Annotated in this window: 40 protein-coding genes, 2 tRNA genes and 1 riboswitch (2 of these 43 only partly in view); of the genes, 26 read left to right on the top strand and 16 right to left on the bottom strand. The window is 35.9% G+C overall.

The window, feature by feature from the left end; all coding sequences use genetic code 11:
• Positions 1–338: the 3' end of a GLPGLI family protein gene (locus J2X31_RS01715; RefSeq protein WP_310023889.1), read on the top strand. The gene continues 556 nt to the left of window position 1, outside the view; 338 of the gene's 894 nt are visible here — the last part of the coding sequence; its start codon lies beyond the left edge, outside the window; it ends in the stop codon at positions 336–338.
• Positions 339–495: 157 nt separating this feature from the next.
• On the opposite strand, the gene J2X31_RS01710 is transcribed toward J2X31_RS01715, so the two are convergent.
• Positions 496–1,176, bottom strand: coding sequence for a response regulator transcription factor (locus J2X31_RS01710; RefSeq protein WP_310023888.1), 681 nt, complete (start codon positions 1,174–1,176; stop codon positions 496–498).
• Positions 1,166–2,788, bottom strand: a complete 1,623-nt coding sequence (locus J2X31_RS01705; protein WP_310023887.1) for a sensor histidine kinase — start codon at positions 2,786–2,788, stop codon at positions 1,166–1,168. Before J2X31_RS01705 ends, J2X31_RS01710 begins: the two co-directional genes overlap by 11 nt.
• A 379-nt stretch (positions 2,789–3,167) precedes the next feature.
• On the opposite strand from J2X31_RS01705, the gene J2X31_RS01700 reads away from it, so the two are divergent.
• Both J2X31_RS01700 and J2X31_RS01695 read left to right on the top strand, forming a co-directional pair.
• Positions 3,168–4,013, top strand: a complete 846-nt coding sequence (locus J2X31_RS01700; protein WP_310023885.1) for a GLPGLI family protein — start codon at positions 3,168–3,170, stop codon at positions 4,011–4,013.
• Between the two features lie 32 nt (positions 4,014–4,045).
• Positions 4,046–6,733: a TonB-dependent receptor gene (locus tag J2X31_RS01695; protein ID WP_310023883.1), complete on the top strand. Its 2,688-nt coding sequence runs from the start codon at positions 4,046–4,048 to the stop codon at positions 6,731–6,733.
• Positions 6,734–6,963: 230 nt separating this feature from the next.
• Here the strand turns inward: J2X31_RS01695 and metK are convergent, their stop codons facing one another.
• On the bottom strand, positions 6,964–8,214 hold the full coding sequence (gene metK / locus J2X31_RS01690; RefSeq protein WP_310023882.1) for a methionine adenosyltransferase: 1,251 nt from the start codon (positions 8,212–8,214) through the stop codon (positions 6,964–6,966).
• A gap of 849 nt (positions 8,215–9,063) precedes the next feature.
• Between metK and J2X31_RS01685 the strand changes: the two genes are divergently transcribed.
• The 4 genes from J2X31_RS01685 (at position 9,064) to metF (ending at position 14,845) form a co-directional block, all read left to right on the top strand.
• On the top strand, positions 9,064–9,522 hold the full coding sequence (locus J2X31_RS01685; RefSeq protein WP_310023881.1) for a hypothetical protein: 459 nt from the start codon (positions 9,064–9,066) through the stop codon (positions 9,520–9,522).
• A gap of 96 nt (positions 9,523–9,618) precedes the next feature.
• A riboswitch (SAM riboswitch) is annotated at positions 9,619–9,727 on the top strand.
• A gap of 289 nt (positions 9,728–10,016) precedes the next feature.
• Complete coding sequence (locus J2X31_RS01680; RefSeq protein ID WP_310023880.1) at positions 10,017–11,003, top strand: homocysteine S-methyltransferase family protein; 987 nt, start codon at positions 10,017–10,019, stop codon at positions 11,001–11,003.
• 105 nt (positions 11,004–11,108) lie between these two features.
• A complete protein-coding gene (gene metH, locus J2X31_RS01675) occupies positions 11,109–13,814 on the top strand; it encodes a methionine synthase (RefSeq protein WP_310023878.1) in 2,706 nt (901 codons plus the stop codon).
• A 74-nt stretch (positions 13,815–13,888) separates the two neighbouring features.
• Positions 13,889–14,845, top strand: coding sequence for a methylenetetrahydrofolate reductase [NAD(P)H] (gene metF, locus J2X31_RS01670; RefSeq protein ID WP_310023877.1), 957 nt, complete (start codon positions 13,889–13,891; stop codon positions 14,843–14,845).
• 252 nt (positions 14,846–15,097) lie between these two features.
• Here metF and gldA read toward each other — a convergent pair whose 3' ends face one another.
• Positions 15,098–15,994: a gliding motility-associated ABC transporter ATP-binding subunit GldA gene (gldA, locus tag J2X31_RS01665; RefSeq protein WP_310023875.1), complete on the bottom strand. Its 897-nt coding sequence runs from the start codon at positions 15,992–15,994 to the stop codon at positions 15,098–15,100.
• Positions 15,995–16,488: 494 nt separating this feature from the next.
• Here gldA and J2X31_RS01660 point away from each other — a divergent pair, with 494 nt between their 5' ends.
• From J2X31_RS01660 to aroA, 10 genes are all read left to right on the top strand, one after another.
• Positions 16,489–17,319 carry a prephenate dehydratase gene (locus tag J2X31_RS01660; protein ID WP_310023874.1) on the top strand — a complete coding sequence of 277 codons (831 nt, stop codon included), beginning with the start codon at positions 16,489–16,491 and terminating at the stop codon, positions 17,317–17,319.
• Positions 17,320–17,391: 72 nt separating this feature from the next.
• The gene (locus J2X31_RS01655) at positions 17,392–18,549 is read left to right on the top strand and encodes a pyridoxal phosphate-dependent aminotransferase (RefSeq protein WP_310023873.1); all 1,158 of its coding nucleotides are present in this window, start codon (positions 17,392–17,394) and stop codon (positions 18,547–18,549) included.
• Positions 18,550–18,779: 230 nt separating this feature from the next.
• Positions 18,780–19,862, top strand: coding sequence for a chorismate mutase (locus J2X31_RS01650; protein WP_310023872.1), 1,083 nt, complete (start codon positions 18,780–18,782; stop codon positions 19,860–19,862).
• A 141-nt stretch (positions 19,863–20,003) separates the two neighbouring features.
• Positions 20,004–23,507 (top strand): DUF2135 domain-containing protein, encoded by a 3,504-nt coding sequence (locus J2X31_RS01645; RefSeq protein ID WP_310023871.1) that lies wholly within the window; start codon positions 20,004–20,006, stop codon positions 23,505–23,507.
• A gap of 155 nt (positions 23,508–23,662) precedes the next feature.
• Positions 23,663–24,643: a ribosome small subunit-dependent GTPase A gene (rsgA, locus tag J2X31_RS01640; protein WP_310023870.1), complete on the top strand. Its 981-nt coding sequence runs from the start codon at positions 23,663–23,665 to the stop codon at positions 24,641–24,643.
• 63 nt (positions 24,644–24,706) lie between these two features.
• Positions 24,707–25,159: a D-aminoacyl-tRNA deacylase gene (gene dtd, locus J2X31_RS01635; protein ID WP_310023869.1), complete on the top strand. Its 453-nt coding sequence runs from the start codon at positions 24,707–24,709 to the stop codon at positions 25,157–25,159.
• 50 nt (positions 25,160–25,209) lie between these two features.
• A complete protein-coding gene (locus tag J2X31_RS01630; RefSeq protein ID WP_310023868.1) occupies positions 25,210–27,117 on the top strand; it encodes a DUF3858 domain-containing protein in 1,908 nt (635 codons plus the stop codon).
• Positions 27,118–27,122: 5 nt separating this feature from the next.
• Positions 27,123–29,135 (top strand): transglutaminase family protein, encoded by a 2,013-nt coding sequence (locus J2X31_RS01625; RefSeq protein WP_310023866.1) that lies wholly within the window; start codon positions 27,123–27,125, stop codon positions 29,133–29,135.
• Between the two features lie 2 nt (positions 29,136–29,137).
• Positions 29,138–29,464: a nucleotide pyrophosphohydrolase gene (locus J2X31_RS01620; RefSeq protein WP_310023865.1), complete on the top strand. Its 327-nt coding sequence runs from the start codon at positions 29,138–29,140 to the stop codon at positions 29,462–29,464.
• Between the two features lie 54 nt (positions 29,465–29,518).
• Complete coding sequence (gene aroA, locus J2X31_RS01615; RefSeq protein WP_310023863.1) at positions 29,519–30,778, top strand: 3-phosphoshikimate 1-carboxyvinyltransferase; 1,260 nt, start codon at positions 29,519–29,521, stop codon at positions 30,776–30,778.
• Here aroA and J2X31_RS01610 read toward each other — a convergent pair whose 3' ends face one another.
• Positions 30,779–31,519, bottom strand: coding sequence for a LytR/AlgR family response regulator transcription factor (locus J2X31_RS01610; RefSeq protein ID WP_310023861.1), 741 nt, complete (start codon positions 31,517–31,519; stop codon positions 30,779–30,781).
• A complete protein-coding gene (locus tag J2X31_RS01605) occupies positions 31,516–34,401 on the bottom strand; it encodes a sensor histidine kinase (protein ID WP_310023860.1) in 2,886 nt (961 codons plus the stop codon). The genes J2X31_RS01610 and J2X31_RS01605 overlap by 4 nt, the downstream gene beginning before the upstream one ends.
• 209 nt (positions 34,402–34,610) lie before the next feature.
• Here J2X31_RS01605 and J2X31_RS01600 point away from each other — a divergent pair, with 209 nt between their 5' ends.
• Positions 34,611–36,992, top strand: coding sequence for a LamG-like jellyroll fold domain-containing protein (locus J2X31_RS01600; RefSeq protein ID WP_310023858.1), 2,382 nt, complete (start codon positions 34,611–34,613; stop codon positions 36,990–36,992).
• 217 nt (positions 36,993–37,209) lie between these two features.
• Positions 37,210–38,259: a tRNA preQ1(34) S-adenosylmethionine ribosyltransferase-isomerase QueA gene (queA, locus tag J2X31_RS01595; RefSeq protein ID WP_310023854.1), complete on the top strand. Its 1,050-nt coding sequence runs from the start codon at positions 37,210–37,212 to the stop codon at positions 38,257–38,259.
• A gap of 84 nt (positions 38,260–38,343) precedes the next feature.
• Here the strand turns inward: queA and J2X31_RS01590 are convergent, their stop codons facing one another.
• Entirely contained in the window at positions 38,344–39,867 is a 1,524-nt protein-coding gene (locus J2X31_RS01590) for a GH3 auxin-responsive promoter family protein (RefSeq protein ID WP_310023851.1), read from the bottom strand.
• A gap of 152 nt (positions 39,868–40,019) precedes the next feature.
• Between J2X31_RS01590 and J2X31_RS01585 the strand changes: the two genes are divergently transcribed.
• On the top strand, positions 40,020–40,814 hold the full coding sequence (locus J2X31_RS01585) for a DUF2797 domain-containing protein (RefSeq protein WP_310024202.1): 795 nt from the start codon (positions 40,020–40,022) through the stop codon (positions 40,812–40,814).
• Positions 40,815–40,869: 55 nt separating this feature from the next.
• Here the strand turns inward: J2X31_RS01585 and J2X31_RS01580 are convergent, their stop codons facing one another.
• Both J2X31_RS01580 and sppA read right to left on the bottom strand, forming a co-directional pair.
• A complete protein-coding gene (locus J2X31_RS01580) occupies positions 40,870–43,443 on the bottom strand; it encodes an AsmA-like C-terminal region-containing protein (RefSeq protein WP_310023849.1) in 2,574 nt (857 codons plus the stop codon).
• Between the two features lie 93 nt (positions 43,444–43,536).
• Positions 43,537–45,297, bottom strand: a complete 1,761-nt coding sequence (gene sppA / locus J2X31_RS01575) for a signal peptide peptidase SppA (RefSeq protein WP_310023847.1) — start codon at positions 45,295–45,297, stop codon at positions 43,537–43,539.
• A 115-nt stretch (positions 45,298–45,412) separates the two neighbouring features.
• Here sppA and folK point away from each other — a divergent pair, with 115 nt between their 5' ends.
• Positions 45,413–46,549, top strand: coding sequence for a 2-amino-4-hydroxy-6-hydroxymethyldihydropteridine diphosphokinase (gene folK / locus J2X31_RS01570; RefSeq protein WP_310023844.1), 1,137 nt, complete (start codon positions 45,413–45,415; stop codon positions 46,547–46,549).
• A 14-nt stretch (positions 46,550–46,563) separates the two neighbouring features.
• On the opposite strand, the gene J2X31_RS01565 is transcribed toward folK, so the two are convergent.
• Together J2X31_RS01565 and J2X31_RS01560 are read right to left on the bottom strand one after the other, a co-directional pair.
• Entirely contained in the window at positions 46,564–47,100 is a 537-nt protein-coding gene (locus J2X31_RS01565; RefSeq protein WP_310023841.1) for an RNA methyltransferase, read from the bottom strand.
• 70 nt (positions 47,101–47,170) lie between these two features.
• Positions 47,171–47,665: a DUF1573 domain-containing protein gene (locus J2X31_RS01560; RefSeq protein ID WP_310023839.1), complete on the bottom strand. Its 495-nt coding sequence runs from the start codon at positions 47,663–47,665 to the stop codon at positions 47,171–47,173.
• 160 nt (positions 47,666–47,825) lie between these two features.
• Here J2X31_RS01560 and mutS point away from each other — a divergent pair, with 160 nt between their 5' ends.
• The 4 genes from mutS to J2X31_RS01540 all read left to right on the top strand — a co-directional run bounded on the left by mutS (position 47,826) and on the right by J2X31_RS01540 (position 51,276).
• Positions 47,826–50,432 (top strand): DNA mismatch repair protein MutS, encoded by a 2,607-nt coding sequence (mutS, locus tag J2X31_RS01555; RefSeq protein ID WP_310023837.1) that lies wholly within the window; start codon positions 47,826–47,828, stop codon positions 50,430–50,432.
• 153 nt (positions 50,433–50,585) lie between these two features.
• Positions 50,586–50,658 (top strand) — tRNA-Gly (locus J2X31_RS01550).
• A 79-nt stretch (positions 50,659–50,737) separates the two neighbouring features.
• Positions 50,738–50,823 (top strand) — tRNA-Leu (locus tag J2X31_RS01545).
• A gap of 102 nt (positions 50,824–50,925) precedes the next feature.
• The gene (locus J2X31_RS01540; protein ID WP_310023835.1) at positions 50,926–51,276 is read left to right on the top strand and encodes a DUF1508 domain-containing protein; all 351 of its coding nucleotides are present in this window, start codon (positions 50,926–50,928) and stop codon (positions 51,274–51,276) included.
• Positions 51,277–51,338: 62 nt separating this feature from the next.
• Here J2X31_RS01540 and J2X31_RS01535 read toward each other — a convergent pair whose 3' ends face one another.
• From J2X31_RS01535 to J2X31_RS01515, 5 genes are all read right to left on the bottom strand, one after another.
• Positions 51,339–51,533, bottom strand: coding sequence for a hypothetical protein (locus J2X31_RS01535; RefSeq protein ID WP_310023832.1), 195 nt, complete (start codon positions 51,531–51,533; stop codon positions 51,339–51,341).
• A gap of 217 nt (positions 51,534–51,750) precedes the next feature.
• Positions 51,751–53,892, bottom strand: a complete 2,142-nt coding sequence (locus tag J2X31_RS01530; protein ID WP_310023830.1) for a S46 family peptidase — start codon at positions 53,890–53,892, stop codon at positions 51,751–51,753.
• A gap of 263 nt (positions 53,893–54,155) precedes the next feature.
• Positions 54,156–54,608 (bottom strand): GNAT family N-acetyltransferase, encoded by a 453-nt coding sequence (locus J2X31_RS01525; protein ID WP_310023827.1) that lies wholly within the window; start codon positions 54,606–54,608, stop codon positions 54,156–54,158.
• A 304-nt stretch (positions 54,609–54,912) separates the two neighbouring features.
• Positions 54,913–55,365: an IS200/IS605 family transposase gene (gene tnpA / locus J2X31_RS01520; RefSeq protein ID WP_310023825.1), complete on the bottom strand. Its 453-nt coding sequence runs from the start codon at positions 55,363–55,365 to the stop codon at positions 54,913–54,915.
• A 115-nt stretch (positions 55,366–55,480) separates the two neighbouring features.
• Positions 55,481–56,716 carry a 3-deoxy-D-manno-octulosonic acid transferase gene (locus J2X31_RS01515; RefSeq protein ID WP_310023823.1) on the bottom strand — a complete coding sequence of 412 codons (1,236 nt, stop codon included), beginning with the start codon at positions 56,714–56,716 and terminating at the stop codon, positions 55,481–55,483.
• Between the two features lie 134 nt (positions 56,717–56,850).
• On the opposite strand from J2X31_RS01515, the gene J2X31_RS01510 reads away from it, so the two are divergent.
• A protein-coding gene (locus J2X31_RS01510; RefSeq protein ID WP_310023822.1) for a DegT/DnrJ/EryC1/StrS family aminotransferase crosses the window boundary here: on the top strand, positions 56,851–57,671 show its 5' portion. 313 nt of this gene lie beyond the right edge of the window; the window shows 821 of its 1,134 coding nt (coding positions 1–821); it begins with the start codon at positions 56,851–56,853; its stop codon lies beyond the right edge, outside the window.

The raw sequence follows: 57,671 nt of genomic DNA, 5'->3' as shown, positions 1-57,671 counted from the left end.
AAGAAACCGAAAAGAAAACCAACTTTATGGATGATTTTGAGCTTCCAAAGGAAATTTTAATTACGGCTTGGTATGCACCAGAAATCCCAATCAATCAAGGACCAGAGAATTATTGGGGTTTACCGGGATTAATCTTGGAAGTTAGCGATGGCAAAACTGTTATTCTTTGTTCTAAAGTGGTCATGAATACAAAGGAAAAAGCAACAATCAAGGCTCCGAAAACGGGAAAAACTGTCACTCAAAAAGAATACGATGAGATTGTGATGAAAAAAATGGAAGAATTGAGAGAAATGGGAAATGGTCCGGGAGGATTCAGAGGAATGAGAATGGGGAGGTAGGTTATTTTACACGAATTACCAATACTAAATAGAAACACACAGAGTTGTCGTCCCGACGAAGGAGGGAACACATAAAAACTCTGCAAAAATTGATTCAGATTATGAGAATGAGACCTCTCCTTCGTCGAGGTGACAAGTTTGAGTATGAAAAAATGAATCAATAAATCAATTTATAGCCTTGGCTTCGAACATTTAGAATATGGATGTTTGGGTCGAGGCTTAATTTTTTCCGCAATTTGGTAATGAAAACATCCATACTTCTGCCGTTGAAAAAATCGTCATCGCCCCAAATTTTCTTTAAAACCACCGAGCGGTCTAGGATTTCATTTTTATTTTCATTTAAAAAATAAAGCAGTTCGGCTTCGCGATGTGTCAGCGAAATGATAGTGTCCGAAAGTTGCAGGGTTTGTTTGGTAAGATTGAAAATATAGGAACCAATGGCAATATCTTCTTCTGTTTTTTCAGAGATAATCCTTCCCAAGAGCGAATGAATCCTGACAATCAATTCCTCCATACTGAATGGTTTTTTGAGATAATCGTTTCCGCCTAAATTAAAACCATCCACGACATCCTGGGTTTGCGATTTTGCCGTTAGGAAAATAATTGGAATTTTTTTGTCGAGCTTTCGGATGTCTTTTGCTACCGAAAAACCGTCTTTTTTAGGCATCATTACATCCAAAACCAATAAGTCGGGTTTTTGTTTGGTAAACATTTCAAAAGCTTCTTCGCCATCTTTGCAATGGATGACTTCAAAGCTTCGGGTTTCCAAACTTTCCTTGATGATCAAGGCCAAGGCTGGCTCATCTTCGGCTAATATTATTTTGAATTTATTTGGCATCTGGGAAACTGATTTTAAAGATGGTAGTTTTAGTATTGGGAACTAATTCCAACGTTCCGCCGTGTTTTTCGATGATTTTTTTAGAATAGAACAAGCCGATTCCGAAACCTTTTACATCGTGGATATTTCCTTTTGGAATGCGGTAGAATTTATCGAAAATCTTTTCGCGTTGTGCTTTTTCAATCCCAATTCCGTTGTCTTCGATTGTGATTGTGGTTTGCTTTCCTTTTTGAGATAAGGTCACGTTTATATGCTTTCCGCCATATTTTAGGGCATTGTCAATCAGGTTGGAAATTGCATTTTCAAAGTGAAACAAATCGACTTTGCAATCCAAATAGTCCATGTTAGAATTGAAAATAATTTCTTTCTCGGAAGCAACCATCTGATGTTTTTCGATGTTGGATTTGATTAGTTCTACAACATTGATGGTTTCCTTGTTCAGCATCAATTCGTTCGTGTCAATTGAGGCGGTTTCGAGCAATTTTTCGACCATAATTTCCAATTTTTTCAATTGTTGACCCGAAATGTTGAGGTAGCGGTTGGTTTTTTCCTTGTCGTCCAGGTCATTAAAATTCCGGATTCCTTCAATTGCAGATGAAATTGTGGTGATTGGGGTTTTGAATTCGTGGGTGATGTTGCTGATCAAATCGTTCTTGATTTCATCGATTTTTTTCTGTTTGTTGATGGTTTTCAGCAAATACAAGAGACAAAAAATAATTGAAAGTGAAAGTGCCAATGAAAGCAGGATTTCGGTGAAACTTCTTTTCAAAATCAAAACCGTTGGATCCGAAAAAGAGATTTGCAGTTTTTGTTCTGGAGGTAAAAAGTTTGTTCCAGAAAAGGCAGACAAAGACAATTTTGAAATCGAATCTTTTTTAAAAGTTTCAAAAATAGTATCTGCTTTAAAATGTTGCAAACTATAATCAACAGTTATGTTTCTTCTGGCAAGTTCTTTATCCACGGCTTTACTGAGTTTCTCGAATGCGATGGAATCTTGAAAAGTGGAAACGATAATCTTGTTGACCAAATTCTTTAATTTCGAAATACTGTCGGTTCCTCTTTTACCTCTAATTACCCTGACAGAGGATATTTTATTGGCATCGCCATGAATTTCTATTTTAGATTGTGGTTTTGTGGAGTCATTTGTGGGTTTCCATTTTTGCCTCTGTTCAATCGAGTCTCTTAATTTTTTAGGCATATCCGAATCATTAAGCCCTGTAGTAGAAGTTGTAAAATTTACAGAAACGGAATAAGCCGTGTCGGCCTTTTGCAACGAATTACCGTTTTCCAAAGCTGATGCCAAACCATCCGTATTGTTTTTCTGCTGTATTTTTTTTTTGGATTTTTTGAAAACGCTATCCATCGCTAAATGTTTCATAAAGTCATCAAACGGAACATCTTCATTTTCTGCAACAATTGCCATGAAATCATTTTTAGAATCTTCTACATAATAATATTCGATGCTGTTGTCAAACGCAGTCTGTACTTCTTTAATGAGCTGTACTCTGTTTTCTCTATAGTTCTTGATGTTCCAAAAAATTTGCAAACCAATGGTTGCCAGTATGGTTATGGTTATGAAGAGTAATATGTATTTGTATCTTGAGGATTTCATTTTTCAAAAGTAAGAACTAAAAGTATAAAAAATACAGCGTTAACAATCGTTAACGTTGGTTAACTGAAAGTAAGGATTATAGTTCATTTATTTGCATTGTAGTTTTGAAGCAATCTTTTTTTGAATTAGTTATTTGAATTGTAGATTTTAGATTTGGCGAAAAGATTATTTTTTTGCCTACTGTTTCAAACGGCGAAGCTAGCCCCGATAGTAGTGTAAAGCTTTTTTCAAAAACGGCTATTTTTTCTTGCAAAAAAGAGCGACCAACGGAAGCTCCTTTTTTGCTTAGAAAAAAAGCCGGTATTGGAAAAACTTGCAACGATAGCGGGAACAGCTCCTAAAAAATAAATTAAAAATCGAGAATTAAAAATTAAAAATTATGAACAGATTAATTATTAGAATGACCTTATTTGTATTGTTGTTGTCAACAAAAATGCTTGCTCAGGATTTTCACGGAATGGCGGTTTATGAATCGAAAACCAATATGAAGGATTTTAAGATTGATATGAAAGACGGCAACGAAGAAATGAACAAGATGCTAATGGAGAGTATGAAAAAGCAGTTTGAGAAAAAGTTTTTCTTGGATTTTAATAAATACGAATCGGTTTATTACGAAGAACAAAAACTGGAAGCTCCAACGGCAGGAACAAAAAGTATTGCAATTAAGTTTGAAAGTAGTAGTGGCGTTAGCGAAAAAACGTATAAAAATGTAAAAGAAAAGATGCAAATTGCAGAGCAAGATTTCTTTGGAAAAGAATTTTTGGTAACCGATTCGTTAAAGGTTTGGAAATGGGAATTGCAGAGCGAAACCAAGAAAATAGGGAATTATACGTGCTACAAAGCGACTCATTTGGATCCTGTAACCGCTGAAGATTTGAAGCAATACGAAGATTTAAAGAAACAGCAGGAAACGGCAAAAACGACTTTTTTTGTCATGGACGAGCCAAAAGATAGAATCACGACGGTTTGGTACACACCAGAAATTCCGGTAAGTAATGGTCCGGGAGAGTTTTGGGGATTGCCAGGTTTAATTTTAGAAGCGAATTTTGACAATACGACTATTTTATGTTCAAAAGTGGTACTGAATCCGAAAGATAAAACGGAAATTAGAAAGCCAAAAAAAGGAAAGAAGGTAACAAAAAAGGAATATGAGAGTCTTATTGAAAAACAAATGGAGCAGATGAAGGATAAAGACGGTAATATTAGAATTGAGATTACGAAATAGACCTTTATAATTAGTATTTTACAATAAAAACAATGCAAAAACAAATCATTATTGCCCTTTTCTTATTAGTAGGAATTGCAACGAAAGCCCAAACGATAAAATTTGAAGGATATGTTTCCGACCCGAAAGGTGTTGGACTCGAAATGGCCAACGTCATGGCGGTTAATCAAGCAACAAAAGGGATGGATGCTTATTCGATTACGAATGATAAGGGAAAATTTCAATTGGCTTTGAAGCCGAATTCGAGCTACACCATCAAGATCAGTTACATCGGATATTCGGCTTTGGAAGAAACGGTGGTAACCACTACTGAAAACATCAACAAGATTTTTACGCTTCAGGAAGGAGTGGAGTTGGAAGGTGTAGAGATTGTGCATGAAATGCCGGTTTCCATAAAAGGCGATACGATTATTTATAATGCCGATTCTTTTACAACTGGAACTGAAAGAAAACTTGAGGATGTTTTGAAAAAAATGCCAGGCATAGAAGTGAATGCCGATGGTGAAATTGAAGTGGAAGGAAAAAAAGTCCAGAAACTGATGGTGGAAGGCAAGGACTTTTTTGATGGAGATACCAAATTAGGAGTGAAAAATATTCCTGCAGATGCGATTGACAAAGTTCAGGTTTTGAGGAATTACAATGAAAATTCCATATTGAAAGGAGTTGAAAATAATCAGGATAATATTGCCATGAACATCAAACTGAAGGATGGCAAGAAAAATTTCTGGTTTGGAGACATGACAGCCGGAATTGGTGTCGGACATAAGGAAGAACGGTATTTGGTGAACCCAAAATTGTTTTATTACAACCCGAAATACAGCATCAACCTGATTACGAATTTCAATAATATTGGCGAATTACCGCTGACGATTCAGGATTATTTTAAATTCACGGGTGGTTTCAGGAGCATGATGGCCAAAGGAGGTTCATCGTTTAATGTTTCGTCGAACGATTTGGGAATTGCTATGTTGCGGAACAACCGTGCCAAGGAAATTGAAACGAGTTTCGGTGCAACAAACTTTTCGTATAATGTAACCAAAGCTTGGACTTTAAGCGGTTTTGGAATTTTATCTTCTTCGATAACAGACTTGGAAACGAACTCACAAACCACGATTTTAGATACCGGAGCCGAACAAAAAAGTGAAGAAATCGCCCATCAAAAAAGTAATTTGGGATTGTTTAAATTGAGTTCGAGCTACAAGCCAAACACTGCATTTCAGTTTGATTATGATGTGTTTGGAAAACTATCAAAGCAGGATGAAAACAACGATTTGTTGAGGGAATCTATCGTGCAAGAATTTTCGGATACAGAAAGTATTTTTACGAAGAAAGACCAAAGTCCGACTTCTTTTAATCAGAATTTGAGCTTTTTCTATACACCTTCAGACAAGCATGTTTTTGCCTTGGAAATGCAACATCTGTATCAGGACGAAGATCCGTTTTACAATGCAAATTTAGAGAGTCGGCCTTTTGACTTGGTGGGTTATGTTTCTGGACAGGATAGAAACAATTACAACCAGAATCGTTTTGTGAAGACCAATAAATTTGATGCCAAATTGGACTATTATTATATGGTTACACCAAAAAGTAACATCAATATTACATTAGGAAACACGAATTCGCATCAGAGTTTTGATTCCAGTATTTTTCAGATTTTGGATAATGGAGCCCAGAATAATTTGGATGCTCCAGAAAACACCAATAATGTAAAATATGATTTTAATGATGCATTTGTAGGACTTCATTATAAGATATTGACGGGCAAATTTACCTTCACGCCAGGTTTTAGCATTCATTCTTATTCTATGAACAACAGGCAATTGGGAACCGAGTATAAACAAGATTTCTTTAGAATTCTTCCTGATTTTTATGCCTTGTATCAGATAAAAAAATCAGAATCGTTGACCTATAATTTCTCTTTCACTAATAGTTTTACAGACATCAATCAGTTGGTTCAAGGGAATATTCTGCAAGGTTATAGTAGTTTGTTCAATGGTGATCCGTCCCTTCAAAATGCAACTGCCCAACAGCATTCTTTGCGTTATTTCAAATATAATATGTTTAACTTTGAGAACATCAGTGCTTCTGTAAACTACAACAGGACTATGGATCCGATAAAAACAGATGCAACTTTCAATGGTGTCAATCAAATCGCAACACCATTTAATTCTGGTTTTGCCGACGAAAGCATTTCTGGGTTTGGACTTTATGGGCGTTCTTTTCTACGCAATTACAAAGCTTCTTTAAGCACAAGATTGGCCTGGTCTAAATTCAATAATAAACAAAATGGGAATGAAATTGTGTCGGAAAGCTTCACTCAAAGCTATACCCTTTCGGCTTCTACCAATTATAAAAAGCTACCCAATTTAGAGTTAGGATACTCGTTGACGGTCAATGATTATACAGGTGGAGCTTTTTACAACGAAAAACCTTTTGCGAAGTTGGATTATTATTTCCTAGATAGTTTTTCTTTCGTCACAGAATATGAATACAATCATTATTACAATGACGATAGGACTTCAGATAATAAATTCGATTTCCTTTCTGCAAGCTTGATTTACCAGAAAAAGGACAGCAAATGGGAATATAAAGTTTCAGGAACGAATCTCTTGAATACGACTTCAATCAACGATGATAGTTTCTCGCAATTGTTTACCAGAACGTCTCAATATAGAGTACAGCCGAGGTATATTATTTTCAGTTTGAAATATAATTTGTAATAAGAAGCTATTCCAGCTTTTCATTACAAGTCTTCAACAAAAATGCCATTTTTCTAAACAACAAAAAGAGCTTCCGTTGGTCGCTTTTTTGTTGCAAGAAAAATTGGCATTTTTTGTTTTCAGAGCTTTCCATTGCAATCTGGGCTAAAAAAAACCTGACTAATTAAAGTCAGGTTTTTCTTTGCATCCCGAAGCTTAGGAATTCGAGTATTTCTTTGTGAACTTGGCGGTTAGATTCCGAAAGCACTTTTCACTTGATCAATAAAATCTAATTTCTCCCAAGTAAACAATTCCACTTCAACTGTTTTTGTAAGTCCACCTGGAGCAGAAAAAGTTTTAGTAACCGTTTCTGGAGTTCTTCCCATGTGTCCATAAGCAGCCGTTTCGCTGTATATTGGATTTCTCAATTTCAAACGTTGTTCTATAAAATAAGGTCTCATATCAAAAATAGCTTCCACTTTTTTGCTGATTTCTCCATCGGTTAAATTTACCTTTGAAGTTCCATAAGTCACAACGTTGATCGAAGTTGGTTTTGCAACACCAATTGCATACGAAACCTGAACCAAAACCTCGTCACACAATCCTGCAGCAACTAAATTTTTAGCGATGTGACGTGTAGCATAAGCAGCACTTCTGTCAACCTTACTTGGATCTTTTCCAGAAAAAGCACCACCACCGTGAGCTCCTTTTCCACCGTAAGTATCAACGATGATTTTTCTTCCTGTCAAACCTGTATCTCCGTGTGGTCCACCGATTACAAATTTCCCAGTAGGGTTGATGTGATAGGTAATTTGGTCGTTGAATAAATGAGCATATTGAGGGTATTTTGCCTTCACTCTAGGAATCAAGATAGAAACCAAATCCGATTTTATTTTAGCCAACATTGTTGCTTCTTCGTCAAAATCATCGTGTTGGGTAGAAATTACAATAGCGTCAATTCTTTGCGGTTTATTATCGTCAGAATATTCTAAAGTTACTTGAGATTTTGCATCAGGACGTAGATAGGTTATTTCAGAATTTTCTCTTCTCAAATTAGCTAATTCCTTCAATAAAGCGTGCGATAAATCTAAAGCCAAAGGCATATAGTTTTCCGTTTCATTCGTTGCATAACCAAACATCATTCCTTGATCTCCAGCACCTTGCTCTTCTTTACTTGCACGATCGACACCTTGATTAATATCGGCAGATTGCTCGTGAATAGCAGAAAGAATTCCACAAGAATTAGCTTCAAACATATATTCGCTTTTTGTGTAGCCAATTTTTCGAATTACTTCTCTTGCAATATGTTGAACGTCAAGATAAGTGTTCGATTTTACTTCACCAGCAAGAATTACTTGTCCGGTTGTAACCAAAGTTTCACAAGCCACTTTCGATTCGGCATCAAAAGCCAAAAAATTATCAATTAATGCATCTGAGATTTGATCTGCAATTTTATCAGGATGTCCTTCGCTAACAGATTCTGACGTAAATAAATAAGCCATAAAATAAATTTAAATTAAGCAGAAGAAAAATAATTGCAAGGAAAAACTAAAGGAGAGTGGTTCTGCTTTAGCATTTTTTTTATTCCAGAGATTTTAGCTGGAATAAGAGGTTGCAATCAGTTCAAATTTTTCCTCTTGATTTCGTTTGCAAATGTATGAAACCATTTTGAATTGCAAATTAATCTTAACCTTTTTTTGAAAACTTGTGATTTTACAAGCTAGTTTTCAAAAATCTAAATACGTAGTATTTAAATAGATGTACCAAACCTTTAAATGTTAAAGTTTTAATTTACGTTTGGTCAATTCAAAAATAGTTCAGAAGTTTGCTTCATCAAAAAATAAAAAAAAATGAATTTAACTATTTGCATTTGTCGTCATATGATGTGGAAAATTTCCGCAGAGGACAGTATTGCATAATTTTAAATTTTTTAAAATATACCAATCAAACCTCTGCAAATCGCAGGGGTTTTTTTATTACCAATTTCAAGAATAAAAAATAATTAATAGTAATAAGAAATAAAAAAATGAATTCAATCACCCATACAATGTTCCGTTGTTGTTCAATTTGGATGCACCGCATTCATCATCATTGCTATTGCCAAAAGTGAAAGATCTGATCTTTGTTATAGTTCAACTATAAGCCCTTTTGGTAAGCCATCCAAAAGGGCTTTTTTTATAACCGTAATCAAAGCTATTCAAAAATAAAAGTTGTTTTTTGTTTGTTTGTTAGAAACTGTCTTTGGCTTTTGACATTGGTCAGAGGCAGTTTTTTTAAACAAAACCCAAAACCCAAAACCCAAAACCCAATACCCAAAAACCAAAACCCAAAACCTTTAAACCCATTCCTCTATGTCAGCTATCAAAATAAACCTCATACTCTTCGGAATAGGAAAAGTAGGAAGTGCCTTAATCAATCAAGTTATCGAGCAACAAAAAACGTTACTCGAAGAAAAAAACATCGAACTCGTTTTTGCCATCATCACCAATTCAACCCTTGCTTTTTTCGAAAGAGAAGACCAAAAAAACAGATGGGATGCCGATTTCACAAAATCACCGGCACCTTTCAGCATCCAGAACATAATCGATTATGCAAAGCAAGAAGAACTCGAAAATCTCATCGCCATCGATGCAACTGCAAGTCCCGAAATCATAAAGTCATACAATTTGCTTCTCGAAAACAATTTCGACATTCTTTCCGTTAACAGCAACATTCCCAGTCCGGAACCCGAAGCTACTCCAGAGAATTTGCTCAATCTCATACTTCAAATCGCAGAAAATTATTCCGCACAGAAACGCCAAATCGCCTAAAACTTGAACCTACAACGTTGTAGGTTTATTTTTTTTTAAACCAGTTGCAAATCACAAATCTATTGCATTACTTTGCACTGTTCATAAACATATTGATTGTTATCACGAAAGGCGGAGGGATTAGACCCAGTGAAGCCTTAGCAACCCTACTCTCGTAGAAGGTGCTACATTCTATCTCGTTATCCATAACGAGAACAGATAACTCGGAGAAATTCTCTCAACCTTTCCTTGATAACATAAATAGTATAAATCCTAATTGTCATTTCGACTTTTAGGAGAAATCTGAAGCAAATCGCTTGCGAATTGGAGCAATCCATATTCCTGCTGGATGCAATATCTTTTGTTCTGAACCCCAGAACAAAAGGATATTTGCAACCATCAGGGCTATTTAGGAAACCATTTTTGCAAAATAATCTTTTTTCACAAAAAAGACAAAATTATCAGATTAGATAAGTATAAACTTAGAGCCTTAGTGCCTTTGTGGCAAAAAAACTATGTCAAAAATAAACCAAGCAATAAAAGAAAGAATCCTTGTCCTCGATGGAGCAATGGGAACAATGTTGCAACGCTACAATTTCTCCGAAGAAGATTTCCGAGGCGAACGTTTCAAGGATTTTCCACATCCCTTAAAAGGAAACAACGATTTACTTTCCATCACACAACCCGAAGCCGTAAAAGAAGTACACCGAAAATACTTCCAAGCCGGAGCCGATATTGTAGAAACCAATACATTTTCCGGAACCACAATCGGAATGGCCGATTATCATCTCGAAGATTTGGTTTATGAACTCAACTACGAATCCGCCAAAATAGCCCGCCAAGTCGCCGATGAATTCACCGACAAGCCCCGTTTCGTTGCAGGTTCAATCGGACCAACGAACAGGACCGCTTCAATGTCGCCAGATGTAAACGATCCAGGATATCGTGCCGTAACTTTTGATGATTTGCGAATAGCCTACAAACAGCAAGTAGAAGCATTGATTGATGGCGGAAGCGATGTCTTATTGGTAGAAACCATCTTTGACACCTTAAATGCAAAAGCCGCACTTTTCGCCATAGAAGAAGTTAAGGAAGAACGAAACCTTGATATTCCAGTCATGGTTTCAGGAACAATCACCGATGCTTCAGGCCGAACGCTTTCAGGTCAAACTGTAGAAGCTTTCTTGATTTCCATCCAACATATAGATTTATTAAGTATTGGTTTCAATTGTGCTCTTGGAGCCGATCAATTAAAGCCTTATTTGAAAAGATTGGCACACAATACACAACTCAATATTTCGGCACATCCAAATGCAGGATTGCCAAACGCTTTCGGTCAATACGATCAAACACCAGAAGAAATGCAAGCATTAATCAAGGAATATTTGCAGGATAATCTAATCAATATAATAGGAGGCTGTTGCGGAACAACCCCAGAGCATATAAAGTTAATTGCTGAAGTTGCTTCTCAATTCAAGCCAAGAAAGTTTGAACTTGCATAGAAGTTTTCCTGCAAGGTTTTCAAAACCTTGTAGGTATTTAGAATAATCGTATAAATCAATAAACCTACAAGGTTTTGAAAACCTTGCAGGATTAGAAAAATATAAATGTCAAGAACAAACAAAATAAATTTACAACTTTCAGGTCTCGAACCGCTTTTCATTACCGAAGAATCTATTTTCGTGAATGTAGGCGAACGTACCAATGTAACAGGTTCGCGTAAATTTCTCCGATTAATAAAAGAAGAAAAATACAACGAAGCACTTTCCGTTGCAAGAGAACAAGTAGAAGGTGGGGCACAAATCATCGACGTCAATATGGACGAAGGGATGTTGGATGGCGTTTATGCCATGACCAAATTCCTAAACCTGATTGCAGCCGAACCCGATATTGCTCGAGTTCCCGTAATGATTGACAGTTCCAAATGGGAAATCATCGAAGCCGGACTGAAAGTCGTGCAAGGTAAAGCCGTTGTAAATTCCATTTCCCTTAAAGAAGGAAAAGAAACCTTCATCCATCATGCCAAATTAATCAAACGATACGGTGCCGCGGTTATCGTAATGGCTTTTGACGAAGACGGTCAAGCCGATACCTACGAAAGACGAATCGAAATCTGCAAAAGGAGTTATGATATACTCGTAAACGAAGTTCATTTTCCGGCTCAAGATATTATTTTTGATCCGAATATCTTTCCTGTTGCAACTGGAATGGACGAACATAAATTAAACGCACTTGATTTTTTCAGGGCCACAAAATGGATACGAGAAAATCTTCCGTATGCCAATATTTCGGGTGGAGTGAGTAATGTTTCGTTTTCGTTTCGTGGTAACGATACCGTTCGTGAAGCGATGCATTCGGCTTTCCTTTATCACGCTATTTTAAACGGAATGACAATGGGAATTGTAAATCCGGAAATGCTTGAGATTTACGACGAAATTGACAAGACATTATTGGAGCATGTTGAAGATGTTCTTTTAAATAGGAGGGATGATGCAACCGAACGACTTTTGGATTTAGCCGAAACCTTCAAAGGCGATTATAAAGTAAACGAAAAAGCAATTGCAGAATGGCGGAATGGTTCGGTTCAGGACCGATTGACGCATTCATTGGTAAAAGGAATCGACGAGTTTATAGAAATCGACGTTGAAGAAGCCCGAGTTAATTCCGCGAAAGCGATAGAAGTGATCGAGGTCAATCTCATGGCAGGGATGAATGTTGTGGGAGATTTATTCGGAAGTGGAAAAATGTTTTTGCCTCAAGTTGTGAAATCGGCTCGGGTTATGAAAAAAGCAGTTGCCTATCTTTTACCATTCATAGAAGCCCAAAAAGATGGAAAATCATCATCGGCTGGAAAAGTCCTGATGGCAACCGTAAAAGGCGACGTTCACGATATCGGAAAAAATATTGTAGCCGTAGTTTTAGGTTGTAATAATTTTGAAATTATCGATTTAGGAGTTATGGTTCCGCCCGAAAAAATCATTCAGGCCGCTGTTGAACATAATGTTGATATTATCGGGTTGAGCGGATTGATCACGCCTTCGCTTGACGAAATGGTGTATCTGGCTAAGGAATTGGATAAATTAAACATCAAAATCCCAATCATGATTGGTGGAGCAACGACTTCACGAGCTCATACTGCCGTGAAAATTGCTCCAGAATACAAGGAAACTGTAGTTCACGTAAACGATGCCTCGCGTGCCGTAACGGTTGCAAGCAATTTGTTGCAAGCCGAAACCAAGGAAGGCTATGTGAAAGCCATCCGTGAGGAATACGACAAGTTGCGTGACGGCTATTTGAACAGAAGCCGTGATAAAAATTTCCATTCGATAGAAGAAGCCCGAAAGAATAAATTAAAGTTGGATTGGGATAATTTTACGCCAGTGAAACCGAATTTCATTGGAACTAAAACCGTTGAAGTGGAGCTTTCTGAACTGGTAAATTTCATCGATTGGACACCGTTTTTCCAATCGTGGGAATTGTACGGAAAGTATCCAGCCATCCTAACCGATGAAGTTGTGGGCGAACAAGCAACGAGTTTATTTGCAGATGCTCAAGAAATGTTAACGCAAATGATTTCCGAAAAATGGCTTACTGCTAAAGGGATTCTAGGAATTTTTCCAGCTAATACTATCAATGATGATGATATATTCATCTGTACAGACGTTGCATGCAAAATTGATACAGACGTTGCATGCAACGTCTCTACGGTTTTTCTAACCCTCCGCCAACAATCCCAAAAAACAGCCGGTGCTCCAAACATCGCATTAGCCGATTTTATCGCTCCAAAAGATTCCGGAAAACAAGATTACATAGGATGTTTTTGTGTAACAACAGGTTTTGGTGTCGATGAAAAAGCTTCGGAATTCGAAAAACAATTGGACGATTACAATTCGATTTTAGTGAAAGCTCTTGGAGACAGATTTGCGGAAGCATTTGCCGAATACTTGCATTTGAAAGTGCGAAAGGAAATCTGGGGTTATGCCTCTGATGAAAATCTGAACAATCAGGAATTAATCAAGGAAGAATACAAAGGAATCCGTCCAGCACCAGGCTATCCGGCTTGTCCCGATCATTTGGAGAAACCAACCATCTGGAAATTATTAAACGTAGAACAAGAAATAGGAGTGACACTGACCGAAAGTATGGCAATGTGGCCAGCTTCGTCGGTTTCGGGATATTATTTTGCCAATCCCGAAAGCAAGTATTTCGGACTCGGAAAAATAAAGGAAGATCAAGTGATCGATTATGCCAAACGTAGAGGAGTTTCTACCGAAATGGCAACAAAATGGCTTTCGCCGAATATAGCAGATTAAAAAAGTTGCCAGTTGTCAGTTTTCTGTAAAGCAGTAAACCGATAACCGATAACAGAAAACCGACAACAAAAGAAATGAAAGTAACAGAACACATAGAAAATGCCAACGGAAAACCCTTGTTTTCCTTTGAAATTCTTCCGCCGTTAAAGGGCCAAAACATCCAATCTATTTTTGATAGCATCGACCCTTTGATGGAATTCAATCCGCCGTTTATTGATGTGACCTATCATCGGGAGGAATATGAATTCAAGGAACTTCCTAGCGGTTTGTTGCAAAAGAAAATCGTCAAGAAACGTCCAGGAACGGTCGGGATTTGTGCTGGAATTCAGAACAAATATGACGTAGATGCCATTCCGCATATCCTTTGTGGCGGTTTTACGAAGGAAGATACTGAGAACCTTTTGATTGATTTGGATTTTCTGGGTATTGATAACGTGGTGGCACTTCGAGGTGATGCTTTAAAAAATGAAATCTATTTCAAACCCGAAAAAGAAGGCAATCAATATGCATCTGAATTGGTGACGCAAATCAGCAATTTAAACAAGGGAATCTATCTGGATGAAGAGTTGCAAAATTCCTCCTGCACTAATTTTTGCATCGGGGTTGCAGGATATCCAGAAAAGCACATGGAGGCTCCAAGTATGGACAGCGATATCCACTTCCTCAAACAAAAAATAAGAAATGGGGCAACCTACATCATCACCCAAATGTTTTTTGACAACAAGAAATTCTTTGATTTTGTGGCAAAATGTCGAAAAGAAGGAATTACCGTTCCAATTATTCCGGGATTAAAACCCATTGCAACCAAAAAACAACTAAATTTGATACCGCATAGATTCAAGGTCGATTTGCCCGATGATTTGATTATGGAAGTCGTTCGTGCCAGTGATGCCGAAGCCGTGAGACAAATCGGAATCGAGTGGTGCATCAACCAAAGCAAGGAATTAATGCAGGCCGGAATCCCCGTTTTACATTATTACTCAATGGGAAAAGCAGAAAACATCAAAGCAATTGCCAAGGCAGTCTTTTAAAAATAAGTATTTTAATTACCCCTAGTTTTTATTCAAAAACCCTTCTGGAATTTCTTCTGGAAGGGTTTTACGATTTTCATTATTAATGATTCTGTTATTCCGATTTCTATGATAAAATCAAATATTATGTGATTCCTCATTCTTCGGAATGACAAGTTTGTCGATATATATTGAAAATCCCCCAAGGATAAAACGAATTACACGGATTTCCACAGCGTTTTTAATCTGTGAAAATCTGTGTTGAAAAAAAAATCACTTCTTCGTCATTTCCCTAAACACTGCTTCCAAGTTCTTGTTCTTCTGATTCAGTTGCAAAGTCCTTAAACCATTAGTATTGGCAAAATCAAAAACCACAGGTCGCATATCGCCTTCGGCCACAAAAACAAGTTCCCAGGTCATGTCGTGGATGTTTTTGTAAGAAACCAAATTCGGGATTTTAGCAATTAGTTGTTCTTCCACTTTAAAGTCGAATTCTACTTCTAAAACTTGTTCCTTTTCGGTCATCAGGTTGTCGAGTTTCTTGTCGGTAACAATTTTCCCGTTGTTGATGATGATCACACGGTCGCAAATCGCTTCTACTTCCTGCATAATGTGTGTGGAAAGAAAAACGGTCTTGTCCTTACCAACATTTTTAATCAATTGGCGGATTTCTACCAACTGGTTCGGGTCTAATCCTGTTGTTGGTTCATCCAAAATCAATACATCAGGATTATGAAGCAGAGCATTCGCCAAACCAACACGTTGGCGGTATCCTTTAGAAAGCTGTCCTATTTTCTTGTGACTTTCAGGTGTCAATCCCGTTAGGGCAACGACCTCTTCAATTCGGGATTTTGCAACCTTATAAACATCGGCATTAAAAGCCAAATATTCCTTTACATACAACTCCAAATACAACGGATTATGCTCGGGCAAATAACCAACAGACTGCTGAACGACTTTCGGATTCCCATTGACGTCGCTCCCGTTAACAGATGCTGTTCCGGAATCGGCATTGATATAAGTGGTCAGGATCTTCATCAAGGTTGATTTTCCGGCACCGTTTGGCCCAAGAAAACCTACGATTTCGCCTTTTTTTACAGAAAAGGAAATACTGTCCAGTGCTTTTTGAGCACCATAGCTTTTGGAGATATTATTGACTTCTATCGACATAGTATTGGATTTGAAACAAAAGTAGTAATCAAATAGGAATAATGAGTTCAGAATTAAAAATTTAGTGCAAAACTTTTTGGGCGCTTTTTAGGTGGCTTGGAAGTTTAAACGAACTAAAATCAATAATCTTATATTTTTACCAAACTTGTTTCGATTTAGCGGATAGATACTTAGCTATGTATCCTATCTAAAATGAAATGCCTTCTATTTATAAGATAGAGCTATGTTTCTATGTGGTAAAAAACTATTCTATTACTCTTAGGATTAAAAATTTTCAAAAAAAATCCAATGCTTTGTAAAACCAAAAACAAATTTTTCTATTTTAGCAAAAATAAAAGGTCACCCAATGTTGAATAACACTTTCTATTTTAGCACTTCATTTTATTTCTTTAGCGAGAAAGAACGGGACTGCTATATGGTTATTTGAACTATTATTAATTCAAACATATAATTAAATCCCGATGAAAGTCGGGATTTTTTTTTTGCTCAAAAATATGGAAACAAAAATTGCAATTCAAGGAATAAAAGGATCATTTCACCATCAGGTGGCTGAGGAATATTTTAACGAAAGTATGCCATTAGACGAATGCATGTCGTTTGATATTTTGGTAAAGAGCCTTATGAAAAATGATGCTCAAAAAGGAATTATGGCGTTGGAGAACTCTATTGCAGGTTCAATTATCCCGAATTATGCCTTGATAGATCGAAACAATTTGCACATCATCGGGGAACATTATTTGGATATCCATATGAACTTGATGGCTCTAAGCGGACAGTCGATTGAGGATATCAGGGAAGTACATTCCCATCCGATAGCTTTGTTGCAATGTGCGGTTTTCTTTGCAAAATATCCTCACATAAAATTGGTAGAAAGTGGCGACACGGCCGAAACGGCTCGAAGAATTCAGGAAAATAATCTGATGGGAATTGGAGCTGTTGCAAGTCCGATTGCTTCAAAAATGTATGGTTTGGAGATCTTGGCGTCGGGAATTCATACGATAAAAAGCAACAAGACCCGCTTTGTGATTGTAAAAACCCAAAACAAGGAATTGCCGAAAGAAGAAATCAACAAGGCTTCGATAAAATTTGAGTTGGATGACACGCCCGGAAGCTTAGCCACGGTTTTGAATGTGATGAACAATTGCAAACTGAACCTGACCAAAATCCAGTCCATGCCTATAATTGAAACGCCTTTTCAGTATTCCTTTTTTGTGGATGTGGTTTTTGAAAAGTACAAGCATTATGAAAAAGCGAAGAACATTTTGCAATTGATGACCACGCATTTCAAGGTTTTAGGCGAATACCAGAATAAGTTTATTCGATAATTTATGGATTTGGTTATTTGGTGGTGTAGCTCCGAATAACCAAATTCACGCATAATCAAAAAACAATTTAAAATGATTACTACAGCTAGACGATTAGATATAGTTCAAGAATATTATTTCTCGCACAAGTTGCGTCAGGTTCGGCAATTGATGGCGGACGGCAAACCCATCATCAATATGGGGATTGGCAGTCCGGATTTGGCTCCAGCCAAAAATGTAATTGAAGCCATCCAAAATGCAATGAACGATGAGAAAGCCCATGAATATCAGAGTTATCAAGGATTGCCCGAATTACGTCAAGGAATAGCTGACTTTTATAAGGAGCAATTTGGCGTAACGCTTGATTATAATTTGGAAATATTGCCGTTGATGGGTTCCAAAGAAGGAATTATGCATATTTCGATGGCATTTTTGAATGAAGACGATGAAGTGTTGATTCCAAATCCAGGGTATCCTACTTATGAATCGGTTACGAATCTGGTTCAGGCGAAGGCAATTTTCTATGATTTGAAAGCAGAAAATAATTGGGAACCCGATTTTGAAGCTTTGGAACAACAGGATCTGTCTAAAGTAAAATTGATGTGGGTCAATTATCCAAACATGCCAACGGGTGCGAATGGTACTAAAAAATTGCTAGAGAAATTGGTGGCTTTCGCCGAAAAACATCAGATTCTTTTGATAAACGACAATCCGTATAGTTTTGTCTTGAACGACAAGCCGATGTCGATTTTGGAAATTGATGGAGCAAAAGAAGTTGCTTTGGAATTGAATTCGTTGAGCAAAACCTTTAATATGGCAGGTTGGCGTGTTGGGATGGTTTTGGGAAAAGCGGAATTTATTGATGCCATCTTAAAAGTAAAAAGCAATATGGATAGTGGAATGTTCTACGGTATCCAGAAAGGTGCTGTCGAAGCCTTGAAATTGGAAAAGGAATGGTTCGACGCTCAAAATGAAATTTACAATCGACGAAGAAATTTGATTTTTGAATTGGCGGATAAGCTCGGATGTGAATACGATAAAAATAGTGTTGGAATGTTTGTTTGGGCGAAATTGCCTGCAAATGTCACATCTGCTGAGGATTTTATCGATGGAATTTTATTGGAGAAACATATTTTTATTACTCCTGGAACTATTTTCGGAAGCAATGGCGAAGGTTATATTCGGTTTTCGTTGTGTGTGAAGGAGGAGAAAATTCGGGAAGCGATAGAGCGTTTCGAGCATCCATCCTAACAGGTTTTCAAAACCTGTTAGGTATTAAAATTATAAACCATTAAGAAATTAGGATTCATTAAGAGGTTAAACCAAAAGATTAAAAAGTGCCAAAAGTTTTTATTCTAGCCCCGACTGGAGGGATCTCGTCTTTTAGGACGAGAGGAAGGAAAGGCGGGAACATGGATAAAGGAAGCCAGAAGTAGAGCTCCTGAAGAAAATAACATAAATTTGTAATAGTAAAATTGAATATGGAAAATAGTAAAGCAATGAGGACGTGGCTGGATGATTTTAAATTGTCGCATCCATTAGTAATAGCGGGACCTTGCAGTGCAGAAACGGAAGAACAAGTGTTGAAAATTGCACACGAATTAAAAGACTCGGACGTGAGTATTTACCGGGCTGGAATCTGGAAACCGCGAACACGTCCGGGAGGTTTTGAAGGTGTTGGAGCCATTGGATTGAAATGGTTGCAAAAAGCAAAAGCCGAGACTGGCTTGTTGATGTCGACTGAGGTAGCGAATGCAACCCATGTGAAACTGGCATTGGAGCACGATATCGACGTGTTGTGGATTGGAGCTAGAACGACTGTAAACCCGTTTGCGGTTCAGGAAATTGCCGATGCCTTGGAAAATACAGATAAAATCGTGTTGGTGAAAAATCCTGTAAATCCAGATTTGGCGTTGTGGATTGGTGGTGTAGAACGTTTGTATAATGCAGGAATCAAGAAATTAGGGGTTATTCACAGAGGATTTTCGACGTATGAAAAAACCAAATACAGAAATATTCCGGAGTGGCAGATTGCGATTGAGTTGCAGAGCCGTTTTCCAGATTTGCCTTTGATTTGTGATCCTTCGCATATTACCGGAAAGCGTGATATGATTCAGGAAGTTTCGCAACAGGCCTTGGATTTGAATTATGATGGTTTGATTGTTGAAACTCACATTGATCCAGATAACGCTTGGAGTGATTCGGCTCAACAGGTTACACCAACGGTTTTGAAAGGGATTTTCGCTGATTTGAAGGTAAAGAAAATGACATCTGAAGAAGATGATTTTAATAACGAAATGGCAAAACTTCGTGCTAATATTGATATTGCAGATAGCAAGATTTTGGAAATCCTTGGTAATAGAATGAAAGTTGCCGACCAGATTGGAGCTTTGAAAAAGGCAAAAAATGTAGCCGTCCTGCAAAACAAACGCTGGAATGAAATTTTAGGAAAAATGATTCTGGAAGGCGAACAGAAAGGGTTGAGTGAGGAATTTGTTTTGAAATTATTCAAGGCGATTCATCAGGAAAGTATCAGCCATCAAGAGAAAGTGATAAATGGTTGATTTTTCAAAATGGTTGTATATCTAATGTTTAGCCTGCAGTTTTATACCTGCAGGCTTTTTTTTAAGAAAAAAATAAACGTCGTCCCAACCTTTTGTGAGTTTTTGTGCTCTATTAAAATATACAACCTTAATTTTCGTGTTATGAAATCAAGAATCCATCCATCTGAAGTCAGAAGTTTTCAATCGAATTTGAAATTTTTATTTTATTTTTTATTGTTTTTCGGAACAAAAATTTTTGCTCAAAGTCCGGAATTTACGGTCAAAGGCGAAGGTTCTGAAAAAGTTAGAATGAGTCAATTATTGGTGAATGTGAAAGTCGTTGGAAACATCGCTTACACAACTGCCGAAATGCACTTTTTTAATTCAAGCAACCGACAAATGGAAGCCGAATTGATTTTTCCGTTGCCCGAAAACGTTTCGGTTTCACGATATGCGATAGATATCAACGGCAAAATGCGTGAAGCCGTTCCAGTAAATAAAAATAAAGGAAAACAGGTTTTTGAGGCGATTGAACATCGAAGAGTTGACCCAGGGTTATTGGAAAAAGTGGATGGAAATAATTTCAGAACACGAATTTATCCGTTGATGCCAAATGGCGAACGTATTGTGATTATTGGTTATGAAGAAGAACTTTCTGGATTTGATAAAAATAATTTGGCGTATCAACTGGTGAGCCGTTATCCGAAGAAATTGGATAAATTTGAGATGAATATTGTGGTTTTGGGAAGTGTTTCTTCGCCAACTGTTGCTGAAAATGCAGGAGAAGAAATTTCATTTTCAAAATGGAACCAATCGTTTCAAGCTTCGGTAAAAAAGGAAAATTATCAACCTTCAGAACAGTTGCTATTCAAGATTCCGATACAAGAAAATGTTCCAAGTATGGTAATGCAAAATGTAGGCAATCAGCATTATTTTTATGGTAATACTTTTATCGATGGAAATAAAATAGCCAAGAAACAGCCAAATTCCATCGGATTGATTTGGGATAATTCCTTGAGTGCAAAAACGCGTGATTTGAAAAAAGAATTAAATTTATTGGATGCTTATTTTCAAAAGATAAAAAACACGAAAGTCACTTTATATCTTTTAAATTACACTTTTGAAAAGCAAAAAGAATATGTGATTTCAAACGGAAATTGGGCTGAATTAAAAGCCGTTTTGCAAAATACAAAGTATGATGGTGGAACTCGATACTCTCAAATAAAATTCGAAAACCATGATTTGAACTTGTTTTTTTCTGACGGATTATCCTCTTTGAGTGAAAATAATTTGCCTAAAACTAAAAAATCGGTTTACACAATTACGTCTTCGGTTTCGGCAGATTTTGCTTTTCTGAATTTTGCTTCGATGCAAACAGGCGGAAATTTTATCAATTTGAACCAATTGAATTTGGAAAATGCTTTGGATAAATTAACCAATAACAATCTGAAATTTCTAGGAATAAAAGAAAATTATACCGTGACCGATTTGTTTCCAATGGCAGGAACTTCGGTTTCGGGAAGCTTTTCTTTTTCGGGAATTTCGCTGAATCCGAAGAATGAAATCACACTGTTGTTTGGTTATGATGATGGAGCAATTTTAGAACGAAAAATCACATTGGATGCTTCGGTTCAGAAAACAGGTGAGGTAAATATTGAGAAACTTTGGGCACAGAAAAAAATTGCCAATCTTGATTTGAATTATGCTAAAAATTCTGAAGAAATTGAACTTTTAGGCAAGAAATATGGCATCATTACCAAAAATACGTCGCTGATTGTTTTGGAAGATATTCGAGATTATATTGCTTATGACATTGTTCCTCCGACAGAATTACGAGCAGAATTTGATCAAATAAAAAAGCAAGAACAGGAAAGCCGACTGGCAGAACAAAAAAGCAATTGGGAAAATGTGGAAAGCTATTTTGCAGAATTAAATTCGTGGTGGAAAAAAGATATAAGATATGTAAAACCAAAACCTGAACCGAAGCCAAAACCTAAAAAAATAGCTAGAAGAAATGCAACAAACACAACTTCTGGGGTAAATTCTCGAAGAAATGCAACTACTCAACAAGGATTTATTTCGGGAGTTGTTAATGAAAATGGCGAGCCATTGCCTGGAGTTCAGGTGGTTTCGGGCAATGAAACGGCTGAAACAGATTTTGATGGAAAATATTCTATTAAAGCACCTGAAAACAGCAGGCTTACATTTAGCTATATAGGATTTGAGTCAAAAACGGTAGATGTTGGACAAAATAATGAAGTCAATGTTCAATTGGATGGAAATTCTGATGAACTACAAGAAGTTGTTGTTACGGCTTATGGTGTTTCAAAAAATAATGAGGTTAGGGAAGATCGAATTGAAGAAAGTTCAGAAGGGGAGTCGTTGAAAGATTATGAGCCTCAAACGCAAAAATCGATTTCCTATTCGGTTCAAACCATTTCAGCAGAAGAAATATCTAGAAAAAGTGAAAATGTTTCAACAGCACTTGAAGGAAAAGTAGCTGGGATTAATGTAGAATCAACTCCCAATAATGATGTAATTGCAGTTCGAGGATTGTCCAGCATAACCGAAACGAACGAACCCTTGATAATCGTTGATGGAGAAATTTTTGAAGGAAGAATAAATGATTTTGATGAAAACGATATTGTTTCGATAACTGTTTTAAAAGATTCTTCAGCAACTGCAATTTATGGAAATCGGGGAATAAATGGTGTAATTGTCCTTAAAACAAAAGACGGAAACTACGATGAAATCATAAAACAAAATCAAGAAAAATATTGGAATCCAGATAGATTGTATTTGAAATCCTTGGCTTCTGCTCCAAAAGATAAGCATTATGAATTGTATTTTGAATTGCGAAAATCACAGGAAAGAAATCCGAGTTTTTATTTTGATGTAGCTCATTTTTTCTACAATCAAGGCGATGTAAAAAAAGCATTGCAGGTATTGAGTAATATTGCCGATTTGGGATTAGAAAATCACCAGCTTTATAAAACATTGACTTATACTTTACGTCAATGGAAAGCTTTTGAAGATGCTTTATTTACGGCAAAACAGGTTGCAAAATGGAGAGCTCACGAACCACAAAGTTTGAGAGATTATGCTTTGGCTTTGGAAGATTCTGGGAAGAAGCAAGAAGCTTTTGACCAATTGATTAAGGCTTTGGAAGTGAATTATTATGGCGAAATGAGCGGTCAATATGAAGGTGTAGAAGATATTATCTTGATGGACATCAACCGATTGATGGCTGAAAACAAACGGTTAGATTCGGGAAAATTAGACAAGAAATATCTTGAAAAAATGCCGGTTGACATCAGAATTATTATGAATTGGAATTTGATGGATGTCGATTTAGACTTGCACATCATTGAACCAACAAACGAAGAATGCTATTATGGACATCGTGATACACAAGCAGGTGCGAGATTTTCGAAAGATTTTACAGAAGGTTATGGACCTGAACAATATCTGATTCGAAATGCTGTGAAAGGAAAATACCAAATCAAGACCGATTATTTTGGCGAAAGTGAACTGACAGAAAGTGGTCCGGCAACAGTCATGGTTGAAATTTATACTACAAAAGCTGGGAAAACGACTAAAACCTTAAAAACAATTCAATTAGGAAAAATCAAAGAGAATGATATTTTGGCAGAAATCGTTTGGTAAACTTTTCAAATTCAGTTTAGAATTTTAATTTTAGAGGGTAAAATTACGCTGTTCACAAGTAAATAGCGTAATTTTGTCCTCTTAAACAATTTGTATTTTTTAGTATTTAGAGCAATCTAAAATCTAAAATCTAAAATCTAAAATCTAAAATTTGAATGACAGGAACCGTTTATAAATCTACAGGAAGTTGGTATACCGTAAAATCTGAAAAAGGGGATTTTATTGAATGCCGTATCAAGGGTAAATTCCGGATGAAAGGAATCAAAAGCACCAATCCTATTGCCGTTGGCGATATCGTAGATTTTGAATTGGATGAAACGTCTGATAAAGTAACGGGGACGATCCATAAAATTCACGAACGGAAGAATTATATCGTTCGGAAATCGGTGAATTTGTCGCATCAGATGCACATTATTGCTTCTAATATAGATAGGGTTTTCTTGTTGGTAACTGTCAATAATCCTCCAACCACTTTTAATTTTATAGACCGCTTTTTGGTTACAGCCGAAGCTTATGGAATCGAGGCCATTTTAGTTTTCAATAAAATTGATACGCTTGACGAAACCACTTTAGACGAGCAACTGTATATGCAACACGTCTATCAGGAAATTGGCTACCAATGTTTGCGAGTTTCATCCACTGAAATGAAAGGTGTAGATAAACTAAAGGAACTGATGGTTGGAAAAGTGAGTATGTTTTCGGGTCATTCCGGTGTTGGAAAATCTACTTTGGTGAATGCTATGGAACCAACATTGCATTTAAAAACAACTGAAATTTCCGAACAAAGCAAACAAGGACAGCACACCACGACATTTGCAGAAATGTATGATTTGAGTTTTAATGCTAGAATTATTGACACACCCGGAATCAAAGGTTTTGGAATGGTAGATATGGATCCGGCAGAAATCAGTGGTTATTTTCCAGAATTTTTCAAACTCCAAGACCAATGCAAATTCAACAACTGTTTGCATAAGGAAGAACCACATTGTGCCATCAAAAATGCACTCGAAAAGGACGAAATCGCTTGGTCACGTTACAGAAGTTATCTAAAAATACTTGAAGGCGATGACGAACATTATCGAACGGATATTTATAATGATGATCGTATTGCAAGTGATGAAACCAGGAAAAGTTAGCAGTTTTCAGTAGCAGTTTTCAGTTTTTCAGATACTTTTAAAAATCTATAATCTAAAATCACAATGAAAGCCGTCATCCAAAGAGTTTCCCAAGCTTCCGTAACCATCGAAGGAGAAATAACCGCCGATATAAAAACTGGACTTCTGGTTTTGGTTGGAATTGAAGATGCCGATTCAGACGAGGACATCAATTGGCTTGTTGGGAAAATCATCAACATGCGAATTTTTGGCGATGAAAATGATGTCATGAATCTCTCGGTTCAGGATGTTCAAGGCGATATTATCGTTGTGAGCCAGTTTACGCTTCATGCTTCTACCAAAAAAGGCAACCGTCCTTCTTATATCAAAGCTTCAAAACCAGATATTGCCATTCCGTTATATGAAAAATTTGTAGCAAAACTCCAATCTGAATTCGGAAAGAAAATCCAAACCGGAAAGTTTGGTGCCGATATGAAAGTTGCACTTTTGAATGATGGTCCGGTGACAATTATTATGGATTCAAAAAACAGGGAATAATTTTGTTAATTATTTCTAAAAATTTTATATTTTTGATAAAATTCAAATTTATGAGAAGCCTCTGTTTTTTGTTGTTGGTGCTAATTCCTACTACTTTTTTTTCTCAAGAAACAAATTATGCTGTAGCAAATATTCCGGCAGAATTGAAGGAAAATGCGAATGCTGTGGTTCGCCTCAGCCATTTAGATGTTACTATCGTTTCGCAAAGAAGTATGTTGATAATAGAAAAAAAGGTTGTTACCATTCTCAATGAACATGGAGTTGATGATATTGTGGCTTTTGAATATTATGACAAAAGCAGAAAAATAAAAAAAATAGAAGCAAAAATTCTGGATTCGTTTGGCAAAGAGCTAAAAACCATTAAGAAAAAAGATTTCAAAGATAGAAGTGTTGGAGATGGTTTTTCAGTTTTCAATGACAACAGAATGCTTTATCTTGACTACACTCCAATTAATTATCCGTTTACTGTGATTTTTGAAAGCGAAATTGAAACTTCCAATACTGCTTTTCTTCCAATATGGCTTGCTTTTGAAGATTATTATGTGAGTACACAGAATAAAATTCTTAATATAACTTATCCCGTAGATTTAGGATTTCATAAAAAAGAATCAAACTTTTCAGAGAAGTATGCTATTCAAAAAAAAGAAAGTGATGGAAAGCTCACCTACACCGTGAATAACATACATGCAATGAAAGGGGAGGAGAGTAGTCCGGATATTTCAAAGGTTGTTCCAATGGTTTATATGAAACTTGAGCGATTTAATTTAGAAGGAGTGGATGGTCAGGCTAGAACTTGGGAAGAATTTGGTAAATGGTACTACGAGAGTATTCTGAAAGGAACAGATCAATTATCAGTTGAGACACAAAATAAGATAAAGGCAATCGTTGGCAAGGAAAATAATCCAATAGAAATAGCTAAAATTGTTTACAACTATGTTCAGGAGCGAACAAGGTATGTAAGTATCCAAGTAGGGATTGGTGGTTTCAAGCCCATGAATGCAAATGATGTCGATAGGCTTGGATATGGAGACTGCAAGGCACTTACGAATTACACAAAGGCTTTACTGAATGTAGTGGGGGTTCAGTCTTATTATACAATTGTAAATGCGGGACCTAGCAGAAGAGATATACAGCACGATTTTGTATCTGTTCAAGGCAACCATGTAATTTTAGCAATTCCAAACAAGGAAGAGTTGATTTGGTTGGAATGCACGAGTCAAGTTCAGCCATTTGGATTTCAAGGAACTTTTACTGATGATAGGAATGTTTTATTGATTAAGCCTGAAGGTGGACAAATTGTAAAGACAAAAGCCTTCCTTGAAAGAGTCAACAGTCAAACAACAACAGGGAGTTACAGCATTTCAGATATTGGAGATTTAACAGGAAGCCTGTCAATGCTTTCAAAGGGAAGCCAATACGACTATAGTTTTACAAACGAAAGATTATCAAAAGCAGATACAGACCTTCATTATAAGAAACACTTTTCCAATATAAATAATCTAAAACTTCAAAAAACGAGTTTTAAGAATGATAAAAAAGACATACAATTTACTGAAGATATTGAACTTTCTGCAGTTGGATATGCTTCGATAAGTGCTAACAGAATGTTGTTTGTTCTGAACGCTTTCAATATAAATTCAAATACTCCCAAAAGATACAGGAACAGAGAAAATCCATTTCAAATAAACCGTGGTTTTTATGATTCGGATGAAGTGAAAATCATCTTGCCCGAAGGATATAATATTGAGGCTATTCCCCAGGATGCTGAAATAAAAAATAAATATGGGGAATACAAGACCCAGATTATAAAAGAAAATGAAAACACATTAATCTATAAAAGATTTCTGCTGATAAAGGATGGCTTTTACGAAAGTAAAGAATATGATGAATATAGACTCTTTAGAGAACAAATAGTAAAAAACGATAATGCAAAAATAGTTTTAAATAAAAAAATATAAAAAGTATGAAACTAAAATTAAATGGTTTAGGAATAGTATTTATGCTGATTTCCTTTGTTGGCAATGCACAAGAGTTAGAGCTTGGTAAAGTTTCTATAAAAGAGCTGGAAGAAAAAATGCATCCAAAAGATACTTCGGCAGTAGCCTCGGTATTGTATAGTAAAGGGCATACTTATTTTAATTATACTGAATCGAGTGGTTTTGTAGTAGTAACCGAAGTTGAAACCAGAATCAAAATATATAAAAAAGAAGGCTATGATTGGGCTAATAAAAGTATAAGATACTATATTGGTGCAACTCCAAACGAAAGAGTGTCTTTTTCGAAAGCGGTTGCATATAATTTGGTTGATGGAAAAATAGAAAAAACTAAACTTAAAAGCGATGGTGAATTTACCGAACAGGTCAATAAATATTGGGGATTAAAAAAAATAGCAATGCCCAATGTCAAAGAAGGCACAGTAATAGAATACAGATATACAATTGAATCTCCATATATAACATCATTTCCTGACTGGGAATTTCAAGCAGGGATACCCGTAAATTATTCTGAATACAAAACAAGCACACCTGAATATTTTACCTACAGTTCACATTTTAAAGGATTTGTAGTTCCAAAAGTGACTAAACTAAAAGAAAATAAATCAATAACATTTACTTCAAAGGAACGCTCTGATGGACTTGTAGTGAAAACAAGTTTTTCATCTGAAAAAGTGGATTATGCCGTTAATGTTGTTAAATATGTAGAAGAAAATTTACCAGCAATGATAGATGAAGATTATGTGAATAACATCAATAATTATAAATCTATTGTTGTTCATGAATTGGCAATGTCAAAAATGCCAAACGGTACTGCAAAACATTATTCAACGGATTGGGAATCTGTTGTGAAAACGATTTATAAAAATGAAGACTTTGGGGCAGAATTAAATAAAACCAATTATTTCGAAGAGGATATAAATGCAGTTTTAGCCGGAATGACCAATAAGAATGATAAAATAAATGCTATTTTTAATTTTGTGAAGTCGAGGATGAATTGGAATGATTACTATGGCTATTCTTGTGATCAAGGTGTAAAAACAGCCTACAAGCAAAAAACAGGAAATACTGCAGAAATCAACCTAATGCTAACAGCAATGCTAAGGCATGCGGGTTTGGCAGCCCGACCTGTTTTAGTTAGTACAAGGTCAAACGGAATTTCATATTTCCCCAATAGAACAGCCTATAACTATGTGATTGCAGCAGTTGAAGGCGATAACAAAATCATCTTATTAGATGCTACAGACAAATTCACACAGCCAAATATACTTCCATTTAGAGCTTTGAATTGGATGGGAAAGCTAATCAGGGAAGATGGTAGTTCTGTGGATATTGACTTGATGCCTAATATGTTGTCGAAGGAGGCTATAACAATGAACTATAAAATAGAAGCTAACGGCGAAATAAGCGGAAAAATCAGAAAGCAATATACAGACTACAATGCTGAGGTGTTCAGGCAGCGTTTTGTGGGACAGAAGGAAGATGCCTATCTGGAAAACCTAGAGAATAAAATGAACAAGATTGAAATTTCGGATTACAAGAGAGATAACGAAAAAGAAATGCAACTCCCAGTTGTTGAAACATTTTCATTTTCAGGATCAGGGTTGTGTGATGTTGTTGGCGATAAAATGTATTTTTCTCCAATGATTTTCTTTGCTACAGATAAGAATCCATTTATTCAAGAGAAAAGAGAATATCCAGTAGATTTCGGGTTTCCATTTCAGGATAAATATGTTATTAGTATTGATTTGCCAGAGGGATATGCCATTGAGTCGGCACCTAAACCTATAAATGTTCAAACAGATACTAAGTTGTTTGGGTTTAGCTACAATATTGTTCCAACAGGAAATAGGATACAACTTATATTTTCAATGGATATGAATACCTCAATTGTTAGTTCAGAAAATTATGAAGCATTGAAAGATGTGTTTCAGAAATTAGTTGCAAAACAAAACGAAAAAATTGTTCTCAAAAAAGTATAAACATGAACCTAAAAAATGCCCAACTCGAAGTTGATAACTGGATAAAAGAACACGGCGTTCGTTATTTTAACGAACTTACAAATATGGCTCAACTCACGGAAGAAGTTGGCGAAGTAGCCCGAATAATTGCACGTCGTTATGGCGAACAATCCGAAAAAGAATCCGATAAAAATAAAGACCTCGGAGAAGAATTAGCCGATGTAGTTTTTGTAGTTTTGTGTCTGGCAAATCAAACCGGAATCAACCTTCAGGAAGCCTTTGATAAAAAACTCGATTTAAAATCCAATCGCGACAAAGACCGACACAAGAATAATGAAAAATTGAAATAAATACAGAAGCGTTGGAACACCATTTCAACGCTTCTATTTTTAAAGACCTCAAGAATGAACTTGCATTTACAACCCTCAAAAGTCAATCCGCAATCTGAAATTAAAATTACAGGAAGCAAATCCGAAACCAATCGTTTGCTGTTGCTTCAAGCTTTATATCCAAACATAACTCTAGAAAATGCATCCAATTCAGATGATTCTGAAGTAATGTCGAAAGCACTCCTTCAAGATTCCAAATCCCAACTCCCAACTCCGAAGTCCCAACTCATTGACATCCATCACGCAGGAACAGCAATGCGATTCCTCACGGCTTATTTTGCCACCCAAGAAAATCGTGAAGTCATCATTACAGGTTCGGCAAGGATGAAAGAACGACCGATTAAAATATTGGTAGAAGCCCTTCAACAACTTGGAGCCGAAATATCTTACGAAGAAAATAATGGCTTTCCGCCAATAAGAATAAAAGGAAAAAAACTTTCCAATAGCAGAGTTTCGCTTTCTTCAGATATTAGCAGTCAGTACATTTCAGCACTTTTGTTGATTGCTCCAAAGTTAGAAAACGGCTTGAAATTGACTTTGGAAGGAAAAATTACGTCAGTCCCATACATTAAAATGACCTTGGCTTTGCTCAATGAAATCGGGGTTGAAACTTCCTTTGTGGAGAATACAATAACCGTAAATCCACTCCTAACTCCTAACTCAAAACTCCTAACTGTAGAGTCAGATTGGTCTTCGGCTTCTTATTTCTATTCGATTGTTGCTTTATCAGAAACTGGAAATCAAATAAAACTTTCCAGCTACAAGAAAAATAGTCTACAAGGCGATTCTGCTTTAATAGAAATCTACAAAAATCTTGGAGTAGAAACGACTTTTAAAAATAATACTATTTTATTGACAAAGATTGAAAACTTCCATCTCCCATCTTCCAACTTCCAACTTGACTTGAACGATTCTCCAGACATTGCACAAACCATTGCCGTAACGTGTTTCGGATTAGGAATCGGTTGTCATCTAACTGGACTTCATACACTAAAAATAAAAGAAACTGACCGACTTGAAGCCCTAAAAACCGAACTCACAAAACTTGGAGCAACCATTTATGTAACCAACAACAGTCTGACTTTAGAAGCTTCTTCACAAGTAAATTCAAACATAGCAATCGCAACGTACAACGACCATCGTATGGCTATGGCTTTTGCACCTTTGGCCTTAAAAACTGATCTAATAATCAATAATGCAGAAGTGGTTTCCAAATCCTACCCTGATTTTTGGGAAGATTTAAAAACCATCGGATTCAGTATTTCAACACAATAATCAACGTTTCACAATTTGAATCCGCTCTAAAATCAAGTTGCTCTTTTCAGATGAAACCGGAATCGAACTGCCGTTCTTGATTTCCAATGAACCGCCATCCGATTTATTATAGGAAACAACAGCATTAAAATTGACCAAGTAGGATTTATGTGTTCTCAAAAACCTATTGTCTTTCAGCAGTATTTCTTCAAAATTTTTTAGGTTTCGACTTACCAAGTGTTTGGTTTTGTCGTTCATATAAATTTCAGAATAAGAACCTTCGCCTTTGATGTAGAGAATTTCTGAAATCTTCAAAAGAATTAAACTATTACCTGACGGAACCGCGATTTTCTCAAAAGTTTCATTCTGGATATTTTCCGACAGAGCCTTGAGCTGAAAGTTTTTTTGGCGTTCCAGTCTGGAAATGGCATTTGTCAATTCTTCGGGAACAACAGGTTTCAAAAGATAATCCAAAGCCGATAACTTAAAGGCTTGGATGGCATATTCGTTATAAGCAGTAGTGAAAATTATGGAAAAATTGATGTCTTTTTCCTCAAAAAAATCAACCAATTCCAATCCGCTATGACCCGGCATTTCAATGTCCAGCAAAACCAAATCAGGATGGAATTTTCGGATGGCTTTCACGCCTTGAGGCAAATTTTCGCATTCGGCAACCAGCTCAATTTCAGGACAATATTCCTGCAAAAGTAGTGACAGCGAAACGCGGGCTCTTTTTTCATCATCAATTATTATGGCTTTCATACTTGAAAATTTATTGGAATTTCAATGACAACGGTCGTGCCTAATGATTGCAGGCTTTGGTTCTGTTTGTCGATGAAATTAATTGTTATTTTGTTTGCTTTATTCTTGTTCAATAAATCAATCCGGTTTTGCATCGCCTCGGTGGCGAAGGATTGGTGTTTTTTGTTTTTGATGGCATTCAATTCGGCACTTTTTTGCCTTCCAATTCCGTTGTCGTCAATTTCAATTTTAATGACATATTCAATTTTAGAAAACGTGATGTCTAGTTTTTTCAATCCGCTTTTGTGCAAAAGTCCGTGTTTTACAGCGTTTTCAATATACGGTTGCAAAAGCATCGACGGGATTTTCAGTTGCTCAATATCGGCATCATCTTCAATAGCAATCGTATATTCAAAATCTTCATCAAAACGGGCTTTTTCAATGTCGAGATAAAAGGTCATTGTTGAAATTTCTTCAGCAATTGTGACGAATTCTTTTTCGGTCATCTCCAAAATACTTCGGGTCAAGGACGAAAATTTCGACAGATAATTCACGGCTTGCTTTTTATCGTTCGCCAAAATATAGGACTGTATGGTGTTCAAGGCATTATAGAAAAAATGCGGATTCATTTGCGATTTTATGGCTTTTAAAGCCGAAAGGTTGAGGTTTTTTTCGAGTTCATTTTTCTCTAAAATAATTTTGTTTTGCTTTTCGATTTTCCTGATTTGGTATTTATAAAAAGCATAAAATAAAAACAAAACAAGCAAACTTAAAATTAATAAAAACAAAGGACTCAACCAAAAAGGTTTTTTAATTTCAAATTTAATTTGCTGAAAACCAATCTTTTTATTGTTATGATGAAGGGCAAATTCAATACAATAATCGCCAGACGACAAAGCCGAAAGTTTTAAATTTTTTGTAGTGTTGTCTAATGTTTTCCAATTCGCATCATTAATTTTATAGCAAACAGAATAACTTTCATTTGGAATAAAACTCAAGGTCGAAAAGTTGATGGATACATCATTTTCATTCGGATTTAATTCGGATATTTCGTTCACTTCTCTGCGTTTTCCGTTCACTTGAATCTCATTGATGACGAGTTTTGGCGTAGGATAATTTCCAATTTCTTTTCGGTTTTTGATGACAACTCCCTTTGAAGTGGCAAAAAACAATTTGTTGTCTTTCAAAATCACATCCGTGGCTTCGATATCATTGCTGAGCGACATCACTTTTTGGGTTTTTTTCGAAACAAAATCATATTCATAAACGCCATTTGTAGCGAAAAAATAGCCAAAATGACTTCTTATGAAAAACCGCTGAAACTTCTCATTTTTAATGGAATTTGGTAATTCAAAAATGGAAATTTGGTTTTTGGAGTTGATGCTGTATAATTTTTCAGCTGTTGAAAGCCCGATGATTTGGTCGTTGTATTTTTGAATCCGAGCCAGATATAAAGTTTCGTTTTTGTGCTTTATTTCGGTTGATGCTCCATCGTTTGTAACGGCAAATAATCCGTTATTGGTGGCATAATAGATCATGTTGTTCGAGGCATTGTATTCGGTTGATTTTCCGTTTGAATTTTTTAAAAGCGAAACCTGGTTGAATCCAGAAAAAACATTGTCTTTATTTTTTTCGAAGATAAAATCCCAACTGCTTTTTAAATTTTTATCAACAAAAAAAATTCCCGAAACACTACTTGCCGAAAACGAAAAATACTTCTCGTCCACTTTTTTAACGTCCTTAACGGCAATCGAATAATCACTTTCAAGTTGGTTGTTTTTGTTTAAGATATTGAATTTGAAAGAAGTAAAAAACAATTGCTTCGAAACCGTATCGGCTAAAATCTGATTGATGGAATGGTTGTTTTCGGTTTCGAAAATCTTGTTGGTTTTCAGGTTGTTGCAATTTAATTTATAAATCAAATCTTTTTCGGTGCCAATGAAAATTTCATCTTTCCCTAAAGACATCGAGACGGGTCTTGGCCACAAGTCGATGTAATTATTGTCGAAATTTTCAATAAAAAGTACGCCTTTGTTCAAGGTAGAAATCCAGTAATGATTTTGCCGATCTTTAAAAACCGATGAAATATTTTGATTGCTAAAATAGGTTGTAGAAGCTTTTGATTTCAAATCATTTTTTAGTACTCCATTTGGCGTACAAATCCAAAGAAAATCATCGTTAACGGCGGTGTTTTGTAGAAATTTCAATGGAGTATTTATATCTTTTTTAGTAAATATTCCATTTTCAAAAACATAAAATGTCGAACTGGATTTTGAATTTACAATCAATTTTTGATTCCAATGATTTAGGATTGGAGCTGTCATTTCATCACTAAAAGCACTTGGCAAGGCATATTTTTTATGGTTTTTTGAGTTTGAAAACACATATAAGAAATCACCCAAAACATAAAAATTTTCGCCCGATGAATAGCAAGACTTAATGATGGTACCGGGAATTTGATATTTGGATTTTACTTTCAAGGTTTTCATATCATACACCAAAACCGCATTGGGCTGTATAAGGAACAATTCATTTTTTAGGATTCCAAATTTAAAATAGCCCAAAGATGTGGGTTGGTTCAGTGCTTTCAGTCCGCCTTTTTCTACATAATACAAGTAACCATCAAAATTGGCATACCAAATTCTGCCAAATCCATCTTCGGCAATACAGGAACCTGATTTTGAGGTTTGTTTTTCGGATGCAAATGTCTTGAAAACCGTTCCGTCATATCTGCAGATTCCTTTGTTGGTAGCAAACCACATAAAACCTTTGCTGTCCTGAAAAATGTCGTAAACACTGTTTGAAGGTAATCCTGAAGTTTTGTCAATAGCCTGATAATACGGATTCTGGCACCAGCCAAAATTCGATAGCAAAAGAAAAATAAGAAGTGAAATAATTCGCAACGGCTTAATTTTTAAACAAATGTAAAGAAAAGAGCAACAGGATGAAAGTTGAGTTTGCCAAAGCAGGTTTTCAATTCATAAAAGCAAGAAACATTCAAAGTTGTCGCTATTTCCAATTTGGTAAACCCAAAAAGGGATTTCATAAACTGACTATGATTAAAGGTTTGATTTCGAGCTATTTTTGACCAAAACATTAAAACAAAATGATTATGAAAACAAAATTACTCTTCCTTTTTCTATTGGTAAGCACTTTTGCAAATGCTCAAACACCAACGATTTCAAATGTAAATCATCAAAGCGTTACCTCTACATCTGCTCTTGTAAATTTTAATTTGCAAAACAACTGCCTCACTTATTCCTACAGAGTGGAATATTCTACAGATTTGTCTTTTTCGTCTTTTTCACCACAAACGGCTAACAATTATTGCAATGCTTCTCCTATTTTGCATAGTGTTGGTATTGGTAGTTTATTGCCAAATACACTGTACTATTACAGGATAAGGATACAAATATCCAGCAATCTGTATTATTCTGCAGCAAGTACTTTTACAACCTTAGGAGAAACGCCAGTTTTTGGACCTTCGACTGCTACACCATCTGTAACCACAGCCATTATCAATTATTCATTAGTTGCAGGAGTTGGCACTTCAACTATGACCGTTTATTGGGGATTAAGCCAAGGGGCTATGACGAATTCACTTGCAAATGGAACCATTTTCAATGCAGGTTCGGGTAGTGCTACAATCGAAGGATTAACGCCGGAAACACTGTATTATTTTACCGTTGAAGCCATCAACTCGAATGGTGATGCTTATGCTTCTTTAGGAACTTTTACTACTTTGCCAGCTCCACCTGCTGGAACAGAACCGGGATTAATAAGAGATTTCAAATTTGATAATGATACTTATGATACTACAAATTCCATTCAATTTGTTTCAACTAATTCAAACTCTCCGATAAATTTCGGAACAGACAGGTTTGGTGTAGATTCAAAGTGTTTGATTACAACCGCTTCTGCATTCAGAGAATCTGCAATTCCTAGTTTGCCTTTAGGAAATAGCGACAGGACGGTTTCTATTTGGTATAAAGTCGATGCCATCAGTACAGCAACATATCCTGGGCCTTTTGCTTATGGAGGAGCTAACACCTACAATACATTTGGTCTTTATTTAAATTCCATTAACGTGGTTTTTCAAGGTTATGCTTATGACCAGCCATTTACAAATACAACTGTGGCAGGAACTTGGTACCACGCTGTTGTGGTTTTTCAATCTGGAGTAGCAAGAATTTATATCAATGGCGTCCTGAAAGGAGAAATTAGCAGACCTTTGTTAAACACAACAAATTCTAATTTTAGAATCGGTAATTTTAATGGATCTGTAGATGATTTGAAGATTTATGATCTAGCATTGACGAACACTGAAATTACGAATTTGTACAATTTTAATAGCACAGTGCTTCCAGATGCTCCACCCGTGGTGAATGATTTGTCAGAAAGCGTTACAGTTTCAACAGTTGCCATTACCTATACGTTAACTTCCTCCAATAATGAAGCGACTTCCATAGTAAAATATGGTCTAGCCGAAACAAGTTTGACTTCACAAGTAAACGGATTTTCTACTAATAATACGGCAACGAATACAGTCTCAATAAACGGTTTGTTGCCTGATACTGAATATTTTTATCAAGTAGAAGCTACAAATGCTGATGGGACAACGTTATCCTCTATTGAAAGTTTTACCACTTTGCAAGGTCAAGCTATTGCAGAATACAGTTTTGATAATACTTATGATAATCTAAACGGAAATGCTCCTTTTACATCAAACCCAAATACTTCATTTGTAAACGATAGAAACGGAAATGCTACTAGTGCACTAAATTTGAATAATGCAGGTGTCGAAGCGTCAATTCCCACTTTACCCTTTGGAGGAAGTTCAAGGACAATAAGCGTTTGGGCTAAACTCAACACAGTACAAAATCCTCATAATCATATTTTTTCTTATGGTGGAATTTTTACAGGTTTAGGATTTGCAGGAGCATTCAATGAATCGGCAGTTGACTTTTTTGGATATTCAGACGACTTCAATGTCCTTTCTGCAAATACAGTTGCAACTTGGTATCATTTTGTGTACAGTTATGATGGTGTAAACGTTAAGTTGTATAAGAACGGTGTTTTATTGGCTACCGAACCCAAAAACTTGAATACAGCAGTATATGATATGTTTTCTCTTGGCAGAAGCCTGGATTATGCCAGTGTTTTTGATGGAGCCATCGATGATTTAAAAATCTATAATTACGCATTGTCTCAAGAAGAAATTACTGCATTATACACCACAAATTCACTTTCAATATCAGATTTCAATCAAAGCCTATCCGAAATCAAATTATACCCAAATCCGGCATCCGATATTCTAAACATCCAAACCAATTCAACCCTAAAATCAGTTGAAATCTATAACATCCAAGGGCAAAAAGTAGTCAGCTCCAATCAAAAACAAATCAATGTTGCTCATTTGGCATCAGGCGTTTATTTGGTTAAAATTCAAGATGAAAATGCTAAGATTGCCACTAAAAAGATTGTGATAAAATAAAAAGCGAATAAAAAATCAGTTTTAAAGCCAAGTGTTCTACTTGGCTTTTTTAGTTGAAGCACTTAATTAAATCTTCGCAACCCACCGCCAATGTTACAATCTCAAAAATAAACCCCAAAACACTTGACAACGCCTATCTCACAATCGTATATTTGCACACGATTTAGAATTTTAGGTGCAAAATCTAAAATCTAAAATCTAAAATCTAAATTTTACTATGAAATTATCACACTTCAATTTTAATTTACCAAAAGAACTTCTTGCAGAATACCCAGCCGAAAACAGAGACGAAGCCCGTCTAATGGTCATCAACCGCGAAAAGAAAACCATCGAGCACAAAATGTTCAAGGACGTTATCGATTATTTCGACGAAGGCGATGTTTTGGTATTGAACAATACTAAAGTTTTCCCAGCACGTTTATACGGAAACAAGGAAAAAACAGGAGCAAGAATCGAAGTTTTCTTGTTGAGAGAATTAAATTCTGAACAAAGATTATGGGACGTTTTGGTTGATCCGGCTCGTAAAATCAGAATCGGAAACAAACTATATTTCGGAGACGACGATTCACTAGTTGCCGAAGTTATCGACAACACAACCTCTCGCGGTAGAACACTGCGTTTCCTTTACGACGGTTCCTACGAAGAATTCAGAAACAAACTAACAGAACTTGGAGAAACTCCAATCCCAAAATACATCAACCGTGAGGTAACTCCAGAAGATGCAGACCGTTACCAAACCATCTATGCAAAAGAAGAAGGAGCAGTAGCGGCCCCAACAGCCGGACTTCACTTCTCAAAACACCTTTTGAAAAGACTTGAAATCAAAGGAGTTGACTTTGCCGAAGTAACACTTCACGTAGGTCTTGGAACCTTCAACCCAGTTGAGGTAGAAGATCTGTCGAAACACAAAATGGATTCCGAAGAGTTGAAAATCACCCAAGAAGCCTGCGATATCGTGAACAATGCAAAAGCAAAAAAGAAACGTATTTGTGCCGTGGGAACCACTTCAATGCGTGCCATCGAAAGTTCAGTTTCATCTGCCAGAACGCTAAATCCTTTCGACGGATGGACAAACAAATTCATCTTCCCACCACACGATTTCAGCATTGCCGACTGTATGATCACCAATTTCCATACTCCAAAATCAACACTGTTGATGATGGTTTCAGCCTTCTGTGGACATGATCTAATGAAAAAAGCCTACGAAGAAGCAGTCAAAGAAGAATACAAATTCTACTCTTACGGAGATGCGATGTTAATCATCTAATCTTCATAAATACCATAAAAATCCCGTTTGGTCATGAGAACTAGACGGGATTTTTTTGTAATAATTGATACCAAGTATACAACTTTATTTATAAGAAAACTGCATAGCTTTCAATTGCTCCACATAATTCCGTTGATTCGATAACCGTGGTATTTTATTCTGACCTCCCAATTTATCCTGGTCTTTCAGCCAATCATAAAACAAATTCGGTCGAGCAATATTCACAACAGGAGGATTCAGTGTCATGTTGTTATGACGTTTGGCTTCATAATCAGAGTTGAGCGTTTGGAGCGTTTCATCCAAAATCTTATTAAATAAATTAATGTCTTCAGGATTTCTTCTAAACTCAATAATCCATTCGTGAGCTCCTTTTTCCTTTCCTTTCATAAACACTGGGGCAACGGTATAATCAATCACTTCGGTATTGGTAGCCTGACACGCTTTTGCAATGGCATTATCCGAATTCTCAATGATCAACTCCTCGCCAAAAACATTAATGTGATGTTTCGTTCTTCCTGTAACCCTAATTCTATAAGGATTCAACGAAGTAAAACGAACTGTATCGCCAATCTGATAACGCCACAAACCAGAGTTGGTCGTGATCACAATTGCATAATTCTTACCTAATTCCACTTCCGAAAGACGGATGGCCTTTTGTTCAGGAGTTCCATAAGCATCCATCGGAATAAACTCATAGAAAATCCCGTAATCCAACATCAGCAACAAATCATTCGAATTGTTCAAATCCTGAATCGCAAAAAATCCTTCCGATGCATTGTAAATCTCATAATATTGAAACCCCGAACTAGGAAATATCTTCTTGTATTGTTCTCTGTAGGGATCAAAGCTCACACCTCCGTGAAAATACACTTCGGCATTCGGCCACACTTCAAGCAGGCTTTCTTTTCCGGTTTCTTCCAAAACCTTGTTCAGCAAAACCATCATCCAGGAAGGAACTCCGGCTAGGCTCGTCACGTTTTCATATCGGGTTTCATTGACAATCGCTCCTAATTTCGTTTCCCAATCGTTCATCAACGAAACCTTGTTGCTTGGTGTACTGCTGAATTCAGCCCACATTGGCATATTCTCAATCAAAATCGCCGATAAATCGCCAAAAAAAGTATTGTTATCGGCGTATAATTGCTTGCTTCCGCCAAGACGTAAGCTCTTTCCTGTAAACAATTGTGAGTCTTCGTTATTATTCAAATAAAGGGAAAGCAAATCTTTGGTTGCTTTATAATGGCAATTCTCCAAAGCCTCGCTACTAACGGGAATGAACTTACTTTTAGCATTCGTAGTTCCGCTGGATTTTGCAAACCATTTGATGGAAGTAGGCCAAAATATATTCTGTTCGCCTTTGCGGGTTTTTTCGATTAATGGCTCCAAATCTTCATAGGTAGAAATCGGAATTCTTTCAGAAAAAGCTTGATAGGATCGGATGGAATCAAAGCCATATTTTTCGCCTATAAAGGTTTTTTCGGCTGTACGAATTAAATTCAAAAGCAATTCTTCCTGAACTTCGTTCGGATATTTCAGAAACAATTCAATCTGATGGATTCTTTTTTTCAGAATCCAAGAAGCGACAGAATTGATTATTGGTATTGCCATTTAATTTTAGAGTTTAGATTTAGGATTTTAGATTTAGGATTTAAAAAATGATTCAAATCACTAACTTTACGGCTTCATCAAAAATAGCAAAAAAATACAATATCAAAACACATAAGTTGATTATTGTAAAAAGCTCAAATCTAAAATCTAAAATGACTTACGAAGGCGTACTTGCAAAGATGCAAACCGAGTTTGGAAATCCCATACAATATTATTTAATTTTTGAAAACAGTTTCCTAAACGTCAATCAATTACTCAACAAGGAAATTGAAATTTCATTCGTTGGTTATCAATGTTTGAATTGCAATAAGAAGAAAAAAATATTTCGTCAAGGGTTCTGTTACGATTGTTTTTACAGTAGTCCAGCAGTTGGCGATTGGATAATGCGACCGGAATTAAGCACGGCACATCTAGGAATTGCCGATCGAGATTTGGATTATGAAACAAAAGTGCAGTTGCAACCTCACGTTGTGTATTTGGCTTTGTCTAGCGATGTGAAAGTAGGAGTGACCAGAAAAACCCAAGTTCCCACAAGATGGATTGACCAAGGTGCTTGTGAGGCAGTTTCGATTGTGGAAGTTCCCAATCGTTATTTGGCTGGAATTACCGAGGTTGTCCTAAAAAATCATTTTGTAGACAAAACCAATTGGAGAAAAATGCTCCAAAATGAAGTGCTGACTTTAGATTTGTTGGCTGAAAAGACACGAATTTTTGAATACCTGCCAGAAGAGGTAAAGCCGTATTTCAATGCAGATTTGAACGAACATTTTATTCTGAATTATCCCGTTTTGCAACATCCTAAAAAAGTGACAGGTTTGAATTTGGATAAAACCAATCACTTCAAAGGGAAATTGATTGGTATCAAAGGGCAATATTTAATCTTCGAAGACGGAACGGTTTTCAATATCCGAAGTTTTGAAGGTTATGTCGTTTCCATGGATGTATAAAAAACAAAAGCCTGTAACAATAAAATTACAGGCTTTTGGATATAAACATAAATTATTATTTCTTCTTCCCAAAGATGTCTTTGATGGCATTCGTCACCTTTTCCTTGGTTTCCTCTTTCTTGGTTTGAGTTTTGGTCGTATCCTTTTGAGTGTTATTATTGATAAGATTTTCCAAAGCCTTTGTTCCCTGATTCACCAATTTTTCTTTTTGCTGTTGCACCAATTGATTGGCCAAATTTGTTACTGCCGCTTTCATATCTGTAGAAACTTTAGGGTTTTTAAAGTTACCCGTCAAGACAGCATTTACAGGTACATTTTCCAATTTAGCAGCATCAGCTGGTGATAATTTTGCAATTAGATTATTAACTTCGGTACCTAAGTATTTAGCAGGAACGTTAAACTTCACATTGTAATCCATCGATTGATCAAAACCGTGCGAACCACCGATGTTCACTTTTATATCCTGGTATTTTAGGTCAAATGGTTTCACATTCACTTTTCCATTTTCAAAAGTCAGTGCCGCTTTCAAATCGTTCAGGTTTAATTTCTTCAAATCAATAAACTTAACGTTCGAACTCAATGCTGTCAACAATTTTGAATTATCTGGATTTACCGTCGTAGAAAGCAATTGTCCCAGTAAATCTCCCGTTAGGGTTTTTAAATCGGGAGTCATTTCCTTCGCATCAAGGTTTCCTGATAGTTTTATGGTTGAATTAAATTTCCCATCAATAATTCCTGCAATTGGAGCAATGTTTTTCAGCATTTCCAATTGGGTGAAGGTTTGCTGGATGTCAACCGTATTCAATCCTAAATTCATATTGAAAACCGGTACTTTTCCTTTTGTAGAAACATCTCCCGTAGCAGTAATAATTCCTCCGAAAATAGATGTCTTCAGATTTTGCAACGATACTTTCTCGTCTTTTACAATCAATTTACCGGTTACGTTTTTCAGATTTAAATTATCATAAACTACTGAATTTGCAGCAGCATTTAAAGAAACATTAATCAATTTAGGAATCTTCACTTCTTCGGTTGTAGTTGTTTTATTGTTGACAGTCGTTTCTGTTTTAGTCATAAAATCGCTCACCAAAAGCTGGTTGGAATTCATGTTGAAGTTCCCTCTCAATTCTTGGTTTTTAAAGGCATAACCCAAATAGTTTTCTACCGTTCCATTGATTTGTATGTCGGTTTTTCCGGTAGTCATTTCCAGCTGTTGCAGGTTGATTTTCTGATTCGAAAATTGAGCAGAAGCCGTGTTGATGGTATAGGTTTTCTTTTCTGCATCAACATATTTGAAACCCGTGATATTGGCCGTTCCAGAAGCTAGAATATTGTCGTAGTTATTGGTTTCCACCGATTTCATGTCAAATTTCGTCTTGATGTCGGCCTTTAAAATTCCTGTAAGTGGAGTGTCTAATTTTATAGGATAAGCTTTTGAAATATTCGCCAAATTCATAGTTCCTTTTAAAGTGGCGTCAATCAAAGGATTTTCGGTAATGTTTCTGATATTAGCTTTTGCATCAAAAACATCCTGGTCGATTCTAAATGAAAGTTTGTCCAAATTCACATAAGTATCATTCAAAACTCCAGTTTCGTTGATGATTTTAGTGTCAATTACAATATTCTGAACCGATTTTGGCAAGTCAGGATATTGGAAAGAAGCATTGTTTGAAGCAATTGCCAAATTGAATTTCGGAATAGTTGTTTCCGATTGCAATCCTTTTGCAAAACCTACAATAGAGAAATCTCCAGTTGTTTTCACGTTCTCCAAACTCCCTGAATAGGCAGAAGGAATCAATCCCAAGAAATTCTGAAAGCTGGAAGTTGGCGTTTTAAATTTCAAATCATATTCCTGTCCGGCTTCCACAAGTTGGATCGAACCGTCAAATTCCAAAGGCAATTTGTTGATCAAGGCTTTATTGTCCTTAAAAGTATATTTGCTGTTTTCCAAATCGATTCCTAAAACGGCATCAAGCGTCAAGGCAACATTTTTCATATAGTTGGTCTTGTCCATATCCAACGAAATTTTTGCCGTGGTTTTGGTGTCCAAATCTAGTTTTGATTCGGCAAAATTCCCAGTTCCGGTATGGTTCAAACTATCAATAACCATTTTAATTTTTGAACGTTCGTCGAAATATTTAAAACGAAGATTTTCTATTTCATAATTCTGAATGTTCATTGCAAAAGGCTTACTTTCAGAAGTATCAGGCTTGTCTTTGTCGTCCTTAATGGCGATATCGAAATTGCCTATTCCATTCTTGTCGAAAAGAATATTTACGACCCCATTTGTAGATGAAAACGACTCGATGTTCATCGCTTCGCCATCGCCTTTAAAAAGTTCCTTTACAGACATTTTTAAATTTACTTCGCCAGAATAGAACAAAGTGTCTCCAGCAAATGGAGCTTTGTTGATGATGCTCAATTTGTCAATCGTAACATTTGCCTGCGGAAAACTTTTCAGCAAACTCAAATCAACGTCTTCGAAAGCAACGGTGGCATCAACATTTTCATTGATTGCCTTCACAATCATTTCTTTTATTTTGTCTTTAAACAAAAACGGTATCGAAACTAAAGCAATCAAGGCGATCACAATAAAGATACCCAAGCCTTTAAGAATCTTCTTTATCATATTGGATGTTTTTTTATGACAAAATTATCAAATAGTAAGCCAACTTATCTAATAAAATTAAATAAGTTGGCTTAAAAATAACTTTTATTGAGTTTATTTAATATTGATGTTAAAAGACATCTTCGTTTGAACGCCTATTTGAGAGCTCATCTTTTTGAGTTCGTTCAAAATCAGGTAATTTTCTTCGCCAATTTCTTCTTTGATGAGATTCTCTTTTGTTTGGGCAAAAGGGAAGCGGGCAAACATTTCCCCGAAGGTTTTTTCGTATTCTGGAAAGTTTTGTGTTTTATATTCCTTGATTTTTGCCAGTTGGGAAGCTTCTTTTAATGCATCTTCCATCCCGCCAATTTTATCAATAAGTCCAATCTTTAGAGCTTCGGAACCCGACCAAACACGACCTTGAGCAATTGCATCCACCTGATCAAACGTCATTTTTCTTCCAGAAGCTACACGTTGAACAAAAGTCGTATAAACTCTTTCAACACTTTCTTGAGTTACGTTCCTAAAGTTTTCACTCAAAGGAACAAACGGACTGTAATCAGCAGCATTTTTGTGGGTATTCACTTGTTCTACATTGATTCCGATTCTGTTCGTCAAGGTTGTGAAATTTGGCAACATCCCAAACACACCGATAGAACCCGTTATGGTGTTTTCTTCTGCATAAATTTTATTGGCGTTGCAAGCAATGTAATATCCTCCAGAAGCAGCTACATTCCCCATTGAAACCACAACTGGTTTTACTTTTTTTGTCAACTCAATTTCCCTCCAAATTAATTCTGATGTCAAGGCACTTCCACCTGGACTGTCAATTCGGAGTACAATTGCTTTCACGTTTTTGTCCTTTCTAGCTTCCTGCAACGAACGTCGCATCGAGCCTTCTCCGATATAATTCACATCGCCTTCACCACTATTGATTTCGCCTTGAGCATAAATAATGGCGATTTTGTTTTTCGAACTCGATTTTTTTCCAGTTGTCATGTTCTTGAATGCATAATCAGAAATCGATACCGAATTATAATCTTTGTCCTTTTTAACTTTCAAAGCCTTACGAATTCCGTTGTGGTATTCGTCTTCATAAGCAATCTTGTCAATTAATTTTTGAGATTTTGCCATTTCTGGAGTTCTAGCCAAAAGTCCGTCGGCAATTACATTCAATTGCTCAAGCGGAATATTTCTGGATTTAGATATATCGGTTGCAACCGAATTCCAAACAGAATTCAACAATGTTGAAACCTGTTCACGATTGGCATCGCTCATTTTGTTTTCCAAAAATGGCTCAACCGCACTTTTGTATTTTCCGTGACGGATGACCTCCATCTTCACACCTGATTTTTCCTGCAAATCTTTAAAGAACATCAATTCTGATGAAAGTCCTTTAAAATCCATTTGGCCAACCGGATTCAAATAAATCGTATCGGCAACAGAATTCATATAATATTCTTTCTGGGTATAATAATCGGCATAGGCAACCACGAATTTGCCTGATTTTTTAAAGTCTTCCAGAGCATTTCTTAAGGCTTTGCTTTGTGCCAATCCTGGCATAAAATGATTGTTTAAAATCGAAATTCCTTTAATTTTTTCGTCTTCTTTTGCACTTTTGATGGCATCAATTACATCTGAAATCCCCACATTTTTTCCTTCTGAAAATAAAGTTATCAAAGGATCCTTGTATTTTCCAGCATAATCATTCGATATGTTCTCTAAATCAAGTTCAATGATCGAATCACTTTTTACGGTTACAGTTTCTGAATCGCCTCCAAAAATGGCTCCGATGATTACTATTCCAAAGAAAAATATCATCATAAATAAGAACAAACCTACAATGGTTGCTAAAACATTTCCTAAAAATCGCATACTATATTTATTTTTAGGGTTAGTCTGTAAAAGTTGAAAAATGTTACAGTGAAAAGTGCTTCATAACTTATAATTGATGCTTCATATTTAAAAATGTTTTCCTTAATTTGTAGTTATGAACATGCAAAATCAGGTCATTTTATCAATCGGAAGCAATCAAGGAGAAAAACTTGAAAACATAAAAAAATGTATCGATTTGATACATAATGAAATAGGGACTGTGGTTCGGGTCTCAAAATTATACGAGTCGCCATCTTGGGGTTTTGAGAGTGATGATTTTTATAATTGTGCGGTTTTGATGCATTCTGATAAATCTGCAGAAATAATTTTATCAGAAATTTTAAATCTTGAAAATAAATTAGGAAGGAATCGAAACGAAAGCCAGGGTTATCAGGACAGAACAATCGATATTGATATCATTGCTTTTAACAATGAAAGTATTATAACAGAAAACCTGCAGATTCCGCATCCCGAAATGCAAAACAGATTATTTGTTTTGTTGCCGATGAACGATTTGAAGTCAGATTTTTTTCATCCAAATTTAAATAAGAATATAAAGGAATTGCTTTCGATAGCTACAGATAAAAGTGAATGTAGAGCAGTTTCAGAGCTTGAAGCACCTTTGCAAAATTTCAATCTGAATCAATTCAATTATATTGCCATAGAAGGAAATATTGGTGCAGGAAAAACAACTTTGACCACAAGAATTGCGGAAGATTTTAATGCAAAAACTGTCTTGGAACGTTTTGCAGATAATCCGTTTTTGCCTAAATTTTACAAAGACCAAAGCCGATATGCCTTTTCGTTGGAGATGTCTTTTTTGGCCGATCGCTATCAGCAATTATCCGATGATTTGGCTCAATTCGATCTGTTCAAGGATTTTATCGTGGCCGATTATCATATTTTCAAGTCGCTCATTTTTGCAAAAGTAACCTTGGCGGAAGATGAATATCGTTTGTACAGGAAGCTTTTTGATATCATCTACAAAGAAATGCCAAAACCCGATTTGTATGTTTATTTGTATCAGAACACGGAAAGATTGTTGCAAAACATCAAGCGAAGAGGACGAACCTATGAACAAGAAATACAACCTGAATATTTGGAAAAAATCAACAGCGGTTATCTGGATTACATAAAATCACAACCCGATTTGAATGTATTGATTATTGATGTTTCCGATAAAGATTTCGTGAACAATCAAGAAGATTATATTTTTGTTTTGGAGGAAATTCGAACGAAAATCAAAAAATAATTCCAATTAAAAGCTTAATTGGAATTATATAATTTTCTAAATAAATCCCAGATTACAATTCCGGCACTTACTGAAATATTCAAGGAATGTTTGGTTCCAAGTTGAGGAATTTCTATACAGCCATCACACAAGGCTACTGCTTCCTGCGAAACGCCGTAGACCTCATTTCCAAAAACCAATGCGTATTTTTTACCAGCTTTGATTTCGAAATTTTGTAAAAAAACAGCACTTTCAACTTGTTCGACAGCGAAAACTTGAACACCTTTATTTTTCACATTTTCAATAACTTCCAAAACATTTTTGTGATGTTCCCAATCAACAGTTTCTGTTGCTCCAAGAGCTGTCTTATGGATTTCCTTGTTTGGAGGTGTTGCTGTGATGCCACACAAATATATTTTTTCTATCAAGAAGGCATCGGCAGTTCTAAAAACGGAACCTATGTTGTGAAGGCTTCGGATGTCGTCCAGGATAATAATGATTGGGGTTTTCACTGCCGTTTTAAAATCCTCGACAGATTTTCTTTCAAGTTCGTTGTTTTCCAGCTTTCGCATAATTGGTAGTTTGCTTAAACACAAAAAAAGCTCCCAAAGAGGAAGCTTTTTGTTTATTTTTATTTATAATTTAGCTTTTAGGAGCGTCTGCTTTTGCAGGAGCACTTGGATCAGCTAAAACATTTCCTTTGATAGTAAGGGTTTTAGTTGGATTCGCAGCATTTGTAGTCAACGTGATTGTTTTGTTGAATGCTTGACCGCCTCTTCCAGTATCGTATTTTACACCAATAACAGCTTTAGCGCCTGGAGCAATAGGCTCTTTTGGCCAAGTAGGAACTGTACAACCACAAGATCCTTGTGCATTTTTGATGATTAATGGCTCAGTTCCATTATTTGTGAAAACAAATTCACGTTTTCCATCAGATTTGAATTCAACTGTTCCGTAGTCAATCGTTTCGCTTTCGAAAAGAATTCCAGGACCTGTAACTTTTGGAGCTTCAACTTTAGTTGTCGTCGTCGTTGTTTTAGTTGCTTTAGTTTTTACTTTTTTAGAAGATTCTTGAGCATAAGAACCACTGAAAGACAATAAAGCAATTGCTGAAAATAATACTATTCCTTTTTTCATTTTATGTAGATTTAAATTTTTTAATTTATATAAGCAAATTTAGGAAAAAATAATATTGTCGTTGTTAATGACTTGTTAACGACTTGCAAATGTAAATTCATTAGGGTTTTCAACTATAAAATTATAAATTCGTAGCTTCTAATTTTTAATTGCAAAAGCCTTGTCGTCAAAAGAAAAAACCCCGAAAGAAACCCCGTTAATGAAGCAATACAACGAAATCAAAAGGAAATATCCTGATGCTTGTTTGCTGTTTAGAGTCGGAGATTTTTATGAAACATTTGGCGAAGATGCCGTTCGTGCTTCAAAGATTCTGGGTATTACCTTGACTAAAAGAGGTGCTGGTTCTGAAACTGAAACGGCTTTGGCTGGATTTCCACATCATTCTTTGAATACGTATTTACCCAAATTAGTGAAAGCAGGACTTCGTGTGGCTATTTGTGATCAATTGGAAGACCCGAAGATGACCAAAACCATCGTGAAACGCGGTGTTACAGAGCTTGTTACTCCAGGAGTTTCAATGAACGATGAAGTTTTGCAATCGAAATCCAATAATTTCTTGGCTTCGATTTATTTCGGGAAAAAGACAATTGGTGTTTCCTTTTTGGATGTTTCAACTGGTGAATTCTTGACTGCTCAAGGAAACGACGAATATATTGATAAGCTTTTGCAGAATTTTAATCCGAGTGAAGTCTTAGTTCCAAAACAAAACAAAGGCGATTTCAAGGAAATTTTTGGCGAAGATTTTCATAATTTTTATTTAGAAGATTGGATATATAAAGAAGATTACGCTTTTGAAACTTTGACAAATCATTTTCAAACCGTTTCTCTAAAAGGTTTTGGAATTGAAGAATTAAGCGAAGGTATCATTGCTTCAGGAGCGATTTTATATTATTTGTCAGAAACGCAACACAATAGAGTTCAGCACATTACATCTATTCAAAGAATTGCCGAAGATGCTTATGTTTGGATGGACCGCTTTACGATTCGAAATTTAGAATTATACCAAAGTTATAATCCTAACGCTGTTACGCTTTTAGATGTCATAGACAGGACGCTTTCGCCGATGGGCGGTCGTTTGTTAAAAAGATGGTTGGCTTTGCCTCTAAAAGATATAAATAAAATAAGAAATCGTCATGAAGTAGTTTCGTATCTGAATGAAAATCAAGAAGTTTTAAAAAATATCCAATATCAAATCAAACAAATTTCAGATCTGGAACGTTTGATTTCTAAGATTGCAACAGGAAAAGTCAGTCCAAGGGAAGTAGTATATTTAAAAGAATCTCTTGATGCAATCATTCCCATCAAAAGTTTGGCACTTGAAAGCAAAAATGAAGCCGTCAAAATCATCGGCGACAGCCTTCACAGTTGTGATTTATTACGCGAAAAAATAAAAACGACTTTAAATCAAGACGCTCCAGTTGCGGTTGCAAAAGGAAACGCGATTGCCAAAGGCGTGAATGCCGAATTGGACGATTTAAGGGCGATTTCAACTTCTGGAAAAGAATATTTGGAAGGAATTGAAAGACGCGAATCGGAGAAAACGGGAATTTCATCGTTAAAAATTTCGTTCAATAACGTTTTTGGATATTATATCGAAGTGCGAAACACCCATAAAGATAAAGTTCCAGCAGAATGGATTCGAAAGCAAACCCTCGTGAATGCTGAGCGATACATTACCGAGGAATTGAAAGAATATGAAACCAAGATTTTAGGAGCCGAAGAAAAAATTTATAAACTTGAAGTAGAGCTTTTTGAGCAATTGGTGGGTTGGATTGCCACATATATAAAACCCGTTCAGTTGAATGCAAATTTGGTGGCACAATTGGATTGCTTGACTTCATTCACACAGCTTGCGATAGAAAATAAATATGTATGTCCGGAACTAGACGACACATTTGAACTAGAAATTAAGAATGGTCGTCATCCTGTGATTGAAAAACAATTGCCGGTTGGTGTTCCCTATATTGCAAATGATGTTTTTTTAGATAGGGAAGTGCAACAGTTGATTATGATTACAGGTCCGAATATGTCTGGTAAATCGGCAATTCTTAGACAAACCGCTTTGATTGTACTTCTGGCTCAAATGGGAAGTTTTGTTCCTGCCGATTCTGTTAGGATGGGTGTTGTGGATAAGATTTTTACCAGAGTCGGAGCTTCAGATAATATTTCGATGGGAGAATCGACTTTTATGGTCGAGATGAACGAGACAGCTTCGATTTTGAACAATATTTCAGACAGAAGTCTAGTTCTTTTGGATGAAATTGGTCGAGGAACAAGTACGTATGACGGAATTTCAATCGCTTGGGCCATTGCAGAATATCTGCACGAACATCCTTCAAAACCAAAGACATTATTCGCGACACACTACCATGAGTTGAATGAAATGACCGATATTTTGCCACGCATTCAAAATTATAATGTTTCGGTAAAAGAATTAAAAGATACAGTTCTATTTATAAGAAAATTGGTAAAAGGAGGAAGTGCTCATAGTTTTGGAATTCACGTTGCAAAAATGGCCGGAATGCCACAAACTGTAATATTGAAAGCACAGAAGCTTCTGAAGAAATTGGAAAAAGACCATTCAGGAGAAGCCTTAAACGGTATAAAATCGGCAAAGGAAGAAATCCAGATGAGTTTTTTCAATTTAGATGATCCTTTATTAGAAGAAATAAAAGATGAAATTCTAAATCTAGACATCAATACCTTGACTCCTGTTGAAGCTTTGATGAAGCTTAATGAAATCAAAAGAATGCTGACGAAAAAATAGTTTTCAAAGCAGAAAGAAGTAAAAACTACGTTATCAGAAGGTTATGTGATTAATGTAATTTTTTTCAAAAAAACGTTTGCAGAAGTAAATAATTGTACTACATTTGCATCCGCAATACCGAACAAGTATTGTAGTTCTTTTAGAATTTGAAATGCGAAAATAGCTCAGTTGGTAGAGCGCGACCTTGCCAAGGTCGAGGTCGCGGGTTCGAGCCCCGTTTTTCGCTCAAAAACCATACATGCTTCGATGGTGAGATATATTTAATTAATTTTTTTAAAAAATTATATCAAACATAAAAGCAAAATGCTCGGATGGTGAAATTGGTAGACACGCTGGACTTAAAATCCAGTGAACAGCAATGTTCGTGCGGGTTCAAGTCCCGCTCTGAGTACAAAAGCTCGTAATGAAAATTACGAGCTTTTTTTATTTATACTATTCAATAATTTTCTAAAGTTTTAAATTGTAATTTCAACAATTCTTATTTAAAAAAAATATGGGAGCTTTCGTTATCACGAAAAAAGATGAAGATCATTACAAGTTCGTTTATACCTCTAGAAAGGGCAAGATTGTCTTCTCAAGCGCGACCTATGAGTTGAAAATGGATATTGAAGATGATATAGCGTTGATAAAAGAGAATGCTGAAACCGCTTTCTGTATGAAATTCAAAACTTCGAGAGGACAATTTTTCTACAGATTAATTATCAACGACAAGGTTTATGCTACAAGTAGAAAGTTTAGTACTGCATTGCGACTTGAAAAAGGGATTGCAGAGGTCAAGCTATATGTTCCCAAAGCAGAAACGTTAGATTTTTCTGGGGCAGATATTTTTGCAGACCAAGAATAAAAAAGTTGAGAGCAAAAAAAATCCTGCTAAAAGCAGGATTGATTTTTTACTAGGAACTAGAATTACTCAGCTGTTGTAGTTGTAGTAGTTGTAGTTGTAGTGTCAACTGAAGTAGTATCAACAGCAGGAGCTTCAACTTCTGGAGCTACAACTTCTGTTTCTTCAACTGTAGTTTCTTCTGTTTTAGTTTCTTTACAAGATACGAAAGAAACGCTCAATGCTACTACTAATGCTAAACTTAAAAATACTTTTTTCATCTTACTTAATTATAAAAGGTTAATTATTAATTCGAGGCAAAGATATAAATTTTTTATTATGATTATTTTTTTTTGAAAATATTTTTTAAAAAATAAATTCCCCTGCAACGTCAAAACAATTTACAATTACTGTGCCAAAAATATAAAACACTAAAAAAAAGTTAATAGATGTTAATTTTATTATCAAAAAACCTCCAAACGCCTCTATTTTAGGTGTTTATTTTTTCTTTTTAGGATGGACTAATTTCATTTCATCAATTAAGTTCTTCGCTCCAGCATATTTATCGATGATAAAAAGCACATATCGCATATCCACCATGATGTTTCTGCAGATGGATGGATCATAATAAATATCGCTCATAGTTCCTTCCCAAACCCTGTCGAAGTTCAATCCAATTAAATTTCCTTTCGCATCAAGAGCCGGGCTTCCAGAATTACCTCCTGTTGTGTGGTTCGTTCCGATGAAGTTTACAGGCATTTTTCCTTTTTCGCCATACTGACCATAATCTTTTGTTTTATACAAATCAATCAATTTTGCAGGAACATCAAATTCATAATCGCCTGGAATATATTTTTCCATCACACCGTCCAAATAGGTTACAGGGGTGTATAATGTGGCATCTTTAGGTTCATATCCTTTTACCTTTCCGTAAGTAACCCTCAAAGTACTATTGGCATCGGGAAAAATCCTAGAATCTTTGTTCAGCTCTAATTGGGCTTTCATGTAAGTACGTTGCAAAGCTGTAATTTTCATATTGATTTCCTCATATTTCGGATTCACATCTTTCAAGAAAACATCCGCCATTGCTTTTACAACTTGAAAACCTTTGTCGTTATTCAAATTTGCTAAAACAGTTTTTGTATCTCCTTTCAATAACTCCTTCACGCCATCATAAGTGGTCAGTCTTGACTGTCCATAAACTTCAGTAGCCAATTTCGAAGCATCGATATTGTTTAAACTTTGTGGTAAAAACTGTTTTGGAGATTTTGTAGCATACAAATCAATCAACTGCTCGAAAACTTTCTCATCAACCTTTGCATTGAAGTCTTTGTAGAAAGCACCCAATCCATCAACCAAATTATTTCTTCTATCATTGAAAGATTGTTCGCCTCTCAAGTTATAGATTTGCTCCAATTGATACATTTTATAGGCCAATCCAAGCATTTCAGTATTCCTCAAAACCGTTTCCGTAAAATAATCTCTACTTAAAGAATAAGGAAGTATTTCAGTATAATTCTTTTCAAAATCAGCCAACAAATTACCATATTCAGCCTGTTTCCCAGCTTTTACAACCTTCTCTTGAAACTCTTTTTCTTGTTGCTTTTTAACCGCAACCGCATTCGATTTAATCAAACCTTGCGTTTCACCCATCCATTTTTTCCAATAATTGGCAATACTTGCATATTTCGAGGCATATTGAATTTTGATAGCCTTATCTTTTCGCATAAAACCATCAGCAACTTTCAAAGCTCGATCGCGAATTTCAACTTTTGCTGGATTCAATTCCTTCACGATTTGGTCGATTGCAACAGCCGGTAAATATTCCGTTGTTCTTCCTGGATAACCAAAAACCAACGTAAAATCATCTTCCGAAACACCATCTAGCGAAATCGGCAAGAAGTGTTTTGGGGTATAAGGAACATTGTCTTTCGAATATTCTGCCGGACGATTGTTCTTATCAGCGTAAATTCTGAAAAGCGAAAAATCGCCCGTATGACGTGGCCAAACCCAGTTGTCAGTATCCGAACCAAATTTCCCAACAGAACTTGGCGGAGCTCCAACCAATCTAACATCCTTGTACGTTTCCGTCAAGAAAAGCATATATTGATTTCCGTCGTAAAACGTACGGATTTTATTTTCCTGCCAGCTTTCTTTCGGTAAAGAATTGGACAACGAAGAAATATTTTGCTGAATTTTTTTCTGTTTATCCGCTTCTAAAAGTTCTTGAGTTCCTTCCAAAACCTGAGTCGTTACATCTTCGATTTTCACGATAAACGTCACAACCAAATCCTTGTTTGGCAACTCGTCTTCCATTTTCAACGCCCAAAAACCATCCGTAATGTAATCGTTTTCAAGTGACGAATGCGACTGGATTTCATCAAAACCACAATGATGATTCGTCAATAAAAGTCCTTTTGGCGAAATTACTTCCGACGTACAACCGCCGTTAAAATGTGGAACCGCATCCTTCAAACTCGATTTATTCACGTCATAAATATCCGAAGCCGACATCTTCATTCCCAGACTTTTCATCTCTTTTTCGTTCATTCCCTTCAGCAACGAAGGAATCCACATTCCGCCTTGTTGGGCCTGAGTTGAAACAACAAATAAAAGGAGCAATACTCTTAAAAACTTCATACAATAATAATTAGGTTAAAAAACAATCCACAAATTGCGAAATCTTCGGCAATATAGTATTTTCAGTTAAAAAAACTGCACAATTAACATTTTGATAAGTCTAAGAAGCGAATCGCTAGGGTTTTTAAATAAAACCATATTCCTGCCTTCCTTCCAAATCTTTTTGTCTCGTTAAAGAAACGAGACAAAAAGGATTTTCCCTCCAGTCAGGGCTATTAGGAAACTTTAGGCACTTTTAATAACCGCAGTTGCCTATATTGTGGTTACAATGGCTTCGGAACAAGCTTCATCAACTTCCGATTATGAACCACGAAATCTTTAGCTAAATATAATTTTTGAGCCATTTCATTATGGCCTTCCACTTCCAAATAAATAATTTTCAACGAAAGCTCAATCGCTTCTTGGTGAATAAAATCCACAACCTGTTTTCCAATTCCCTTTCCACGGGATTTTTCATTCAGATACAATTCATCCAAAAACGCAATCGTTCCTTTATATTCAAAACTAAAAACAAATGTCAGGATTACATAGCCAACGATTTCATCCTCAAAATAAATAAGCCAAGCCCTGCCGAGTTTTTCATTAGCAATAAATTCCTCAAATAAATTTCGGGAAATTTCAACATCAATCGGATAGCCGTCAATCGCATAAAAATCCTGCATCATCGGGAGAATAATGTCAATATTAGTTTTTTGTAGCGGTTTGAATGTTGTCATGTTTTTTTAATATTGTTCTTTGCCTCGTTTTTTCAAAAGGCGTTACCATTTGCTAAATTCTGTCGCCCTTTCAGGGCTACCCAACATTGTGTTTGTTGTCTCCTAATCAATTTCAAAAGGCGTTGCCATTTGCTAGATTCTGTTGCCCTTTCAGGGCTAGTCTTTACTCGATTTTGGGTTGCCTGAAAGGGCAAAATATCCTAGCAAAAGGCAACGCCTTTTATCGCAAAACATACCACGCATTCAACCAGCCCTGAAAGGGCGAAACGTATTAACCTATTAATTGCAATCCGCATCAATAGTATCAATCCCAAACATAACGTTCATCATAATCTACATCATAATCTTTCAAAAACTTTAAATACTCCTGTTGGAAAGTTTTTTTAGAATGATGCTCTTTCTGATTTAAAATATATTGCTTCACAATTTCAATCTGTTTAGGATTAACCGAAAAAGCTCCATAACCACCTTGCCAATAAAAATTTGCATACTGACTACCTTGAGTTTTAATCCATTTTGAAGAACTTTTCTTTACTTCTTCCACAAATTTAATCAACGTAATTTTCTTTGATAGCAAAAATAAGATGTGAATATGGTCTGTATGTCCTCCAATTTGAATAGCGGTGCTTTCTAAATTTTTGCATATTCCACCCATATATTCATATAATTTTTGTTCAATATCAGGATGAATACTGTGCTCTCGATTTTTAGTACTAAAAACCAAATGAATATAATTGTAGGATAATGATTGTGGCATAAAATTATTGTTTTATATCAGGTTTCGATAATTTCGGTTTCATATCGCGATGCGATATGCTAAGTTGTTCAACCCTTTCAGGGTTGATCAGTGTAAATATCGTCAATTTTTTTGCCTATAAATGCTTCAAAATAATCTCCGTTGCATTTTTATTCATCTGAACAAAAGTGCTACAAATATGTCCCTTCTCAAATCGGATATCTTCATTCTGAATCAAATTCTCAAAAGCTTCATTCAGCTCTTTCTGATTTGAAACCGAAACACAACCTTCCATATTAACCAAAGCAATCGCTTCTGCAAAATGCGAGAAATTTGGGCCAATCACAATCGGAACACCAAATGTAGCAGGCTCCAAAATATTATGAACACCCGGATTTCCAAAACCACCACCAACATAGGCGATATCAGCATAACTGTAAATCTTCGTCAAAATTCCAATGGTGTCAATGATAAAGACATCAAAATTTTGTAAGGACAGATCGCGTCCTGTGCCTATTTCCGAAAACAAAACCGTTTTCTTAGAAATGCTATTTTTCAATTGCTTGATTTGGTCTTCCTTAATATTATGTGGAGCGATGATGAATTTTACATTATAATTACCCGAATTGATAAAATCTACCAACAAAGCTTCATCCTTTGGCCACGAACTTCCCACAACAATTGTTAACGTATTATTTTTAAATTCCGAAATAAAATCAAGTGAATTATCTTTCTCCAAAATCGAAGCCACGCGGTCAAATCGTGTATCGCCCGAAACCGTAACATTCGTTTTTCCAATTTTCAACAAAAGTTCTTTTGATTTTGCATTCTGAACAAAAAAGTGTTCAAAAGTATCCAAAGCCTTTCTATAAAATCCACCATACCATTTAAAGAAAACCTGCTTCTCTCTAAAAATCCCAGAGATAAGATAAGTCGGAATTTGTTGTAGCTTCAATTCACTCAAATAATTCGGCCAATATTCATACTTGATAAAGAAAACCAAATCCGGATGAACCGCTTTCACGAATTTTTGAGCATTGCTTTTTGTGTCCAAAGGCAAATAAACAATCACATCCGCCACTTTAGAATTTTTCCGAACCTCATAACCCGAAGGAGAAAAAAACGTCACCACAATCTTATGATTCGGATATTTCTCCTTGATTTTCTCAATGAGAGGCAAACCTTGTTCAAACTCACCTAGTGACGCTGCGTGAAACCAAATTGTTTTATCATTTGGTTGGATTTCATTTGCCAAAGTTGGGAAAACAATCTTCCTTCCCTCAACAAAAAGCTTGATTTTCGAACTGAACAATGCCACGATTTTCACTAAAAAAGAAGCAACCTGAACAACAAGATTATAGAAAAAAAACATATCGATATTTTTGAAAGGCTAAAATAGGGATTCTTGCATTAATTTGAGGTAGGAATATCATTAATGACTATTTTTGTACGTCGTTTAAAAAAAATCAACATTTTTTAAACCTAAAACATTAAATTTAAATGCAAATGAAAAAAATCCAGATGGTTGACCTCAAAGGTCAATATGAAAAAATAAAAGAAACTGTAAACAATTCAATCCAAGAAGTTTTAGACACCAATACTTATATCAACGGACCACAAGTTAGCACCTTTCAAAAAAACCTTGAAAATTATCTTGATGCAAAACACGTGATTCCTTGTGCAAATGGCACTGATGCCTTACAAATTGCAATGATGGCCTTGGATTTGAAACCTGGCGAAGAAGTGATTACAGCCGATTTCACCTTTGCTGCAACCGTTGAAGTTATCGCTTTATTGCAATTGACTCCAGTTTTGGTAGATGTTGAGATTGATTCTTTTAATATTTCCATTGATGCCATCAAGAAAGCCATCACACCAAAAACAAAAGCAATCGTTCCGGTGCATTTATTTGGTCAAGCGGCTAATATGGAGGCGATAATGGGATTGGCAAAAGAACATAATCTATATGTAATTGAAGATAATGCTCAGGCAATTGGGGCCAATTATACTTTTGCAGATGGTTCTAAAAAGAAAGTTGGAACAATTGGTCATGTGGCATCCACATCATTCTTTCCATCTAAAAATTTAGGATGTTATGGAGATGGTGGAGCAATTTTCACCAATGATGATGAATTGGCTCATAAATTAAGAGGAATCGTAAACCACGGAATGTATGTGCGTTACCACCACGATGTAGTTGGTGTAAATTCACGTTTAGACAGTATTCAAGCGGGAGTATTGAATGCAAAACTACCAAATCTTGACACTTATAATACTGAACGTCGTACAGCTGCAAACAAATACAATACGGCACTTTCCGGGCACAA

The sequence above is a fragment of the Flavobacterium arsenatis genome (assembly GCF_031456785.1).
Taxonomy (GTDB): domain Bacteria; phylum Bacteroidota; class Bacteroidia; order Flavobacteriales; family Flavobacteriaceae; genus Flavobacterium; species Flavobacterium arsenatis.
This window is presented reverse-complemented; position numbering and strand designations above follow the sequence as displayed.

Bases quoted from the DNA above. Each gene is read 5' to 3' on its own strand.
- J2X31_RS01680 (WP_310023880.1), top strand. From the start codon at position 10,017: ATGTCAAAAATAAACCAAGCAATAAAAGAAAGAATCCTTGTCCTCGAT.
- J2X31_RS01600 (WP_310023858.1), top strand. From the start codon at position 34,611: ATGAAAACAAAATTACTCTTCCTTTTTCTATTGGTAAGCACTTTTGCA.
- metK (WP_310023882.1), bottom strand. From the start codon at position 8,214: ATGGCTTATTTATTTACGTCAGAATCTGTTAGCGAAGGACATCCTGAT.
- J2X31_RS01580 (WP_310023849.1), bottom strand. From the start codon at position 43,443: ATGATAAAGAAGATTCTTAAAGGCTTGGGTATCTTTATTGTGATCGCC.
- J2X31_RS01705 (WP_310023887.1), bottom strand. From the start codon at position 2,788: ATGAAATCCTCAAGATACAAATACATATTACTCTTCATAACCATAACC.
- tnpA (WP_310023825.1), bottom strand. From the start codon at position 55,365: ATGCCACAATCATTATCCTACAATTATATTCATTTGGTTTTTAGTACT.
- J2X31_RS01610 (WP_310023861.1), bottom strand. From the start codon at position 31,519: ATGAAAGCCATAATAATTGATGATGAAAAAAGAGCCCGCGTTTCGCTG.
- rsgA (WP_310023870.1), top strand. From the start codon at position 23,663: ATGACAGGAACCGTTTATAAATCTACAGGAAGTTGGTATACCGTAAAA.
- J2X31_RS01530 (WP_310023830.1), bottom strand. From the start codon at position 53,892: ATGAAGTTTTTAAGAGTATTGCTCCTTTTATTTGTTGTTTCAACTCAG.
- J2X31_RS01650 (WP_310023872.1), top strand. From the start codon at position 18,780: ATGGAAAATAGTAAAGCAATGAGGACGTGGCTGGATGATTTTAAATTG.
- J2X31_RS01700 (WP_310023885.1), top strand. From the start codon at position 3,168: ATGAACAGATTAATTATTAGAATGACCTTATTTGTATTGTTGTTGTCA.
- sppA (WP_310023847.1), bottom strand. From the start codon at position 45,297: ATGCGATTTTTAGGAAATGTTTTAGCAACCATTGTAGGTTTGTTCTTA.
- J2X31_RS01585 (WP_310024202.1), top strand. From the start codon at position 40,020: ATGACTTACGAAGGCGTACTTGCAAAGATGCAAACCGAGTTTGGAAAT.
- J2X31_RS01535 (WP_310023832.1), bottom strand. From the start codon at position 51,533: ATGAAAAAAGTATTTTTAAGTTTAGCATTAGTAGTAGCATTGAGCGTT.
- metF (WP_310023877.1), top strand. From the start codon at position 13,889: ATGAAAGTAACAGAACACATAGAAAATGCCAACGGAAAACCCTTGTTT.
- J2X31_RS01590 (WP_310023851.1), bottom strand. From the start codon at position 39,867: ATGGCAATACCAATAATCAATTCTGTCGCTTCTTGGATTCTGAAAAAA.
- J2X31_RS01620 (WP_310023865.1), top strand. From the start codon at position 29,138: ATGAACCTAAAAAATGCCCAACTCGAAGTTGATAACTGGATAAAAGAA.
- J2X31_RS01540 (WP_310023835.1), top strand. From the start codon at position 50,926: ATGGGAGCTTTCGTTATCACGAAAAAAGATGAAGATCATTACAAGTTC.
- J2X31_RS01645 (WP_310023871.1), top strand. From the start codon at position 20,004: ATGAAATCAAGAATCCATCCATCTGAAGTCAGAAGTTTTCAATCGAAT.
- J2X31_RS01660 (WP_310023874.1), top strand. From the start codon at position 16,489: ATGGAAACAAAAATTGCAATTCAAGGAATAAAAGGATCATTTCACCAT.
- folK (WP_310023844.1), top strand. From the start codon at position 45,413: ATGAACATGCAAAATCAGGTCATTTTATCAATCGGAAGCAATCAAGGA.
- J2X31_RS01525 (WP_310023827.1), bottom strand. From the start codon at position 54,608: ATGACAACATTCAAACCGCTACAAAAAACTAATATTGACATTATTCTC.
- J2X31_RS01515 (WP_310023823.1), bottom strand. From the start codon at position 56,716: ATGTTTTTTTTCTATAATCTTGTTGTTCAGGTTGCTTCTTTTTTAGTG.
- J2X31_RS01630 (WP_310023868.1), top strand. From the start codon at position 25,210: ATGAGAAGCCTCTGTTTTTTGTTGTTGGTGCTAATTCCTACTACTTTT.
- J2X31_RS01625 (WP_310023866.1), top strand. From the start codon at position 27,123: ATGAAACTAAAATTAAATGGTTTAGGAATAGTATTTATGCTGATTTCC.
- gldA (WP_310023875.1), bottom strand. From the start codon at position 15,994: ATGTCGATAGAAGTCAATAATATCTCCAAAAGCTATGGTGCTCAAAAA.
- J2X31_RS01565 (WP_310023841.1), bottom strand. From the start codon at position 47,100: ATGCGAAAGCTGGAAAACAACGAACTTGAAAGAAAATCTGTCGAGGAT.
- J2X31_RS01560 (WP_310023839.1), bottom strand. From the start codon at position 47,665: ATGAAAAAAGGAATAGTATTATTTTCAGCAATTGCTTTATTGTCTTTC.
- queA (WP_310023854.1), top strand. From the start codon at position 37,210: ATGAAATTATCACACTTCAATTTTAATTTACCAAAAGAACTTCTTGCA.
- J2X31_RS01685 (WP_310023881.1), top strand. From the start codon at position 9,064: ATGTCAGCTATCAAAATAAACCTCATACTCTTCGGAATAGGAAAAGTA.
- aroA (WP_310023863.1), top strand. From the start codon at position 29,519: ATGAACTTGCATTTACAACCCTCAAAAGTCAATCCGCAATCTGAAATT.
- J2X31_RS01655 (WP_310023873.1), top strand. From the start codon at position 17,392: ATGATTACTACAGCTAGACGATTAGATATAGTTCAAGAATATTATTTC.
- dtd (WP_310023869.1), top strand. From the start codon at position 24,707: ATGAAAGCCGTCATCCAAAGAGTTTCCCAAGCTTCCGTAACCATCGAA.
- J2X31_RS01695 (WP_310023883.1), top strand. From the start codon at position 4,046: ATGCAAAAACAAATCATTATTGCCCTTTTCTTATTAGTAGGAATTGCA.
- metH (WP_310023878.1), top strand. From the start codon at position 11,109: ATGTCAAGAACAAACAAAATAAATTTACAACTTTCAGGTCTCGAACCG.
- J2X31_RS01710 (WP_310023888.1), bottom strand. From the start codon at position 1,176: ATGCCAAATAAATTCAAAATAATATTAGCCGAAGATGAGCCAGCCTTG.